Annotated in this window: 50 protein-coding genes and 1 pseudogene (2 of these 51 running past the window's edge); 32 read left to right on the forward strand and 19 right to left on the reverse strand. The window is 64.8% G+C overall.

Annotated elements, in window-relative coordinates; all coding sequences use genetic code 11:
• The 4 genes in view from ABIB95_RS33895 to cyoD are tightly spaced (each overlapping or abutting the next) and all read left to right on the forward strand, a layout consistent with a single transcriptional unit that may run on beyond the window.
• Positions 1-189: the final stretch of a cytochrome ubiquinol oxidase subunit II family protein gene (locus ABIB95_RS33895; RefSeq protein WP_166088820.1), read on the forward strand. The gene continues 645 nt to the left of window position 1, outside the view; only the last 189 of its 834 coding nucleotides appear in the window; the start codon falls outside the window, past its left edge; the stop codon is at positions 187-189.
• Entirely contained in the window at positions 179-2,179 is a 2,001-nt protein-coding gene (gene cyoB / locus ABIB95_RS33900; RefSeq protein ID WP_354245948.1) for a cytochrome o ubiquinol oxidase subunit I, read from the forward strand. The genes ABIB95_RS33895 and cyoB overlap by 11 nt, the downstream gene beginning before the upstream one ends.
• On the forward strand, positions 2,179-2,820 hold the full coding sequence (locus ABIB95_RS33905) for a cytochrome (ubi)quinol oxidase subunit III (protein ID WP_071916008.1): 642 nt from the start codon (positions 2,179-2,181) through the stop codon (positions 2,818-2,820). Before cyoB ends, ABIB95_RS33905 begins: the two co-directional genes overlap by 1 nt.
• Positions 2,817-3,206, forward strand: coding sequence for a cytochrome o ubiquinol oxidase subunit IV (cyoD, locus tag ABIB95_RS33910; protein ID WP_028150137.1), 390 nt, complete (start codon positions 2,817-2,819; stop codon positions 3,204-3,206). The genes ABIB95_RS33905 and cyoD overlap by 4 nt, the downstream gene beginning before the upstream one ends.
• Before the next feature lie 214 nt (positions 3,207-3,420).
• Here cyoD and ABIB95_RS33915 read toward each other — a convergent pair whose 3' ends face one another.
• Entirely contained in the window at positions 3,421-4,209 is a 789-nt protein-coding gene (locus tag ABIB95_RS33915) for a thermonuclease family protein (RefSeq protein ID WP_063984864.1), read from the reverse strand.
• Between the two features lie 201 nt (positions 4,210-4,410).
• Between ABIB95_RS33915 and ABIB95_RS33920 the strand changes: the two genes are divergently transcribed.
• From ABIB95_RS33920 to ABIB95_RS33935, 4 genes are all read left to right on the forward strand, one after another.
• Positions 4,411-6,009, forward strand: a complete 1,599-nt coding sequence (locus ABIB95_RS33920; RefSeq protein WP_354245952.1) for a GMC family oxidoreductase — start codon at positions 4,411-4,413, stop codon at positions 6,007-6,009.
• 7 nt (positions 6,010-6,016) lie between these two features.
• On the forward strand, positions 6,017-6,466 hold the full coding sequence (locus tag ABIB95_RS33925) for a hypothetical protein (protein WP_354245955.1): 450 nt from the start codon (positions 6,017-6,019) through the stop codon (positions 6,464-6,466).
• 106 nt (positions 6,467-6,572) lie between these two features.
• The gene (locus ABIB95_RS33930; RefSeq protein ID WP_354245958.1) at positions 6,573-7,592 is read left to right on the forward strand and encodes a S1C family serine protease; all 1,020 of its coding nucleotides are present in this window, start codon (positions 6,573-6,575) and stop codon (positions 7,590-7,592) included.
• Between the two features lie 59 nt (positions 7,593-7,651).
• Positions 7,652-9,382, forward strand: coding sequence for an FAD-dependent oxidoreductase (locus ABIB95_RS33935; RefSeq protein WP_354245961.1), 1,731 nt, complete (start codon positions 7,652-7,654; stop codon positions 9,380-9,382).
• Positions 9,383-9,523: 141 nt separating this feature from the next.
• On the opposite strand, the gene ABIB95_RS33940 is transcribed toward ABIB95_RS33935, so the two are convergent.
• Positions 9,524-13,000 carry an indolepyruvate ferredoxin oxidoreductase family protein gene (locus ABIB95_RS33940; protein WP_354245964.1) on the reverse strand — a complete coding sequence of 1,159 codons (3,477 nt, stop codon included), beginning with the start codon at positions 12,998-13,000 and terminating at the stop codon, positions 9,524-9,526.
• A gap of 164 nt (positions 13,001-13,164) precedes the next feature.
• Here ABIB95_RS33940 and ABIB95_RS33945 point away from each other — a divergent pair, with 164 nt between their 5' ends.
• From ABIB95_RS33945 to ABIB95_RS33955, 3 genes are all read left to right on the forward strand, one after another.
• Positions 13,165-14,118, forward strand: a complete 954-nt coding sequence (locus tag ABIB95_RS33945) for a hypothetical protein (RefSeq protein WP_354245966.1) — start codon at positions 13,165-13,167, stop codon at positions 14,116-14,118.
• A 327-nt stretch (positions 14,119-14,445) separates the two neighbouring features.
• Positions 14,446-15,150 carry a cysteine hydrolase family protein gene (locus tag ABIB95_RS33950; protein WP_354119841.1) on the forward strand — a complete coding sequence of 235 codons (705 nt, stop codon included), beginning with the start codon at positions 14,446-14,448 and terminating at the stop codon, positions 15,148-15,150.
• Positions 15,151-15,154: 4 nt separating this feature from the next.
• Positions 15,155-16,822: a regulator gene (locus ABIB95_RS33955; RefSeq protein WP_354245969.1), complete on the forward strand. Its 1,668-nt coding sequence runs from the start codon at positions 15,155-15,157 to the stop codon at positions 16,820-16,822.
• 58 nt (positions 16,823-16,880) lie between these two features.
• Here the strand turns inward: ABIB95_RS33955 and ABIB95_RS33960 are convergent, their stop codons facing one another.
• From ABIB95_RS33960 to ABIB95_RS34005, 10 genes are read right to left on the reverse strand one after another with little or no spacing between them, the layout of a single operon-like run.
• Positions 16,881-17,720: a carbohydrate ABC transporter permease gene (locus tag ABIB95_RS33960; protein ID WP_502917896.1), complete on the reverse strand. Its 840-nt coding sequence runs from the start codon at positions 17,718-17,720 to the stop codon at positions 16,881-16,883.
• Positions 17,717-18,655, reverse strand: a complete 939-nt coding sequence (locus tag ABIB95_RS33965; RefSeq protein ID WP_354245972.1) for a carbohydrate ABC transporter permease — start codon at positions 18,653-18,655, stop codon at positions 17,717-17,719. Before ABIB95_RS33965 ends, ABIB95_RS33960 begins: the two co-directional genes overlap by 4 nt.
• Complete coding sequence (locus tag ABIB95_RS33970) at positions 18,652-20,001, reverse strand: ABC transporter substrate-binding protein (protein ID WP_354245975.1); 1,350 nt, start codon at positions 19,999-20,001, stop codon at positions 18,652-18,654. Before ABIB95_RS33970 ends, ABIB95_RS33965 begins: the two co-directional genes overlap by 4 nt.
• Positions 20,002-20,059: 58 nt before the next feature.
• Positions 20,060-20,839, reverse strand: coding sequence for a sulfur oxidation c-type cytochrome SoxA (soxA, locus tag ABIB95_RS33975; protein ID WP_354245978.1), 780 nt, complete (start codon positions 20,837-20,839; stop codon positions 20,060-20,062).
• Entirely contained in the window at positions 20,836-21,153 is a 318-nt protein-coding gene (gene soxZ, locus ABIB95_RS33980; protein ID WP_014497100.1) for a thiosulfate oxidation carrier complex protein SoxZ, read from the reverse strand. The genes soxA and soxZ overlap by 4 nt, the downstream gene beginning before the upstream one ends.
• Complete coding sequence (locus ABIB95_RS33985) at positions 21,153-21,620, reverse strand: SoxY-related AACIE arm protein (protein WP_354245981.1); 468 nt, start codon at positions 21,618-21,620, stop codon at positions 21,153-21,155. The genes soxZ and ABIB95_RS33985 overlap by 1 nt, the downstream gene beginning before the upstream one ends.
• Before the next feature lie 4 nt (positions 21,621-21,624).
• Positions 21,625-22,077: a sulfur oxidation c-type cytochrome SoxX gene (gene soxX / locus ABIB95_RS33990; RefSeq protein WP_354245983.1), complete on the reverse strand. Its 453-nt coding sequence runs from the start codon at positions 22,075-22,077 to the stop codon at positions 21,625-21,627.
• Complete coding sequence (locus tag ABIB95_RS33995; protein WP_354245986.1) at positions 22,070-23,353, reverse strand: FCSD flavin-binding domain-containing protein; 1,284 nt, start codon at positions 23,351-23,353, stop codon at positions 22,070-22,072. The genes soxX and ABIB95_RS33995 overlap by 8 nt, the downstream gene beginning before the upstream one ends.
• Positions 23,354-23,399: 46 nt before the next feature.
• Positions 23,400-25,586, reverse strand: a complete 2,187-nt coding sequence (locus tag ABIB95_RS34000) for a xanthine dehydrogenase family protein molybdopterin-binding subunit (protein ID WP_354245989.1) — start codon at positions 25,584-25,586, stop codon at positions 23,400-23,402.
• A gap of 11 nt (positions 25,587-25,597) precedes the next feature.
• On the reverse strand, positions 25,598-26,047 hold the full coding sequence (locus tag ABIB95_RS34005; RefSeq protein WP_028156974.1) for a (2Fe-2S)-binding protein: 450 nt from the start codon (positions 26,045-26,047) through the stop codon (positions 25,598-25,600).
• 266 nt (positions 26,048-26,313) lie between these two features.
• Here ABIB95_RS34005 and ABIB95_RS34010 point away from each other — a divergent pair, with 266 nt between their 5' ends.
• The 7 genes from ABIB95_RS34010 (at position 26,314) to ABIB95_RS34040 (ending at position 34,918) form a co-directional block, all read left to right on the forward strand.
• Positions 26,314-26,568, forward strand: a complete 255-nt coding sequence (locus tag ABIB95_RS34010; protein WP_028150121.1) for a hypothetical protein — start codon at positions 26,314-26,316, stop codon at positions 26,566-26,568.
• A 70-nt stretch (positions 26,569-26,638) separates the two neighbouring features.
• Entirely contained in the window at positions 26,639-27,697 is a 1,059-nt protein-coding gene (locus ABIB95_RS34015; RefSeq protein WP_354246039.1) for a radical SAM/SPASM domain-containing protein, read from the forward strand.
• Positions 27,694-29,661: a RiPP maturation radical SAM C-methyltransferase gene (locus ABIB95_RS34020; RefSeq protein ID WP_354245992.1), complete on the forward strand. Its 1,968-nt coding sequence runs from the start codon at positions 27,694-27,696 to the stop codon at positions 29,659-29,661. Before ABIB95_RS34015 ends, ABIB95_RS34020 begins: the two co-directional genes overlap by 4 nt.
• Positions 29,658-30,818, forward strand: a complete 1,161-nt coding sequence (locus ABIB95_RS34025; protein WP_354245995.1) for a radical SAM protein — start codon at positions 29,658-29,660, stop codon at positions 30,816-30,818. The genes ABIB95_RS34020 and ABIB95_RS34025 overlap by 4 nt, the downstream gene beginning before the upstream one ends.
• Complete coding sequence (locus ABIB95_RS34030) at positions 30,815-32,248, forward strand: hypothetical protein (protein WP_354245998.1); 1,434 nt, start codon at positions 30,815-30,817, stop codon at positions 32,246-32,248. Before ABIB95_RS34025 ends, ABIB95_RS34030 begins: the two co-directional genes overlap by 4 nt.
• A 22-nt stretch (positions 32,249-32,270) precedes the next feature.
• The gene (locus ABIB95_RS34035; RefSeq protein ID WP_354246000.1) at positions 32,271-33,110 is read left to right on the forward strand and encodes an aKG-HExxH-type peptide beta-hydroxylase; all 840 of its coding nucleotides are present in this window, start codon (positions 32,271-32,273) and stop codon (positions 33,108-33,110) included.
• Positions 33,111-33,295: 185 nt separating this feature from the next.
• Positions 33,296-34,918: a B12-binding domain-containing radical SAM protein gene (locus ABIB95_RS34040; protein ID WP_354246003.1), complete on the forward strand. Its 1,623-nt coding sequence runs from the start codon at positions 33,296-33,298 to the stop codon at positions 34,916-34,918.
• Between the two features lie 4 nt (positions 34,919-34,922).
• Here ABIB95_RS34040 and ABIB95_RS34045 read toward each other — a convergent pair whose 3' ends face one another.
• Positions 34,923-36,311, reverse strand: a complete 1,389-nt coding sequence (locus ABIB95_RS34045; RefSeq protein WP_354246006.1) for an MFS transporter — start codon at positions 36,309-36,311, stop codon at positions 34,923-34,925.
• Positions 36,312-36,482: 171 nt separating this feature from the next.
• Between ABIB95_RS34045 and ABIB95_RS34050 the strand changes: the two genes are divergently transcribed.
• Together ABIB95_RS34050 and cax are read left to right on the forward strand one after the other, a co-directional pair.
• Positions 36,483-37,544 (forward strand): isocitrate/isopropylmalate dehydrogenase family protein, encoded by a 1,062-nt coding sequence (locus ABIB95_RS34050; protein ID WP_354246009.1) that lies wholly within the window; start codon positions 36,483-36,485, stop codon positions 37,542-37,544.
• Positions 37,545-37,878: 334 nt separating this feature from the next.
• Positions 37,879-38,979, forward strand: a complete 1,101-nt coding sequence (gene cax, locus ABIB95_RS34055) for a calcium/proton exchanger (protein WP_166350686.1) — start codon at positions 37,879-37,881, stop codon at positions 38,977-38,979.
• A gap of 94 nt (positions 38,980-39,073) precedes the next feature.
• Here the strand turns inward: cax and ABIB95_RS34060 are convergent, their stop codons facing one another.
• The 3 genes from ABIB95_RS34060 to ABIB95_RS34070 form a co-directional block, all read right to left on the reverse strand.
• Entirely contained in the window at positions 39,074-39,511 is a 438-nt protein-coding gene (locus tag ABIB95_RS34060; RefSeq protein ID WP_354246010.1) for a hypothetical protein, read from the reverse strand.
• Positions 39,512-39,688: 177 nt separating this feature from the next.
• Positions 39,689-40,327, reverse strand: a complete 639-nt coding sequence (locus tag ABIB95_RS34065) for a hypothetical protein (RefSeq protein ID WP_063984843.1) — start codon at positions 40,325-40,327, stop codon at positions 39,689-39,691.
• 9 nt (positions 40,328-40,336) lie between these two features.
• Positions 40,337-41,446: a zinc metalloprotease gene (locus ABIB95_RS34070; RefSeq protein WP_354246013.1), complete on the reverse strand. Its 1,110-nt coding sequence runs from the start codon at positions 41,444-41,446 to the stop codon at positions 40,337-40,339.
• Positions 41,447-41,762: 316 nt separating this feature from the next.
• Between ABIB95_RS34070 and ABIB95_RS34075 the strand changes: the two genes are divergently transcribed.
• The 3 genes from ABIB95_RS34075 to ABIB95_RS34085 all read left to right on the forward strand — a co-directional run bounded on the left by ABIB95_RS34075 (position 41,763) and on the right by ABIB95_RS34085 (position 45,055).
• On the forward strand, positions 41,763-41,975 hold the full coding sequence (locus tag ABIB95_RS34075; RefSeq protein WP_063984842.1) for a hypothetical protein: 213 nt from the start codon (positions 41,763-41,765) through the stop codon (positions 41,973-41,975).
• 69 nt (positions 41,976-42,044) lie between these two features.
• The gene (locus tag ABIB95_RS34080; protein ID WP_354246016.1) at positions 42,045-44,039 is read left to right on the forward strand and encodes a LodA/GoxA family CTQ-dependent oxidase; all 1,995 of its coding nucleotides are present in this window, start codon (positions 42,045-42,047) and stop codon (positions 44,037-44,039) included.
• A gap of 8 nt (positions 44,040-44,047) precedes the next feature.
• Positions 44,048-45,055, forward strand: coding sequence for an NAD(P)/FAD-dependent oxidoreductase (locus ABIB95_RS34085; protein ID WP_354246042.1), 1,008 nt, complete (start codon positions 44,048-44,050; stop codon positions 45,053-45,055).
• Positions 45,056-45,205: 150 nt separating this feature from the next.
• On the opposite strand, the gene ABIB95_RS34090 is transcribed toward ABIB95_RS34085, so the two are convergent.
• A complete protein-coding gene (locus tag ABIB95_RS34090; protein WP_354246018.1) occupies positions 45,206-46,300 on the reverse strand; it encodes an amidohydrolase family protein in 1,095 nt (364 codons plus the stop codon).
• A 322-nt stretch (positions 46,301-46,622) separates the two neighbouring features.
• Here ABIB95_RS34090 and ABIB95_RS34095 point away from each other — a divergent pair, with 322 nt between their 5' ends.
• From ABIB95_RS34095 to ABIB95_RS34105, 3 genes are all read left to right on the forward strand, one after another.
• Positions 46,623-46,976, forward strand: a complete 354-nt coding sequence (locus ABIB95_RS34095) for a UBP-type zinc finger domain-containing protein (protein ID WP_354246020.1) — start codon at positions 46,623-46,625, stop codon at positions 46,974-46,976.
• A gap of 468 nt (positions 46,977-47,444) precedes the next feature.
• Positions 47,445-49,220 (forward strand): AMP-binding protein, encoded by a 1,776-nt coding sequence (locus ABIB95_RS34100; protein ID WP_354246022.1) that lies wholly within the window; start codon positions 47,445-47,447, stop codon positions 49,218-49,220.
• Between the two features lie 92 nt (positions 49,221-49,312).
• Positions 49,313-49,654: a hypothetical protein gene (locus ABIB95_RS34105; protein WP_354246025.1), complete on the forward strand. Its 342-nt coding sequence runs from the start codon at positions 49,313-49,315 to the stop codon at positions 49,652-49,654.
• Here the strand turns inward: ABIB95_RS34105 and ABIB95_RS34110 are convergent.
• Together ABIB95_RS34110 and ABIB95_RS34115 are read right to left on the reverse strand one after the other, a co-directional pair.
• Positions 49,623-50,006, reverse strand: coding sequence for a YidH family protein (locus tag ABIB95_RS34110; RefSeq protein ID WP_028150113.1), 384 nt, complete (start codon positions 50,004-50,006; stop codon positions 49,623-49,625). The two genes, ABIB95_RS34105 and ABIB95_RS34110, sit on opposite strands and share 32 nt — an antisense overlap.
• Positions 50,007-50,067: 61 nt before the next feature.
• Complete coding sequence (locus ABIB95_RS34115) at positions 50,068-50,811, reverse strand: SDR family NAD(P)-dependent oxidoreductase (RefSeq protein ID WP_354246045.1); 744 nt, start codon at positions 50,809-50,811, stop codon at positions 50,068-50,070.
• Positions 50,812-50,956: 145 nt separating this feature from the next.
• Between ABIB95_RS34115 and ABIB95_RS34120 the strand changes: the two genes are divergently transcribed.
• The 6 genes and pseudogenes from ABIB95_RS34120 to ABIB95_RS34145 form a co-directional block, all read left to right on the forward strand.
• The gene (locus ABIB95_RS34120) at positions 50,957-51,727 is read left to right on the forward strand and encodes a methyltransferase domain-containing protein (protein ID WP_354119814.1); all 771 of its coding nucleotides are present in this window, start codon (positions 50,957-50,959) and stop codon (positions 51,725-51,727) included.
• 212 nt (positions 51,728-51,939) lie between these two features.
• A complete protein-coding gene (locus tag ABIB95_RS34125) occupies positions 51,940-52,941 on the forward strand; it encodes a DctP family TRAP transporter solute-binding subunit (protein WP_354246027.1) in 1,002 nt (333 codons plus the stop codon).
• A 260-nt stretch (positions 52,942-53,201) separates the two neighbouring features.
• A pseudogene (locus ABIB95_RS34130) lies at positions 53,202-53,549 on the forward strand (TRAP transporter small permease); the annotation flags it as partial.
• Between the two features lie 237 nt (positions 53,550-53,786).
• The gene (locus ABIB95_RS34135; protein WP_354246048.1) at positions 53,787-55,070 is read left to right on the forward strand and encodes a TRAP transporter large permease; all 1,284 of its coding nucleotides are present in this window, start codon (positions 53,787-53,789) and stop codon (positions 55,068-55,070) included.
• Positions 55,071-55,190: 120 nt separating this feature from the next.
• Positions 55,191-56,348, forward strand: coding sequence for a GGDEF domain-containing protein (locus tag ABIB95_RS34140; RefSeq protein ID WP_247307738.1), 1,158 nt, complete (start codon positions 55,191-55,193; stop codon positions 56,346-56,348).
• Positions 56,349-56,601: 253 nt separating this feature from the next.
• Positions 56,602-57,671, forward strand: partial view of an alkyl/aryl-sulfatase gene (locus ABIB95_RS34145; RefSeq protein WP_354246030.1) — the 5' portion only. It continues 853 nt past the right edge of the window; 1,070 of the gene's 1,923 nt are visible here — the first part of the coding sequence; it begins with the start codon at positions 56,602-56,604; its stop codon lies off the right edge, out of view.

Consider the following 57,671-nt stretch of genomic DNA (forward strand, 5'->3'; position numbering starts at 1 on the left):
GCCGTGCTGAACGAGGAGAGCTATACGAAGCTGATGCAGCAGGGCATCGAGAAGAACAGGCTGACCTTTCGCCTGGACGATCCCCGTCTGTTCGACCTGATCGCAACCCAGCACATTCCGCCAGGGCCCGGCCCGGAGCTGCTCTCCGATGCCGGCAGGCCGCATAGTGGAGGCCACGATGCTCGGTAAGCTCGATTGGTCGGCGATCCCGTTCGACCAGCCGATACCCCTCGTCGCGGGTGCCGTGGTGCTGGTCGCGATCCTCGGCGTGCTGATCTGGGTCGTCGTGAAAGGGCATTTGCCGTATCTCTGGCACGAATGGATCACCAGCGTCGATCACAAGCGCATCGGCGTGATGTACATCCTGCTCGCTTCGGTCATGCTGCTGCGCGGCGGCAGCGACGCCATCATGATGCGGCTCCAGCAGGCGGTCGCTTACCAGTCACAAGGCTATCTCCCGCCGGAGCACTACAACCAGATCTTCTCGGCGCACGGCACCATCATGATCTTCTTCACCGCGATGCCGTTCGTGATCGGGCTGATGAACCTGATCGTGCCGCTGCAACTCGGCGTGCGCGACGTTGCTTTCCCAACGCTGAATTCGGTCGGCTTCTGGCTGACAGCGACCGGCGCGCTGCTGGTCAATATCTCGCTCGTGGTCGGCGAGTTCGCGCGCACCGGCTGGCTCGCCTTTCCGCCGCTGTCCGAGCTGTCCTATTCGCCGGGCGTCGGCGTCGACTACTACGCCTGGTCTCTCCAGATCTCCGGCGTCGGCACCCTGGTCGCCGGCATCAACCTAGTGACCACCGTGCTGAAGCTGCGCACCAAGGGCATGAACTATCTGCGCATGCCGATGTTCTGCTGGACCACGCTGGCCTCCAACCTGCTCATCGTCGCGGCCTTTCCGATCCTCACCGCCACGCTCGCGATGCTGCTGCTCGACCGTTACCTCGGCTTCCACTTCTTCACCAATGAAGCCGGCGGCAACGTCATGATGTTCATGAACCTGATCTGGGCCTGGGGGCACCCGGAGGTCTATATCCTCGTATTGCCGGCCTTCGGCATCTTCTCCGAGGTGGTGTCGACCTTCTCGGGCAAGGCGCTGTTCGGCTACCGCTCGATGGTGCTCGCGACCATGGCGATCTGCGTCATCTCCTTCATGGTCTGGCTGCACCATTTCTTCACGATGGGCGCTGGCCCCGACGTCAACGCCATCTTCGGCATCGCCAGCATGATCATCGCGATACCGACGGGCGTGAAGATCTACAACTGGCTGTTCACGATGTATGGCGGCCGCATCCGATTTGCGACGCCGATGCTGTGGGCGGTCGGCTTCATGGTCACCTTCATCATCGGCGGATTGACGGGCGTGCTGGTCGCGGTGCCGCCGGCCGACTTCATGCTCCACAACAGCATGTTCCTGGTGGCGCACTTCCACAACGTCATCATCGGCGGCGTGCTGTTCGGCGCATTCGCCGGCTTCGAATACTGGTTCCCGAAGGCGTTCGGCTTTCGTCTCGACGAGCGCTGGGGCAAGGCCGCGTTCTGGTTCACGTTCCTCGGCTTCTACGTCACCTTCATTCCGCTCTATATCGCCGGCATGCTCGGCATGACCCGGCGCATGCAGCACTACGACGTCGCGGCCTGGCGGCCATGGATGTTCGTGGCGGCCGCCGGCATGGCGGTGCTGACGATCGGCGTGATCTGCCAGATCGTGCAGCTCGTGGTCAGCATCCGCAACCGCGAGGCCCTGCGCGACCGCACCGGCGATCCCTGGGACGGCCGCTCGCTGGAATGGGCGACCTCGTCGCCGCCGCCCGTGTTCAACTTCGCCTTCTATCCGGATGTGCGCGGCGAGGATGCTTATTGGGATCAGAAGGCCCATGCCAAGCAGCAGCAGCTCGAGCATGATCGGCCGGAGTATCAGGATATCGAGATGCCCAGGAATTCACCGACCGGCTTCGTCTGCGCGTTCTTCGCCACCATCATGGGCTTTGCGCTGATCTGGCACATCTGGTGGTTGGTGATTTTGGGCGGCATCGGCGCATTCGCGACCTTCGTCGTGTTCGCCTGGCGCGACCATGACGAATACGTCATTCCGGCTGACGAGGTCGCTCGCATCGACCGCATCAATCTCGAGGAACGGCGCAGCCTCGTCAGCATGGCGGGAGCGCTCTGATGTCGATGACGGCGACAGCCAGCCGCGCGCATGCCGACCCCCACCACATCGGGCTCGTCGTCGAGCATCCAGGCCCGGCATCGAAGCGCATCGTGACCGCCTACGGCTTCTGGGTCTTCCTGCTCTCCGATATCGTGATGTTCTCCTGCTTCTTCGCGGCCTATGCGGTGCTGTCCGGCCAGACCGCGGGCGGCCCCAGCGGCTCGGAGATATTCGAGCAGCGCAACGTCGCGATCGAGACGGTCTGCCTGCTGCTGTCGAGCTTCACCTGCGGCATGGCCAGCATTGCCGCCGACGTGCGCAACCGGTTCTGGTTCTATCTCGGCATGACCGTGACCTGCGTGCTCGGACTGATCTTTCTCACCATCGAGTTCCGCGAGTTCGCCGACCTCGTCGCACGCGGCTATGGCCCGTCGCGCAGTGCGTTCCTGACGTCGTTCTTCTCGCTGGTGGGCTGCCACGGCCTGCACGTCTCGGCCGGCATATTGTGGCTGCTCACCATGATGGCCCAGGTCTTTGCAAAAGGCTTTCGCGCCGACGTCCTGCGCCGGATGATGTGCTTTGCGCTGTTCTGGCATGCGCTCGACATCGTCTGGGTCGGGGTCTTCTCTGTCGTCTACCTGCTTGGGAGTGCCGTATGAGCGATCAGACGCATGTGCGGACCGGACACGATCTCGCACCGGGCGAGGAAGAACAACACAGCGTCGGCGAGCGGGTGCTCGGCTATGTCGTCGGTCTCGGCCTCGCGCTGCTGCTCACGGCAACCTCGTTCTTCATCGCCGGCACCGACCTGGTCTGGCAGCCGTCCATCCCTGTCGCTCTGATCGTGCTCGCGATCGCGCAGATGGGCGTGCACCTCGTGTTCTTCCTGCACATCACGACGGGGCCTGACAACACCAACAACGTGCTGGCGCTCGCCTTCGGCCTTCTGGTCGTCTTCCTGGTCGTCGGCGGCACCGTCTGGATCATGGGCCATCTGAATGCCAACATGCCGCCGATGGACCAGATTATGCCGATGCGGAAATAGGGCGCACAAAAAAGAAGAGCCGCTTGTTATGACAAGCGGCCCAAGTCTAGGGAGGAAACGCCCGAGCAAAGCAATCGGACCGAAGCCGGATTGCTGCCAAGGAACGCTCGCGCAAAGCGCTTGCGTACATATTAGATGTAGCAACCACCGAGAGAGTTCAATTCCGGATCAATACTGTCTCCGGCTACCGCTCACATGCTCGTGACGGGCTTCCTCATTTCGGCCGGCGGCAATTGTAGGCCTTGCGGAAGCCGGCGGCCTGCGCGTCGTCCTCCGAGCAGAACCAGCGGTCCGGCTTGGTGGTCGCTGGATAGCTCGGGCAGCCCCTTAGGTGATAGATGCCGATATTGCCGGTGACACGGGCGCGCACGGCGAGCTTGCCCTTGATGCTGCAACTCGGCGGCATGGTCAGCTCCTCCGGAAACAGCGCCGCGCGGATTTCCTTGTCGCGGTCGGCGCGGCAGGCGGCGCCGAGCAGCGTGCCGTCCTTCTTGCCCATGCGGAATTCTTGCGGTGCAACAAAGCAGCCCTTCCAGATGCCGGCTGACGCGGTTTTGGCATCGGCCGCGGCAGCCTTGACGTTCGCCTTGATCGGCTCGCGGGCGATGGCATAGCCAAGCTTGACCAGCTGCTCGTTCAACGAGACCTTGTCGCCCTCGGCGGTGCAGATCGCCCGGTGCCGTTTGCCGAAGCTCTTTTCCGGCCCGACATCGTCACAACGCACGCTGCGTTTGTTGATCAGCTTCGCCAACTGGTCGCGGGCCTCGATGCCGCAGGTCCAGGGATCGGCGTGATCGTCGATGCAGACCTGGTCGAGCTCGGGCGCGTCGACGCCGTCGAGGCGGTAGGTGACGTCGCCGAGCTGGATCGAATTGGCGTCCCGGACGGTCGCAGCCGCCGTCAGCGCGGAGGCTGGCCCGGAAGAGGCCAGAAACCCGGACAGAGCGAGAAACGAAACAAGCGCGAAGGCGCGGGCGGCGGCAAATGAATTCCTAAAGGACATAACGTCTCGCTATCGATTGCTCTGGCGCTTCGTTCCTAGCATCCGGAGGTCGCGATACCAATGGTCTGCGCCCTGCGAAGTGCGACATTCGCGCGCCAGCCTTTACTGACCGGCCGGTCTGCCCCTATCGTTCGGCACGATCAAAAACCTGCGTAGACCGAATCGCCCTTGAAGCGGCGAGGGCGGGAGGAAGAAAGTTCGATGAAAGACCCCGTGGACGTCCTGATCATCGGCGCCGGCGCTTCAGGTGCCGCGATGGCGTGGTCGCTGGCCGAGACCAAGATGCACATCCTCTGCCTGGAGCAGGGCGGCTGGATGAACCCGGCGGAATATCCGAGCACGGGCCGCGACTGGGAGGCCAAGTTCTACGGGGAGTGGTCGTCGAGCCCGAATGTCCGCGGCCGGCCCGAGGACTATCCGATCAACGACGACAATTCGCCGATCAAGGTCGTCAACTACAACGCGGTCGGCGGCTCGACGGTGATGTACACCGCGCACTGGCCGCGGCTGCATCCCTCCGATTTCAAGGTGAAGACGCTCGACGGCGTCGCCGACGACTGGCCGATCGACTACGACGCGCTGACGCCGTTCTTCGAAGAGAACGACCGCATCATGGGCACGTCAGGCCTGTCGGGCGATCCGCTGTCGCCGCTGACGCATCCGCCGATGCCGCAGCAGCCGATGGGATTGTCCGGCGCCATCATCGGCAAGGCCATGAACAAGCTTGGCTGGCACTGGTGGCCGTCGGACACGACGGTTGCGACCACCGACTATGAGGGCCGCGCGCGTTGCATCAATCTCGGCCATTGCACGCCGGCCTGCGCGCAAGGCGCAAAATCCTCGACCGACATTACCTATTGGCCGCACGCGATCCGTGCCGGCGTCGAGCTGCGCACGCATTGCCGGGTGCGCGAGATCACCACCGACGAGAACGGCATGGCCTCGGGCGTGGTCTATTACGACAAGGACGGCGTCGAGCAGTTCCAGCCGGCGCATGTCGTCATCATCGCCTGCAACGGCGTCGGCACGCCCCGGCTGCTGCTCAACTCGGCCTCCAACCGCTTCCCGCACGGTCTTGCCAATTCGTCGGGCCTCGTCGGCAAGAACCTGATGTTCCATCCCTATGCGCAGATCTACGGCTATGTGAAGGAGCCGACCGACAGCAACCGCGCGCCGCCGACCTGCCTGTGGAGCAAGGAGTGGTACGACACCGACCTGTCGCGCGGCTTCGTGCGCGGCTACGGCGTTCAGTTCGTGCGCGGGGCAGGGCCGGTGTTCGAGGCTGTCGTGAGCGAGCAGAGGGGAATTTTGCCGTGGGGCGCGGATCATCACCGCGTCTTCCGCAAGCTCAACGGCCATCGGCTGGGATTCTCCGCGATCTGCGAGGACCTGCCGGAAGAGCACAATCGCGTCACGCTCGATCCTGTCCTGAAGGACAGCCACGGCATTCCAGCGCCGAAGATCGACTACACGATCAGCGAGAACAGCCGGAAGATGATGGAGCATGCGCTCGCCCGCGGCCGCGAGGTTCTGGAGATGGCGGGGGCGACCGACATTTGCGTCAACTCGCCGATCCCGTGGGGCGGCTGGCATCTGCTCGGCACCGCGCGGATGGGCACCGACCCCGAACGCTCCGTCGTCAACGAATGGGGCCGCACGCACGACGTGAAAAATCTTTTCATCGTCGACGGCAGCATCTTCGTCACCTCGGGCGGCGTCAACCCGACGTCCACCATCCAGGCCCTCGCGCTCTACATCGCCGACCAGATGAAGCAGCGCCTCGCAAACTTGTTCGACTGAGGCCGTCATGTCCGCAGACAATCAACTCACCCGCGCCCAACGCGATGACCTCCGTACCATCGCTGCGATGATCGTTCCCGCCAGCGATGAGTACAAGGTGCCCGGCGCCGACGATCCCGCGGTCCAGACCGACATCCTGACGACGCTGGGCCGCGACACCAAATTGGTGGCGGCGGCGCTGGACCATCTGGCGCGGCTCGCGGGGCAACCGCTCGCCGGGCTCGATGCCGCCAGGCGCGATGCGGTGGCGCAGGAGTTCCGCAGCTCCGGCGGCGCGGCTGCCGCAACGCTCGTCCGCGTCGTCCTGCAATGCTACTACCGCGACGACCGGGTGCTGCGCTCGCTCGGGCTCGAGCTGCGCGCGCCGTTCCCCAAGGGTTACGTGCTCCCGGACGGCGACTGGTCGCTGCTCGACCCGGTCAAGGCGAGGGCGGGCACGCTGCGGCGGGCGCCCTAGCCACCTTGGTAGGTCAAGTCCTGACAGCCCAGCCTTGCGCCCCAGGCGGGTCCCTTGCGCTGGCAGGAACAGGCCACCATTTGTGTGAGCCTCAAGGACTCTTACCATGCTGGATTTTACCTCAGACATCGTCGATGACGCCGCGTCATCGCGAGCGACAGCGTCTGCCCCGGTCGATGACCGGGCCCTGCTGGACGCCTATTCCAATGCCGTGATCGGCGTGACCGACCGTGTCGGCCCCGCCGTCGTGCGCGTCGAGACCAGGCCAAAAGTGCCGAACGGTCGCGAGCGCGGCGGGCTCGGCTCCGGCATCGTGATCTCGCCGGACGGGCTCGTGCTCACCAACAGCCACGTGGTCGGTTCCTCCAAGGAGATCCGGCTGCGGGACGTCGAGGGTAACGTCGGTGAGGCCCGCGTGCTCGGCGTCGATCCCGACACCGATCTGGCGCTGCTCCGCGCCAACGGCGTCCGCGACTTGCCCTATGCCGCGCTCGGCAACTCCAAGACCCTGCGGCGCGGCCAGCTCGTGATCGCGATCGGCAATCCGCTCGGCTTCGAATCGACCGTGACCGCCGGCGTGGTCTCGGCGCTGGGGCGCTCGATCCGCTCGGTGAGCGGCCGCACCATCGAGGACGTGATCCAGACCGATGCTGCGCTCAACCCCGGCAATTCCGGCGGGCCGCTGGTGTCGTCGAATGCCGAGGTGATCGGCATCAACACGGCCATCATCAACGGCGCGCAAGGCATCTGCTTCGCGGTCGCCAGCAACACCGCGCAGTTCGTGCTGTCGGAGATCATCCGCCACGGCTATGTCCGCCGCGCCTTTATCGGCGTCGCCGGGCAGACTGCACCGGTCCCGCGGCGGCACGCGGTACTGGCCGGCGTCGACAACAAGATGGGCGCGCTCTTGATGCAGATCGAGCCGGACGGACCGGCGGCGAAGGCGGGCCTGTTGCCCGGCGACGTCGTCATCAAGCTCGACGGCGTGGAGATCAACGGCGTCGACGATCTGATCCGCGTGCTCGACCGCGACCGGATCGGCCGGCGGCTCGCCATGGACGTGCTGCGGCTCGGCCGTTTGCGGGCGATCGATATCGACCCGATCGAGCGCAAGCCGGCGCGCTAGCGTTGGTGCCTCCGGGCGAGGTATGACGATGTCATGCCTCGTTCCCGGACCCTTGCCGCATGATGCCGGCGCATGAGACCTACGATGTCATCGTCGTCGGCGCCGGTGCCGGTGGCATGACGGCCGCGGCCGTTGCCGCCGCTGAAGGCTTGCGCGTGCTGGTGATCGAGAAGACGGCGTTCGTCGGCGGCACCACCGCCTGGTGCGACGGCATGGTCTGGATCCCCGCCAATCCCAAGATGAAGGACGTCGGGCTGTCCGACAGCATCACGGACGCGGTCCGGTATCTGTCGAGCACGGTGCCGGAACCTGCCAATGCCGGCTTGCGCGCCGCCTTCCTCGCGCGCGGGCCGGAGGCGGTCGCCTATCTCGAAGCGAACACCGAGGTTCGCCTCCAGCCGGTGAAAGCCTGTCCGGACTGTTATCCGGAGCGGCTGGGCGCAACGCCTGGCGGGCGCGTGCTGGAGCCGGTCGCGTTCGACGGCACCCGGCTCGGCGCGCCTTTCGCGCGGCTGCGCGCGCCGCTGCCGGAGTTCACGCTGTTCGGCGGGATGATGGTCAACCGCCTCGACATCCCGCATCTGCGCCGGGCCGGAAAATCGTTGCGTTCGACCCTGCGCGCGGCGCGGCTGGTTTCCGAATACGCGTTGCAGCGGCTGCGCAATCGGCGCGGCACGACGCTGCATCTCGGCAATGCGCTCGCGGCGCGGCTCTATGCCTCGCTGCTGGCGCGGCAGGTCGAGATTCTCTTCTGCGCCGATGTCGAGGACCTGTCGATGCAGGGCGATCGCGTCGGCGGCGTTGTCATCCGCCACGGCTCTCGCGACCGCCTGATCGCCGCGCGTCGCGGCGTGGTGGTTGCGACCGGCGGCTTTTCGCACGCCGCTGTGTTGCGCAAACGCTTCTTCCCGGCCGCGGCTGGTTTCGTCTCGGCGGCCAGCACCGCTGGCACTGGCGACGGGCTCCGGCTTGCGACCACGGCCGGTGCCGCGCTCAACACGGAGGCGACGAGTCCGGCCTATTGGGTGCCGGCCTCGCTGTTCCGTCGCGCCGATGGCAGCCGTGGCGTCTTCCCGCATACGGTGACCGACCGCGCCAAGCCCGGCGTGATCGCCATCAACGCGGCCGGCCGTCGCTTCGTCAACGAGGCGCTGTGCCACCATGAGTTCGTGCTGGCGATGTTGCGCGACTGCAATGGCGAGCCGGATCGGCCGTTTTATCTCGTCTGCGACCGTCAGTTCCTGTGGAGCTATGGCCTCGGTCGCATCAAGCCGTTTACGCTCAACCTCCGGCGCTATGTGGCGAGCGGCGAGTTGCTCAAGGCTCCTGACATCGCGCAGCTCGCGGCGAAGATCGGCGTCAATCCGTCCGTGCTCACGGCGACGATCGCAAGTTACAACGCTGATGCGAAGGAGGGCCGCGATCCCGAATTCGGCCGTGGCAGCACCATCTATCAGCGCCACCTCGGCGATGCCACCCACAAGCCCAGTCCCTGCGTCGCGCCGATCCTCCGCGCGCCGTTCTTCGCGATGCGCATCCATCCGGCCGATCTCGGCACGGCCATCGGCATGAATGTGGATGCCCAGGCGCGCGTGCTGCGCGAGGACGGCACGCCGGTTGCGGGTCTGTACGCCTGCGGCAACGACATGGGGTCGATCATGAATGGGAATTATCCGGGACCGGGGATCACGCTCGGGCCGGCGCTGACGTTCGGGTATATCGCGGGGCGGCATCTGGCGGAGGGTGGTGCGGCGCGTGAGACGGCTACCGGCGTGTCAGCCTCGGTCTAGCCACCTCCACCACTGTCATGCCGCGCGAAGGCGGGGCATCCAGTACGCCGCGGCCCATCCGTTCAACCACAACCGCCTCGGAGTACTGGATCGCCCGCCTTCGCGGGCGATGACACCGAGAATGAGGCGACAGCTCCCCCGCTACTCCGCCGCCGCAGCAAAGCGGCTGTTCTCCAGCTCGGCTTCCAGCCGCGCTGTCTCGGCCGCCGCGAGCTTGATGTTGGCTTCCTTGACATGGCCGAAGCCGCGGATCGTCTCGGGCACGCGGGCGAGCCGCGCCAGCAGCGGGATCTGCTCCGCCTTCAGCCCGGACATTCGCTGATCGATCATGCCGAGATAATCCGCAACCAGCTTCCGCTCGGTCCGGCGCTCCTCGGTGCGGCCGAACGGGTCGAATGCGCCGCCGCGCAGGAACTTCAATTTGGCGAGCAGGCGGAACGCGTGGATCATCCAGCCGCCGAACTCCTTCTTTTGAAGGTGTCCGGTCGTCTTGTCGCGCTGCGCGAAGATCGGCGGGGCGAGGTGGTATTTCAGCGTGAAGTCGCCGTCGAACTTCTCCGACACCTTCTTGGCAAAGCTGCCGTCGGTGTAAAGGCGCGCAACCTCGTACTCGTCCTTGTAGGACATCAGCTTGAACAGGTTTTTGGCGACCGCCTCGGTCAGCTCCGTGGACGCGGGCGAAGCGGCCATTTCTGCCTTGCGCACCTTGGCGACGGCCGCGAGGTAACGGTCGGCGTAGGCCTTGTCCTGATAGCCGGTCAGAAACTCCGCGCGGGTCGCGATCACGTCGTCGAGCGACTTCGTCGGCGCGGAAGCGCGGCTCTTGAACTGCAGTACGCTGCGCACGCGCGACATGTCGTGGGCGGCGAGGCGTCCCCAGGTGAAGGCCAGCTTGTTCATCTCGATCGCCGCGCCGTTGATCTCGATGGCGCGGAGCAGGGCCTCCAGCGACAGCGGGATCGCGCCCTTCTGGAAGGCGAAGCCGAGCATGAAGGGATTTGTCGCGATCGAGTCGCCCATCAGGGCCGAGGCAATGCCTGTCGCGTCGATGATGTCGAGGTTCGTGTCGCCGACGGCGTCACGCAGCACGGTCTGCATCGTGCCCATCTCGAAGTCGAGATCCGGGTTTTGCACGAAGCTCGCGGTCGGCTGCAGGTCGGCGTTGATGTAGGCCTTGGTCACGCCGCGCTCGGCGCGGCTGAGTGCGGAGGGACCTGCCGAGACGATCATGTCGCAGCCGAGGATGACGTCGGCGCCGCCGGTGGTGATGCGGACGGCAGAGATATCCTCCGGCCTCCGTGCGATGCGGACATGGCTCATCACCGCGCCGTTCTTCTGCGACAGGCCGGTGAAGTCGAGCGCCGAGCAGCCGCGGCCGTCGACATGGGCGGCCATGCCGAGCAGCGCGCCGATGGTGATGACGCCGGTGCCGCCGATGCCGGTGACGAGGATGTTGTACGGCGCCTCGAGTTCGCAGGCAGGAGGCAGCGGCAGGTCGGCGAACAACTGTCCGGAATCGACCGCCGACGTCTTCATCCGCTTCAGGCTGCCGCCATGCACGGTGACAAAGCTCGGGCAGAAACCTTCGACGCAGGAAAAGTCCTTGTTGCAGTTGGACTGGTCGATCTGGCGCTTACGGCCGAACTCGGTCTCCAGCGGCTGCACCGAGACGCAGTTGGAGGCCTGCGAGCAATCGCCGCAGCCTTCGCAGACGAGCTCGTTGATGAAGGCACGCTTGGCGGGATCGGGATAGAGCCCGCGCTTGCGGCGGCGGCGCTTTTCGGCGGCGCAGGTCTGGTCGTAGATCACGACCGTGAGACCCTTGATGTCGCGCAGCTCGCGCTGCACGGCATCGAGCTCGCGGCGGTGATGGATGGTCGCCCCTTGCGGGAAGTAGTTGCCTTCCGGATACTTCGTCGGATCGTCCGATACGATCGCAAGTCGCTTGACGCCCTCGGCCCAGACCTGGTGCGCGATCTGCGCGACGTTGAAGGCGCCTTCGGCCGGCTGGCCGCCGGTCATCGCGACCGCGTCGTTGTAGAGGATCTTGTAGGTGATGTTGATGCCGGCGGCGGAAGCCGCGCGCAGCGCAAGCAGGCCGGAATGGGTGTAGGTGCCGTCACCGAGGTTTTGGAAGATGTGCTTCTCGGTGGTGAAGGGTGACTGGCCGATCCAGTTCACGCCCTCGGCACCCATATGCGAGATCAGATCGGTGCGGCGGGTCGGCATGCTCAAGGCCATGCCGTGGCAGCCGATGCCGGCCATCGCGCGGCTGCCCTCGGGCACGCGCGTCGAGGAGTTGTGCGGGCAGCCCGAGCAGAAGAACGGCGTGCGCGCGAGCTTGATCTGCGTGCTTGATGTGACGGGATTGTCGAACGCTTCGAGCCGGGCGAGGCGTTGCTCCAGCACCGGGCTGTGATGCCCGAGCTTGCGCAAGCGCGCCACCAGTGCGCCCGCGACAATTGTCGGCGTCAGCTCGCCTTCGCTCGGCAGCAGCGGCGCGCCGCGCTCGTCACGCTTGCCGGTGACGGTCGGGCGCCTCGATGCATCGATATTGTAGAGGATGCGCATCAGCTGGTCTTCGATGAAGCCGCGCTTCTCCTCGACCACGAGCACATCCTGAAGGCCTTCCGCGAAACGCTTGGCGCCGCTTTCCTCCAGCGGCCAGGTCAGTGCGACCTTGTAGATGCGCAGGCCCAGGTCCTGCGCGTCCTTGTCGGTGATGCCCAAATCGGCCAGCGCCTGGCGCAGATCGAGATAGGCCTTGCCGGTCGCGAGAATGCCGAGCCGTGCCGGCTTGGAATCGAGCACGATGCGGTCGAGCTGGTTGGCGCGGGCGAAGGCCTGTACCGCGGCCATCTTCGGGCCGAACAGGCGCCTCTCGGCGTCCAGTGGCGGATCGGGCCAGCGGATGTTGAGGCCACCGGGCGGCATCTCGAAATCATCGGGAAGCTTGATCTGGATGCGCGCGGGATCGCTATAGATCGAAGCCGAGCTCTCCACGGTCTCGCTGATTGCCTTGAAGCCGACCCAGCAGCCGGAGAAACGCGAAAGCGCAAAACCGTAGAGGCCGAGGTCGAGATAATCCTGGAGCGTCGCCGGATTGATCACGGGGATCAGCGCCGCCGCGAACACCTGCTCGCTCTGATGCGCCAGCGTCGAGGACTGGCAGCCATGGTCATCGCCGGCGAGCGCGAGCACGCCGCCATTGAGCGAGGTGCCGGCCGCATTCGCATGTTTGAGCGCGTCGACCGAGCGGTCGACGCCGGGGCCCTTGCCGTACCAGATGCCGAACACGCCATCGACCTTGGCGCCGGGGAACAGGCCGACCTGCTGGCTGCCCCAGACGGCGGTCGCCGCCAGGTCCTCGTTCAAGCCGGGGACGAAGGCGATGTCGTGCTGCTGGAGGTGCGACTTCGCGCGCCACAGCGCGTGGTCGTACATGCCGAGCGGGGAACCGCGATAGCCCGAGATGAAGCCGCCGGTGTTGAGGCCCTGAAGCCGGTCGCGTTCGCGCTGCAACATGGGCAACCGAACCAGTGCCTGCGTGCCGGACAGGAAGATCCGCTTCGATTCGAGCCGGTATTTGTCGTCCAGCTCGACCTGCATCAGCGTCATTTCAGGAGTCCTCGTCTCTCGTTCGGCGTGGGGGTTTGCGCTGCGGGAGGGATAGCGGCGGCGCGACGCGAATTGTGACAGTCAAGAGCATGGGCCGGCGAAGTCAATACGGCTAGCCGCATCCGTGGCGCTCCTGCTAGTCATGGCTGCCTGTGGAGGACACCATGGCTGCAAACGCATTCGACACCGAGATTACAGAGACGGCCGAGGCGCTGATTGGCCCGTGGCGCCAGCCGCGCCAGATGCTGCACGCGCAAGTCTACGACGCGCACGCCTCGATCCACGACGATGCCACGGCGCAGAAGCTCGGCTTCAAGGGCGGCACCATCGAAGGCCCGACGCATTTCAGCCAGTTCGCCCCGCTCGGCGCGCGGCTGTGGGGGCAGGCCTGGTTCGAGAACGGTTGCCTGTCCGCGCATTACCGCAACGCCTGCTTCGAAGGCGAGGAGGTGCAGGCGATGCTATCGAAGCCGCTGCCCGGCACGAGCCAGTGCCAGATCCAGATGGTCAAGCGCGACGGCACCGAGGTGCTGCGGGGCACGGCCTCGGTCGGCGAACCGCACGCGGCAACCGCGCTCGAGGCGCGCCTCACCGAGCTCAAGCCGCTCGCCGATCCCGTGATCCTGCGCGATGTGAAGGTGGCGCAGACGAGCAAACGGCAGGCGGTGCGGATGGCGTTCGACCAGAACATGGGCGACCTCTATCCGTTCTCTCTCCGGCAGAAGCTCGCCGTCATCACCGAGAACTCGCCATATTATTCAGGCGCCGACAATCCGTGGGGGAAGGCCATCATCCCGATGGAGATGTTGAGCGTACTCTTCCAGTACCGCTCCAAGGACGATCCGCTGCCGGCGAAGGGACCGGCCGTCGGCCTGTTCGCCGACCAGGAGATCAGGCTGATCAAGGGACCGCTCTTCGTCGATGAGGAGTACGAAATCGAGCGTGAGGTTGTCGCGCTCTCCGGCAGCCGCCGCACCGAGAGTGCCTGGATTAAAACGCGCGTGTTCGGCAAGACGGGCGCGGTGGTGGCCACCATGCTGCTCAACATGGCGACGCTGAAGGATTCGTATGCGCCGTATGAGATGGAGTATCGGCAGCTGTACGGCGCGGGGCGGTAGAGGCAAGGCGTTGCCACACACTCCCTCGTCATTCCGGGGCGCGCGTCGCGCGAGCCCGGAATCCATTTCACCTCTCGTGCTGCAGCCCGATGGATTCCGGGCTCGACGCTTCGCGTCGCCCCGGAATGACGACGGAGAGCGCTCATCCTTTAAGCAAATGCACGTCGCAAAGTCGTCGCACAGCGAATAAGCAGGCGCGTGCTTTTCCGATAACATTCTGACAGCGCAGCAAATTTCCTCGCGCGGTCCTCTCGATCTCAATTGTACACAATGGCACGGCGCTTGCAGAACTCCCGGCGAAGAGAGTTCTCGCGGGGGCCTTGAGTCATGTTGAACTCAACCAAGCCGAAACTGGGCGTCATCAGCGCCGAGCCCGAGCCGATCAGGCTCGACTGGCCTGCCACCGCGCTTCTCATCATCGACATGCAGCGCGATTTCATGGAGCCCGGCGGCTTCGGCGAGACGCTTGGCAACGATGTCAGCCAGCTCGCGCGCGCGGTGAAGCCGATCGGCGCGGTGCTGAAGGCGGCGCGTGACACCGGCATGCTGGTGATCCACACGCGCGAGGGGCATCTGCCCGATCTGTCCGACGCGCCGCCCGCAAAAGTCGAGCGCGGCGCGCCGTCCTTGCGCATCGGCGATCCCGGCCCGATGGGGCGCATTCTCATTCGCGGCGAGGCCGGCCACGACATCATTCCCGAGCTTTATCCGCTCGACAGCGAGGTCGTGATCGACAAGCCGGGCAAGGGCGCGTTCTACGCCACCGAGCTCACGGATGTGCTGGAGAAATACGGCATCGAGAACTTGCTCGTCTGCGGCGTCACGACGGAAGTGTGCGTCAACACCACCGTGCGCGAGGCCAATGACCGCGGCTATCGCTGCGTCGTCATCTCGGACGGCTGCGCATCCTACTTCCCGGAATTTCACGAGATGGGCCTGAAGATGATCAAGGCCCAGGGCGGCATCTTCGGCTGGGTCGCGGACTCAGCCGCAGTCTTGGAGGCAATGAAGACTTCGACCACACAGGGGTAGCATCATGAGCACATTGACAGGGACGGCCGGCAAATCTGATCTGAGCAAGTCCGAGTTCAAGCCGGCACTATGGACATCGGGCGACTGGAACGCGTTCTTCGGCTTCGGCACCAACATCCTCGTCAACATGCTGGTGCTCACGGGCCTGCTGCGCTTCGTCCTGAAGATGCCTGATAGTCTCGTGTTCGGCCGCATCCTGCCCGCGCTCGGGCTGATGATGTGCCTCTCCACCTTCTACTACGCATACCTCGCCTATCGGCTGGCGCAGAAGACGGGCCGCAACGACGTCTGCGCACTGCCCTCGGGCGTCAGCGTACCGCACATGTTCATCGTCACCTTCGTGATCATGCTGCCGATCACGATCAAGACCGGTGACCCGCTCAAGGGCTGGTCGGCCGGCCTCGTCTGGGTGTTCTTCCAGAGCTTTATCCTGATGATCGGCGGCTTCATCGCACCGTTCATCCGCAAGATCACGCCGCGCGCGGCGCTGCTCGGCACGCTCGCCGGCGTCTCCGTCACCTTCATCTCGATGCGTCCGGCGTTAGAGATGTATATGACGCCGCAGATCGGCCTGGTCTGCTTCGCCATCATCCTGGTGAGCTGGTTCGGCGGCGTGAAATATTGGCGCGGCATTCCCGCGGGCCTCGTCGCCATCGCGGTCGGCATGGTCATCGCCTGGGGCTCGAACCTGTTCGGCCTCGGTCTCGGTGGGCTGAGCGTCAAGGGGGTCGGCGACGCTTTCGCGAACTTCGGCTTCTCGGTGCCGATCCCGGCGGTGGGCTACGTCTTCTCCGGCTTCGAGTTCCTCGGCATCATTCTGGTTACCGCTATTCCGTTCGGCATCTACGACCTCGTCGAGGCCATGGACAATGTCGAGAGCGCGGAGGCGGCCGGCGACGAATATCCGACCACGCGGGTGCTGACCGCCGACGGCGTTGTCAGCCTGATCGGCTGCCTGATGGGCAACCCCTTCATCAACGCCGTCTATATCGGTCACCCCGGCTGGAAGGCGATGGGTGGCCGCATCGGCTATTCGGCTGCGACCGGCATCATGGTGGTGGTGCTGGCGTGGTTCGGCATCATCTCGGTGCTGCTGGCGCTCGTGCCTGTCGTCGCGATCTCGCCGATCCTGCTCTATATCGGCATGCTGATCGGCGCGCAGGCGTTCCAGACCACGCCGGCCAAGCACGCGCCCGCGATCGTGCTGGCGCTGACGCCGCATCTTGCCGCCTGGGCCAAGCTCCAGATCGACACGATGCTCGGCTCGACCATGATGGCGGCGACCTCTGTCGGCGGTCTCGCCGCCGACAAGGCCGACGCGGTCAAGGCCGCGGCGATCGCAGCACTGCCGCAGCAGGGCGTATTCTATCACGGCCTGGAGGTGATGGGCGGCGGCTCCATCCTCGGCGGCCTCATCCTCGGTGCAATCGGCGTCTTCATCATCGAGCGCGACTTCGAGAAGGCCTCGGCCTTCGCGCTGGTCGGTGCGGTGCTCACTTACTTCGGCTTCATGCATGGCGAAGCCGTCGGTATCGGCGGCGGCTTCGGCGTCACGCCCGCGGTGGCGTTCGCCTACGCGGTGATGGCGGCGGGACTGTTCGCGGCCAGCAGGCTCGGCGCCACCGAGCATTATGCCACCCATCCGGAGATGCACGCCGCGCCGGCGGAGTAGGTCCCGGAAAACATGAAACGCAGCCGGGCGATGTCGTGGCGCCCGGCAGCTTCATTTGCTACCCGCCCTTGACCGCGCCCGCGGTCAGCCCGGCCACGATCTGCCGCTGGGCGAACACTGTGAGCAGCAGCACGGGGAGAGTGACGATCAGCGCGGCCGCGGCCAGCGGCCCCCAGCTCAATTGGTCGAACGAGATCATGTTGTAGACAGCGACGGGCAGGGTGCGCGTCTCGCGTCCGGCCAGCACGATGCCGAACACAAAATTGTTCCAGGAGAAGATCACGGCGAGGATGAAGGCGACCGCGATCCCCGGCTTGGCGATCGGCAGGGCGACGTGTCGAAAGACCTGCCACCGCGTGGCGCCGTCGATCAGGGCGGCTTCCTCCAGTTCCATCGGTGTCGTCTCAAAGTAACCGATCATGATCCAGATCACGATCGGGACCGTCACGACGAGATGGATGATGATCTGCGGCACCAGCGTGCCGAGCAATCCCAGCCACTGGAACAGCAGGAACAGCGGGATCAAATAGGACAGGCCGGGCGTGATGCGCGCGATCAGGATCACGATCGCGGATTTGTGCGCGGCCATGCGCGCGATGCCGTAGCCGGCGGGAACGCCGACGAGTAGCGCCAGCGCAGTCGCGCTGCCGGTGACGACGAGGCTGTTGATGAAATAGGTCAGGAAGCGGTTGGAAGCGAGCACGTCGGCATAGTTCTTCCAGGCGATGCGATCGGGGATGAACACCGGCGGGTAGGCGGCATTGTCGACCTCGAACTTGAGCGACAGCGACGCCATCCAGAGGAAGAACAGGATCGCCGGCGAGACGATGACGAATACCGAGAGCCACAGACCGATCCTGCCAATGACCTGACGTAGGTTGATTTGACTTGGGTTCATGCGCCGCTCGCAATTTCGGTCCACAGCATGCGCTGGCGGGCATAGAGCATCACGGCCGCCAGGGCGACGATGAGGAGGAAGAACACCACCGCAATCGCCGAGCCGTAGCCGAGGTCGTAATAGGTGAAGGCGACACTGTAGAGATAGATGTTGATCGTCTCCGATGCCGAGCCCGGTCCGCCCTGCGTGATCGCGAAGATGATGTCGAAACTCTTCACGGCGTCGATCATGCGGATCATGCCGGCGATGAACAGGAACGGCATGATCAGCGGCAGCGTGATGAAGCGGAACACCTGCCAGAAGCTGGCGCCGTCGATCTGCGCGCTTTCATAGGGCTCGGTCGGGATGGCGGCGAGGCCGCCGAGCACGATCAGCATGACCAGCGGCGTCCATTGCCAGGTTTCGACCAGCACGAGCGAGGGAATGACGGTTGCGGGGTGGAAGACCCAGAGCTGCGCAGGTATCCCGACCAGCGACAAGAGGTAGTTCAGCACGCCGAGCTGCGGGTGGAACATCATGGTCCAGACCAGCGCGATCGCGACGGGGGTCGCCATCATCGGCATGATGAAAATACCGCGCAGAAAGCCGCGGCCGGCGAATTTCTGGTGAAACACGACGGCCGCGAACGTACCGAGGATCAGCGGCAGCAGCACCGATAGCAAAGTGTAGACCATGGTGTGGCCCACCGCCTCGATGAAGCGGGGATCGCTCGTCAGCCGCAGATAGTTGGAAAACCCGACGAAGGTGGTCGGTGAGCCGACCTTCCACTCGTTCAGGCTCATCCAGATCGTGAAGACCCACGGGAAGATGATGATCGCGAGCACGACGACCAGCGCCGGCACCACGAACGGCCAGTAGGACGGCGGCCGCAACGCCTTCTCCAGCGCGGCATCAGACTGTGCCGCGGCCGGAGTCGATTGTGTCAACGCACTCACGCCTTTTCGCTACGCTCCAGGATCGGCCGGTACTGATCGTGAGCCTTCTTCAGCTCGGTTGCGGGATCGGCGCCCGATAGTGTCGAGGTGAGAGCCGCGCCGACGAGATCGCGGAATTCGGCGACCGGGATCACGACGGGAAGGCCGAGCTTGCTGATCTTGGCGGAATCGATCACCGACTGCAGCCACTCCTTGGGCATCTTCACGCCGTTCTGGACCTCGGGATCGCCGAGGATCGAGTTGCGGAACGGCACGCCGCCGCCGGCCTGCAACAGCCGTGCGCCCTGCTGCTTCGAGACCGCCCACTGGCAGAGCAGATAGGCGGCTTCCTTGTTTTTGCTCGCCGCGGCAATGCCGATGCCGTCGCCATAGGTGGCCGAATATTGCCCCTTCGGTCCGGCCGGCACGACGGTGTAGCCGACCTTGCCGACGACGCGCGAGGCGGCGGGGTCCTCCAGCGGCGGCGCCCAGCCGACGCCGTCGATCCACATCGCGGACCGGCCTTGCGTGAACGAGGCCATCGACTCCATCCAGTTGAAGCCGGCGACGCCTGGCGGGGCGACCTTCGTCAGCAGCGTCTGATAGAGCTTTGTCGCCGCGACCGCCTCAGGGCCGTCCGTGAGGATGTTGCCCTTGGCGTCGAGGAATTCGCCGCCATAGTTGAGGAAGAAATTGGTCCACAACGTCATGTTGGCGTTGCGCAGGCCCCGTCCGACGAAGCCGTAGGTCCCTTCCTTGGTGTCGGTCAGTTTTTCGGCGGCCGCGACCATCTCGTCGAGGGTCTTGGGGACGGCGACGCCCTTCTTCTGGAACAGCTCCTTGTTGTAGTAGAGGATGAAGTAATCGACCGACCAGGGCAGCGACAGCATCTGGCCCCTGTCGTTCTTGGCGTATTGCAGACCGGCGGCCGAGAAATCGCTCTCGACGAGATCGGGCGCCGTCAGCGTCGGATCCTTCATGAAGGGCGTCATGTCGGCGAGCCAGCCGCCCTTCTCGAACTGCCGCTTCTGCACGTGATAGCTGAGATGGACGACGTCGAAGCTCGGCCGGCCCGAGGTCAGCTCGATCACCACCTTCTGGCGCTGCTGCTGCTCGGGGATCTGTTCGGATTCCACCTGAATGCCGGTGAGCTCGGTGAACTCCTTGATGTTTTTTTGCAGGTTGTCGCCGCGCGGACCCTTGGCGAGGATCACCTCCAGCTTGGTCCCGGCGTATTTCTTCCAGTTGACCTCGGCGCGTGCCGGTAGTCCGGTCAGGCTGAGCGCGCCAGCCGCGGCGGTCCCCGTCAACAGCGTGCGGCGCGAGATGTTATGGTTGGCCACGTCAAATCCCTCCCTCTGATTCATTTTCTTTGGGAGGGATACTAACGGCCGTGCCACGCCTGCCTAGTCCTAATCTGGGGACTCAGGGACGCACGGCAGGCGTCTCCATCGGCAGGCCGCGCGCCCGCGACATCAGGTAGAGTTCAAGCGCGACCAGCTCGGGCGCGCCGTAATCATAGGCCTGGGCGCGTACGCCGGTCATGCAACTGCGCAACCTTCGCTCGATCGACCCCAGCGTCTGCCACTCCAGGCGGTAGAGCGGATAGCCGGTCGGCTGCGCTTGCGTGATCGGCGCGCCCGCAAGACGCTTGTCGAAATTGTCGTCGTGGCAATTGGTGCAGGCGAGGTTGAGCTGGCCCTCGCGCTGCATGAAGAGGTCGCGGCCCTGCGCCACGAAAGGCTTCAGCTCCGGATCATCGCCGGCCGTGATCGCGACGCCGCGGGACTGGTGGGCGACGAAGGCGGACAGCGCCAGGAGGTCGCGGCTCTCGTAGGGCAGCGCCGGCGCTTGCTGATGATTGGCGCGGCAGAGGTTGATGCGCTGGTCGAGGGTGACGGGGCGCGCCAGCGCCTTGTCGAAGGCCGGATAGCGCGCCGCGACGCCCTTCATGCTGGTCGTTGCATCGCCGTGGCAGTCCGCACAGGCCTTGTCGGCGCTGCCGGCCTTCTTCGCCCAGAGCGCCCCGCCGTCGAGCACGAAAAGCATGCCCGGATTGGACGTGTCGTCATCCTGCATCGCGCGCGTGTCCGGCCCCATGAACGAATAGCCGGAGCGGCGCGCGTCCGGCGGAATTTCGCCGGCGAGCAGGGCAGGGGCCGCGGCCAACAATGTTGCCGCCGCTATCGCGCGCCAAAAGATCATTCGACCGTGATCGAGGCCGATGCGGTCGACGAATAGCCGTTGTCGCCGATCCATTCGAATTCGAACTTGCCGCTCTCCTTCGCGACCGTGAAGAAGGAGAGGTATGGGTTGGCCGCGATCGCCGGAAACAGGTCGGCACGGAAAACTTCGGTGCCATTGTAGCGGCACGTAAAACTCGTGATGATGTCGCGCGGCACCAGCGCGCCGTCCGCGGTGTGGCGGAAGCCGGTCTCCATGATGTGCGAGGTCAGCGTGCGGATCTCGATGACATCGCCGCGTTTGGCTTTTGCCGGAACGTTGATGAGCGCGGCCATCAGTTCATCTCCTCGGTACAGGCGGCCAGCGTCACGACGACGTCGGCGGCGACCTGCCAGAACGTGTCATCGGACATGCGTGCGATTGCCACCACCTTCTGGGTGTCGGCGAGCCGGATCCGGGTCGAGATCTGGGCGCGGCCGGAGGAGGGGTTGAGATAGAAATTGCCGATGTTCGGCTGCGGGTTCTTCTCGTTGAAGACGTGGATGCTCTTGACGTAGTCGTTTGCGGTCATCGGGCTTGCGACACTCACCGTCATCGGCACCGTGTTGCCGTTCTCGACCAGCGGTGGAATGTCGAGCTTGACCTTGCCGGTGCGAATCTGGGCTTCGCCGACGACGTTGCGGATGGCGGTGCTGAGCATCGCGGGCGTCGCTTCCAGCGGTCGCAGCGTGACGATCGGGATCGTCCCGGCGACCGTCGCGCCGCCTGCAATACTCAGGAATTGTCGTCGCGTGGTTGGCATGAAGCTAGTTCCGAAGCGTTACAAGAAAGGCCACGATGTCTTCGATCTCCGCGGCGGATAATATCGGCTTGCCGGCAAAATTGCGCCCGACCCGGACCAGCCCGTCGTTGCGATAATAGGACGGCATGATGGTCTGCGGGTTGTAGCGCGATGCATCGACCAGCCGCAGCCGCAACTGGCCCGCCGACCACCAGTTTCCGGTGCCGGTGAGATCGGGCGCGAGGTCACCCTGGAACCGCGCCTCCGGGAACGGACCGGAATGGCAAAGGATGCAGGTCGTGGTGCGCGCCACCACCAGCGCGCGTCCACGCGCGGCATCGGCTGGTGAGCCCGTGAGCGGCTCCGGGATGGTGTCACCGATGATTTTGTAGCGCACGAGCTCGTCGGCTCCTGCGCCGGAAGCCAGGGCAACGCCAGCGGCGATCAGCGCTGCGATATGAAGGAATGCTCTAGCCAAAGGTGTCCGCCGTGATGGTTTGAAACCAGCGCTCAGCTTCGGCCGCCTCGCGGGCGCGGAGCTCGCGCGGCGCATCGACCGGGCTGGTCGCGCCGCCCTCGACCTCGGCAAAGATGTCGCCCCTGGGCTGGTAGTTGCCGGCGAGCGAGAAGCCGTAGCCGGGCGCGGCGGTTGTATAGCAGACGCCGGTCAGCCGCGGCGCCTCCGGCGCGCGACCCGCGAGCAGGTTGACGATGGCGGCGGCGCAGGCCTTGCCCTGTGCGCTCGCGGCCGACGCCGATTTGGGAATGCCGCCGCCGAGGCAGGCGTCGCCGATGACATGGATGTTCGGGACGAGCTTCGACTCGAAGGTCACGGGATCGATCGGGCACCAGCCGGTCGCATCCGCCGCGCCCGCGATCTCGGCGATGCGGCCGGCGCGTTGCGGCGGGATGACGTTGGCGACATCAGGCGTGTAGTTGCCGAACTCGGTGATGATGGTCCTTGTCGAAGGATCGACCGAGGTGACGCGACCGCCCTGCGACAGCGCGATGCGCTCGATCATGTCGCCATAGAGCTCCTTCCACGCCTTCTCGAACAGCCGCTGCTGCGAAAAATTGTCCTTGGCATCGAGGACCAGCACCTTCGAGCGCGGCTTCTTCGTCTTCAGGTAATGCGCGATCAGGCTGGCGCGCTCGTAGGGCGCCGGCGGGCAGCGCGAGGGATTGGCCGGGATCGCGATGGCGACCGTGCCGCCGTCCGCCATTGCCTCCAGCTGCCTGCGCAGCAGCAGCGTCTGCGCGCCGGCCTTCCAGGCGTGCGGCATTTTCTCGGATGCCGCTTCGTCATAGCCGGGCAGGGCCTCGAAATGGAAGTCGATGCCAGGGGAGAGCACGAGGCGGTCATAGGGCAGCGCGACGCCGTCGGTCGTCACGACGCTGCGCCGCTGCGGCTCGATTGTGGTCACGGCCTCGCCGATCACGGTGATACCCTCGGCGGCGAGCTTGTCATAGTCAAACTGCTGCGCGTCGATCTCACGCAGGCCCGCAATCACCTCGTTGCTGAAGGGGCAGGAGGTGAAGACCGCGTTCGGCTCGATCAGGATGATTTGCAGGTTTTCCTGCGCGCGTTTCAGCGCGCGGGCGCAGGCCGCGCCGCCGAACCCGCCGCCGACCACGACGATACGTGCTGCCGATTGCGCACGCGGGACCGATGGCCGCGCCAGCGTTGCGGCGGCCGCGGTGATGCCGAGCACGGCATTCCGCCGTGTCACCGGGCGCGTGGTCATCAGGATCATCCAGGCAAAAATGCCGCGGCGGCCGTTGCAGCCGCCGCGGCGTTTCTCAGGCGAAGGTGATGTTCTGGTCGCGCAGCGGCACCGAGCGGATGCGCTTGCCCGTCGCCGCGAAATAGGCGTTGAGCACCGCCGGCGCCGCGACGCCGATGGTGGGCTCGCCGACGCCGCCCCAGAACCCGCCGCTCGGCACCATCACCGATTCCACCTTCGGCATCTCGTTGATGCGCATCGAGTTGTAGGTGTCGAAGTTGGTTTGCTCGATCTTGCCGTCCTTGACGGTGCAGCCGCCGTAGAACAGCGCGGAGAGGCCATAGACGAAGGAGCCGGCGATCTGCCGCTCCACCTGCGCCGGATTGACGACGTAGCCGGGATCGGTGGAGGCGACGATGCGATGCACCTTGATCTTGTTGCCGTCGGTCACCGAGATTTCGGCGGCGCCGGCAACGTAGCTGCCATAGCCCATGACCTGCGCGATACCGCGATAGACGCCCTGCGGCGCCGGCTTGTCCCAGCCGATCTTCTCGGCCACGGCATTGAGCACCGCCAGATGCTTCGGATGGTTGCCCATCAGCTTGCGGCGGAATTCGAGCGGGTCCTGACCTGCGGCCTGGGCCAGCTCGTCCATGAAGCATTCCATGTAGATCGCGTTGTGATTGACGTTCACGCCGCGCCAGAAGCCGGGCGGTACGTGCGGGTTGCGCATCGCATGCTCGATCAGGAGGTTCGGCACCGAATAGCCGAACGCGGCTTCGCCGGACTGGGCGACGCCCTGGAATGCGGCCGGATCCATACCGTTCTGCAGCGCTTCGGGGCGCAGCGAGAACAGGATCGACTGCCCGGACAGGCGGTAGTGCAGCGCCACCAGATTGTTGTTGGCGTCGAACGCGCCGGTCATCTTGCACTGGGTGATCGGGTGATACCTGCCGTGCGCCATGTCCTCTTCGCGCGACCACAACAGCTTGATCGGCGTGCCCGGCATCTGCTTGGCGATCACGACCGCCTGGCGGACATAGTCGGTCTGGCCGCGCCGGCCGAAGCCGCCGCCGGGCATCACCTTGTACATGTCGCACTTCTCCGCCGGCAGGCCGGAGGCCTCCAGCACTGCCGCGAAGACGGCTTCGCCGTTCTGCGTGCCGCACCAGACCTCGCATTTGTCGGCCGTGTAGAGCGCGGTGGCGTTCATCGGCTCCATGGTGGCGTGGTTCTGGTAGGGGTAGTTGTAGACGGCTTCGACTTTCTTCGCTGCGCCGGCTATCGCGGCTTTGACGTCGCCGTTCTTGTTGCCGACATAGGCCGGCTGCGAATCGTCGAGGCCCTCAGCCAGCCACTTCGCGATCGACGCGCTGGAGACCTTGGCATTCTCGCCCTCGTCCCAGACGATCGGCAGCGCTTCCAGCGCGGTCTTGGCGTGCCACCAGGTGTCGGCAACGACCGCAACCGCGGTGTCGCCGACCTTGACGACCTTCTTGACGCCTTTCATGCCGGTGATCTTGGCTTCGTCATAGCTCTTCAGCTTGCCGCCAAACACCGGGCAGTCCTTGATCGCGGCGTTCAGCATGCCCGGCAGCTTGACGTCGATGCCGTAGGTCATCGTGCCGGTGGTCTTGTCGGCGGTGTCGAGCCGCAGCAGGCCCTTGCCTGCGATGGTCCAGTCCTTGGGATCCTTGAGCTTGACGTCGGCCGGCGGTGTCAGCTTGGCGGCGGCTTCGGCGACCTTGCCGTAAGTTGTCGTCTTGCCCGACGCCTTGTGGGTGATGACCCCCTTGGCGACGGTGCATTCGGAGGCCGGCAACTTCCACTCATTCGCGGCGGCCTCGATCAGCATCACGCGCGCGGTGGCGCCGCCCTTGCGGACATAGTCTTGCGAGCTGCGGATGCCGCGGCTGCCGCCGGTCGAGAAATCACCCCAGACGCGCTTGCGGGCGACGCTCTGGCCGGGAGTCGGGTATTCGGTCGTGACCTTCGACCAGTCGCATTCGAGTTCCTCGGCGACCAGCTGGGCGAGGCCGGTAAGCGAGCCCTGGCCCATCTCGGAGCGGGCGATGCGGATCACGACGGTGTCATCGGGCCTGACTACGACCCAGGCGTTGACTTCCGGCGCGCCGTCGGCCGCGCGGACCACGGCGGGGCCACCGAAGGGGAGATCGAGCCCGATGGCGAGGCCGGCGCCGACAGCGGCGGTGCCGACGACGAAGGCGCGACGGTTCATCTTGGGAGAAACATGCTTGTTCATGGGGCGGCTCCTCAGGCGCTGGCGATCGTGTGGATCGCTTCGCGCACCTGCTGGAAGGTGCCGCAGCGGCAGATATTGGTGATGGCCTCGTCGATATCGGCGTCGGTCGGCTTCGGCTTTTCGGCGAGGAGTGCGGCCACCGCCATGATCATGCCGCTCTGGCAATAGCCACATTGCGGAACGTCCTTGGCGATCCAGGCTGCCTGCACCTTGTGCAGCGTGTCGCCGGATGCGAGCCCCTCGATCGTGGTGATCTTCTTGCCTTCGGCCTCGCTGACCGAAATCCCGCAGGAACGGATGGCGACGCCGTCCATGTGAACGGTGCAGGCGCCGCATTGCGCAATGCCGCAGCCATATTTGGTACCGGTCAGGCCGGCATTCTCACGGATCGCCCAGAGCAGCGGCGTATCCGGCTCGACGTCGAGCGTGAAGGTTTTTCCGTTGATTGTTAGGTTTGCCATCGCAAGTCCCCTGATTGGCCCAATCCACCGATCGGACTCAGGGAACAATGTGTCTGGCAAATTGGAACTGTTCAAATCAATAGTCCGAGGGGTGGCCAACAGCGAGGCTGGCATGCGCGGGGAAGAATGTCGGGAGCGCGGTGTTGCGTTGTGAACGGCGGTGCAAATCCGCAGCCTTTGGTCGCATCGAATTCGTTTGACTATCTTAGGGTATTGTACAACCTTCGGTTTGATGGATCATTAGTCCATCCTAAGGGAGAATCTCCATGGGCCGCATCGTCACGATCGATCTCGAAAAAGTTCTCGCGTCAGGTAACGATCTCAAAGCCAAGTCACCGTCCGGACTCACCACCCACGCCGATCTGCTCAGCCTTGCCAGCGACGTCAGCAAGGACCCGGTCTCCTATCTGAGCAGCGTTGGCGTACAGCTCGACGATCAGACGGCGTCGATGCTGCGGAACAAGCTGGCCACGCGTAGCGGCGGCGTACAGGCCGGTACGATCCATATCGACATCCTCTGATCCCGCATCCGCAGATCACGATGGCCGGCTGACCGGTTCGCCGGGCAGCCGGGATATGAGGTCGTCGGCCATGGCGTTCGGCGCACAATTTTTATCCGATTTTCGCGCGGCCAGGGTGACGCCTACCAATCTCGTTCTGAACGTCACTCTGAAATGCCCGCTCAAATGTTCGCATTGCTGCTTTTCATCTGACATGTTTCACGGCGGGCACCTGTCCGCCGCGGACGTTCATCGTTGCATTCAGCAGGCCGCACAGATCCCGTCGATGGAGATCATCCATTTCGTCGGGGGTGATCCGATGCTGCATGCGGACATCGTTGCCGACGCCGTGGCCCTGGCCGCGTCGCTGGGCTTTCGCGCGGGCATCACCACGAGCGCGTTCTGGGCCAAGTCGCCCGCGCGCGCGACAACGGCTGTCCGCCGATTGCGCGATGCCGGCCTCACCGAAATGACCTTGTCTTACGACGATCCCCACGCCGAGTTCGTGCCGCTGAACTTCATTGCGAACGCGGTAGCGGCGGCGCGGGAGTGCGGGCTGCTGCTTCGGATTGCGGTGGTGGTTGAAGCAGGCTCCAAGATCACTGCCGCCAGCCTGCGCGCCGATCTCGGCCTTCAGGACGAGCCCGGCATCAACATCTATGAGACCGTCGCCAACTCGACCGGTCGCGGCGAGGGCACGGACGAGGACACGCAGGCGGGGCGCGTTCGCCACGCCTCGGCCTATCGCGGTCCCTGCGAGTCCGTTCTCCACACGGTCACGGTCGACCACGAGGGTGGCATCCGGCCCTGCTGTGGCGTGCTTCCCCATTACGACTCGCTGAAGGTCGGCCACATCGCGAAGGAAGGGATCGAAGCCGCGATGCAGGCGGCCGCCGACGATCCGCTCTACAGATGGATCAGGCTGGAGGGACCCGTCGCCATCCTCGCTACCGTGACGGCCGCCGATCCCGTGCCGATGCGCGTTGAGGATTTCGACGGCATCTGCACCGCCTGCGACCGCATCTTCCGTTCGCCAGAGCTGCTGGCGCGCGTGCGCGAAGCTGCCGAGGCGCGCCGCGGCCAGATCGAAACCTGCGAGATCCTGCTGGACGGGCAAGCCGCATCGGCCAACCTCGTGGCCGCACAATGAGCGTCGATGTCCTCTTCTGCTCGGCGCCGGTGATGTCCGTGGTGCGGCCGTCGGCGGCGCTCGGCCTGTTGCAGGCCCTACTGCGGCAGAAGGGCATTCGGGCCAAGACGCTCTATCTGAACCTGCTCTTCGCCGACCGCATCGGGCTCGATCTGAACGAGCAGCTTGCGGAGAAGCTGCCGAGCCACCTTCTCGCCGGCGATTGGCTGTTCGGCGATTGCCTGGGCGTGCGGCCGGACCGGCCGCAGGCGCAACGTCATCTGAGCGAGCTCAGCGCCGCCATCGAGCGCAAGGGGCTGGACCAGCTCTACGAGATCCGCCGCAACCTGATTCCGTCCTTCGTGGCGGAAGCGGCCGACCGGCTGCTCGAACGCACCCCCAGGATCATCGGTTTCACCTCGATGTTCGAGCAGACGGCCGCTTCGCTCGCGATCGCGGCCGCGGTCAAGGCGCATGATCCGTCCGTCGTCGTCTGCTTCGGCGGCGCCAATTGCCATGGGCCGATGGGCGCGGTGCTGCTGAAGAACTTTGCGCAGATCGATTACGTCTTCAACGGCGAGGCCGACACCGTGTTCGGGCCGGCCGTCGAGGCGATCCTGCGCGGCGAAGAGCCTCGCGGCCTACCGGGATGCCTGTCTCGCGACCAGCCGGCTGCTGGCGCAGCAGCCGGTCCGACCGCGATGGATGCGCTGCCGATCCCCGACTACGCCGACTATTTCGCCCAACTGCCCCGGATGTCCGAAGCCGCGCGCGTGCGTCCCTCGATTCCGTTCGAGTCCTCGCGCGGCTGCTGGTGGGGGCAGAAGCACCATTGCACGTTCTGCGGCCTCAACGGCGAGGGCATGGCGTTCCGGGCCAAGTCGGCGCCGCGCGTCCTCAGCGAGATCGAGACGCTGCATGCGGAGTTCGGCATCAGGCGCTTTGCCGCGACCGACAACATCCTGGGCATGTCCCATATCGACGGCGTGCTGGGCAGGCTCGCCGAACGCCCGGCACACGGCTTTCGCTTCTTCTACGAGATCAAGGCCAATATGGACGAGGTGCAGCTCGAGAAGCTGGCGCTCGCGGGGACGGTCTGGTTGCAGCCCGGCATCGAGAGCCTGTCGGATCCGGTGCTGCATCTCATGCGCAAGGGCGTGAGCGCCTTGCTCAACCTGCGTCTGCTGCGCAATTGCCGTGAGCTCGGCGTCGGGCTGGTCTGGTCGATCCTGTACGGATTTCCAGGCGAGCCCCGCGACGCCTACGACGCCGTCGCCAAGATGGTCCCACTGCTCGAACATCTTCAGCCGCCGGTCGGCTGCGGCCGTATCCGGCTCGACCGGTTCAGCCCCAATTTCGAGCGCGCCGCCGAGATCGGATTCCGCAACGTCACGCCGATGCCGGCCTATGGCGCGATCTACGATGTCTCTGACGAGGATCTTTTCGATCTCGCTTATTTCTTCGAGGGCGACGCACCCGATGCCGCGCGCGAGCAGGATCTGGTGTCGCTCAAGGCGGCGAGCGCGGCCTGGCGCGCGCGCTGGTTCGACCAGCCCTTTGCGCCGCAATTGACGATGACGGCGGTCGGCACGGCGCATCTCGTCAGCGACACCCGGGCCTGCGCGCTCCAGCCGTTCTATTGCCCGACACCGGCCGAGATCGCCGTGCTCAATCTGCTGCGCAATCCCTGCACGCGACTGAGCGTCATTGAACAGCTTGCCGATCGTTTGGATGCGGCATCAGTCGAGGCCGCGCTGGATGCGATTCTGGCGCGGCGGTTTGCGATCGAGATCGACGGCAGAGTGTTATCGCTCGTCACCGAGGCCGGCCGGGAGATTTTTGACGCCGACGCCCGTGCCGAGTTTCCGCTCGGATTCATTCTGCCACGCGGACGTGTGGCGACCCAGGATGAAGACGGCGGGTTTCTCGCGGCCCTGACGAACGCCCGCGATGAACCGGCGGACCTCGAACGGGTGCAGCCATGACCGTCGAAGTCCGCCCCCTCGGCGACAAGTGCAACATCAAGTGCCGCTACTGCTATCAGGAGGGCATCCGCACCGCCGGCAACGTGCCGACGCGTTACGATCTCGATGCGATCATGGCGACGCTGGACAGGCTGGCGGAGCCGTTCAGCCTGTTCGGCGGCGAGATCATGCTGACGCGCCGGCCCGATCTCGAACGCCTGATGCAGCTTGGCTTCGACCGCCATGGCGGCGTCGGCATGCAGACCAACGGCACGCTGATCGAGGAGCGCGACATCGAGCTCTTCAGGAAATACCGGGTGCGCATCGGCATCTCGATCGACGGGCCGGGACCGCTCAACGATGCCCGCTGGGCCGGCAGCCTGGCGGCGACGCGGCGCGCGACGGCGCGCATCGAGGCGGCGATCGAGACGCTGTGCCGGGAGGGCATGCCGCCAAACGTGATCGTGACGCTCAACCGGATGAATGCCGCGCCGGCTCGGCTCGGCGTGCTGTGCGAGTGGATCGGGTTTCTCGGTAGCCTCGGCGTGCGCAAGCTGCGCCTTCACCTGCTGGAGCAGGACGAAACAGAAGGGGGCGAGGGTCTCGCGCTCACCGCGCAGGAGAACCTTGCGGCCTTGAGGCGACTGCGCCGGCTCGAACAGGAGCTGCCGTCGGTTCAGTTCGACATCTTCGCCGAGATGGCCGCGATGCTCAGGGGCGATGACGCGCAGACCTCATGCGTCTTCCACGCCTGTGATCCCTATGCAACGCGCGCCGTGGTGGGTGTCGAGAGCGATGGCCGGCTCGGCAATTGCGGCCGCACCAACAAGGATGGCGTGACCCATCTGCGTGCCGGCCGCGAGGCCTTCGAGCGCCAGCTCTCGCTTTACCGGACGCCGCAGGCCGATGGCGGATGCGAGGGGTGCCGGTTCTTCCTGGCGTGCAAGGGCAATTGTCCGGGCACCGCGATCGACGGCGACTGGCGGATGCGCTCGATCGATTGCCCGGTGTGGTTCGGCCTGTTCGAGGACATCGAGACCGAGCTTCAGGCGAACGATGAGGTCGCGATCAGCCGGTCGGAGCGCCGGTCCGATCTCGAAGCGAAGATGATCGCCGCATGGTCGATCGGTGACAATCCGACCCTGCAATCGTTGCTCCAGCAGGCGGACGCACCATGACGTCCGCCTGGCCGACCTGCTGGCTGACCTGGCCCCGGCCTCCGCTTGCGGCCGCGCCGCGGGAGCCGGCCGTCGCCAAGGCAGCGACGCAGCGTATCAGCTTCACTGGCCCGCAGGCGCGCGCGCTCTGGCAGCCGCGTCTGGATCGCCTCAGGCATGCGGCGCTAGCGATCGAATTCGAGATGGTGCGCCGGAAGCGCATTCCGGCCTCGCTGGTGTGGACTGGCTATGATGGCATCGACGCCCTGACCGAGCGGGCGCGCGCGATTGGCCTGGAGGCCAAGCCGGTCAAGGCGTCGCTCGGCTATGCCGCCGACTGGCCGCTTGAGGCATCGATCGCCGAACCGAAGCGGCTGCTCGACTATGCGTTCCTGATCGGCGCTGCGCCGCTCGACACATCGATCGCCGAGCGGGCGACGGACGGCCTGGAGCAGGCGGCGATACGGTTCGGCTATCCCGCATGCTGCGCAAGATCCTGGGCAGACCATCTTCGGCGCGGCGGAAGCGATCCGTTGGCCGGCATTCTCGCGCGCGCGGACAAGGCGGCCGTACCTGTCCATATCGCGCTCGCGGTTCTTGGACTGGGGCCGGTGAGACACGCGCCTTGTTCTGCGGACTGTTCCGCTACGCGCGATCTTTCACGTGGGTTCATCGATTTCGGCCGCCAGCTGGGATTGGCCGAGGAAATGAGTTGGCTGGAAGAGATGGCGGATTGGACGGTGGGTGCGTCGCTGGTCAATGGCGTTGCCGAGATTGCGACGGCCACCTTCCGCTGCACATGGCTGTCGGACGAGGGCAAACCGTCGCATCGGCGGCCTCGTCAGCGCGCGGCGGCGGCGCACTTGGACAAGCGAAAGGCCGCGGCGGTCGAGCCCGCGGACAGCGCCGATATCCTCACCGAACTCGGCGGCGGATTTGAAGCGGCCGGTTTCGAAAATCCCTTCGCCATGCGCTCGCGCTTCAGCACGGTGGTCTGGGAGCAGACCGCTGCGCTGCGCCGCGCGGGATCGGCCGCGCACATTGGATGCGGCGATGGCTTGCTGCTGGAATTGATCGCGCAGACGAGGCCAAAGCTGAGATTATACGGTGCCGAGGAAGATGCCGCGCTAGCTGAAGCCGCGCGTCGGCGCCTGGGTGCGTCATTGCCGGTACTCGGCGGGACCAGCATCGCGGCGATTGCGGCGCTGTCGCGTCTTGCACCCGATGGCGTTGACCTCGCTTTCGTCGATCCAGAACGGCTTGGCGGCCGCGAAGCGCTTGCCGCTGTCCGCGCGATCGCGAAGTCGGTGATCGTGATCGGCACCGACCGCTCGCTGCACCGGCTTGAAGATATGGACACGCTTGCGGCATCGATGGGATTGGCCTTGCTGCCTGGACGCGCAGGACGGGTCTCCGCGGCCCTCTCGGCGACGAGTGGTCGTCCGCACTGACCGGTTCGAAGGAGAGATCGCCATGGACGCAACGTCGATTGACTGGGAACGCACGGCACGACCGCAGGCCGACGGCTACGATACCGCGGTCGCCCTCGGCCTGATCGACACCGAGCCGACGCCGTGGCGGCCGCTGCCGCCGCAGCGTCCCCCGGTGAACGGCGCGCCGGCCATTGCGGAGGGCAGGGTTGCCCTGCGCACGGAGGAACCGCTGCTGCCGGCGCCGCGGTTTGTCCCCGACGCGCAAGTCATGCCGGCGCTGGAGCAGGCGCTGCACTACGTCCGCCGCTGGCCGCTCGCTGCGAAACAATGGCCTGATATCGTGCACACCATCCAGTGCTATCACGACACCGAGCAGCCGACCGAGGGGACCGGCCGGCTCGGCTCGGCCAGCCACTCGGTCGACGCGCGGTTCGGCGTCATCGGCCTCACGGTCAATTGCCCGCTCGCGACCGCGCAGGCGATCGTCCATGAAATGGCCCATCACAAGCTCCGGGCATTCGGCGTCGCCAACGAGAATGCGATCCGGATCATCAGCAATCCGCAGGACGAGCTCTATCCCAGCCCGATCGTGGTCGACCGGCCGCGTCCAATGACCGCAGTGCTGCACGCGCAATATTCGTTCATCCACGTCACCCAGCTCGACGTGCACATGCTGGAGCAGGAAGACGACCCGCAAGTTCGCAGCGACATCCGCGCACTGCTCGCGCGCAATGCGTCGCGGATGGAGCAGGGGTTCGAGACCCTGCGGCAGCATGCCCGCACCGATGCGGCCGGCCGGGCGTTTCTCGGCGCGTTCTTCGCCTGGTGCAGCGACGTCCTGGCGAGCAGCCGGACGATGCTTGCCAGCGAGCGCGGCTGATTGCCGGCTCTGCCCAGGACCGGGTTCCAGCCCTAAACGCCAGATGCGCGGTTTGAGGCGACTTTCGGCTGTGAATGCCGGTTCCACGGCCGATCGGCGCTGCATTGCGGCGACAGTTTGTCCTTTTTACCGGGGTGCAAGACGAACGCGCTCTGGTACACTGGGACGAAGCAAAAAGGGATTCCATGAACGTAACGCAGCGCTGCAACGTATTGATGCTCTATCCGCTGTTCTTGGCGGAGTCGTTCTGGAGCTTTGGCGAATCCTGCGAGCTGATGGGTGTGAAGCGACCCGCGGCCCCCCTCGGCCTGATCACGGTGGCCGCGATGCTGCCGAAGGACTGGACGGTCCGGCTGATCGACTGCAACACCCAGCCCCTTGGTGACGAGGATCTCACCTGGGCCGACGTCGTGTTCACCGGCGGCATGCTGCCGCAGCAGGCCGATACGCTGCGCCTGATCGAACTCTGCCGCGCCGCCGGCAAGCCGGTGGTCGTCGGCGGACCCGATCCGACGTCGAGCCCCCATGTCTACGAACGGGCCGACTTCCGGGTGCTCGGCGAGGCCGAAAGCGTCATCGACGAGTTCATCGCGGCCTGGGAAAGCGGGGCCCGCTCCGGCGTCTTCACTGCGCCGAAATTCCAGGCCGACGTAACAAAGACGCCGGTGCCACGCTTCGATCTCCTGAAGTTCGAGGACTATCTCTACCTCGGTGTGCAATATTCGCGTGGCTGTCCGTTCACCTGCGAGTTCTGCGACATCATCGAGCTCTACGGCCGTGTGCCGCGCACCAAGACGGTCGAGCAGATGTTTGTCGAGCTCGAGACGCTCTACCGGATGGGCTACCGCGGCCATCTCGACTTCGTCGACGACAATTTCATCGGCAACAAGAAGTCGCTGCGGCAGTTCCTGCCCCAGCTCGCCGAATGGCAGCGCGCGCACGGCTATCCCTTCGAATTGTCCACCGAGGCCTCGGTCAACCTGGCCGACGATCCCGAGCTATTGGAGCTGATGGGCGCGGCCAATTTCTTCGGCATCTTCGTTGGCATCGAAAGTCCGGACCCTGCAACGCTGGTCGCGATGCGGAAGAAGCAGAACACGCGGCGCAACATCGCCGAGAGCATCCACAAGATCTATGCCGCCGGCATGCTCGTCACCGCGGGCTTCATCGTCGGCTTCGACACCGAGAAGGTCTCGATGGCGGAAGCGATGATCGATTTCATCGAGGAGGCCGCGATTCCCGTCGCCATGGTCGGCCTGCTCTATGCGTTGCCGAACACGCAGCTCACGCGCCGACTCGAGCGTGAAGGCCGGCTGCATCCGGGCCACGATCTGGCGCCGACCATCGGCGCCGATCAGTGCACGGACGGCATCAACTTCGATCCGGTCCGCCCGTTGCGCGACATCCTGACGGACTACAAGCGGGTGCTGGAGCACATCTACAGCCCCGCCGCCTACGCAGGGCGCGTCGACCGCCTGATGATGCTGCTCGACCGATCCAGGCAGCGCCCCGAGCTCGCCGAGGGCGACATCCGCTCGCGGGTCGGGGCGATGGAGACGGTGCACCGCGTTGTCACCGCCCTTCCCGAAGCGCGCGGGCCGCTGTGGCAGACCTTCATGAACTGCGCCAAGCGCGACACGTCATCGGCACGGATCGCGGTGCAGATGATTGCCGCCTATGCGCATCTCGGGCCGTTCTCGCGCAAGGTCATCGAAGCCATCGACGGGCGCCTCGCTGCGCTCGATGACGAGACGGTCATCCCGACCGCTGCGACGCTCGACACCACCGCAGCCCGGCACCTGGCCTGAAGGCTTACTTCACCGCCAGCCGCAAGAAGCTCATGACGCTGCCGAGCGCGGCAAAGCCGGCGCCGAGCCCCAGCGCGACGGTCGCACCATCGTGACCGGCCAGCGCAAAGCACAGCGCCGCGAGCGCCGCGCCCGTGGTCTGCCCCGTCAGGCGTGCGGTCGCGACGATGCCGGAGGCGCTGCCGCTGCGGTGCGGCGGTGCGCTCGACATCACGGCCTTCATGTTCGGCGCCTGGAAGAAGCCGAACCCCATGCCGCAGATCACCATCCGCCAGATGATGTCGGGGATGGCAGGATTGGACGGAAGCATCGCGAGCAATGCCATGCCGAGGCCGAGCAGCACGAGCCCGATGCCGCCGAGCAGGCCGACCGCGTGCCGGTCGGAGAGGCGCCCCGCGATCGGCGCCATGATGCCGACCACCAGCGGCCAGGGCGTCATGAAGAAGCCGGTCTCGACTTGCGAACGCCCGAGCACGTCCTCGAAATAGAACGGCAGCGAGACGAAGGCGAGGCCCTGCACGGCGAAGGAGCACACCGCGGTCGCGGCCGACAGCGCGAACATCGGCCGGCTGAACAGGTCGATCGGCAGCATCGGCGCGGGATGGTCGGCATGCCGGCGCGTCAGGATGAAGCCGAGTGCGAGGGCCGTGATCAGCTCGATGCCCACGACGACAGGCGACAGATTGTGCGCGGCGCTGCCGATGCCCGTGATGAACAGGCCGAGGCAGGCAGACGCCAGGACCGCGCCGAGGAAGTCGAAACCGTGATCGGCGCGCGGCGTCTTCGGCAGCATTGCAAAGCCGATCCCGATCGCGACGAGGCCGAAGGGAATGTTGACAGCGAACAGCCACGGCCACGGGCCGACTGCGAGGATGGCAGAGGCGATCGATGGACCGATGGTGAAGGCGGTTGCGACCACGAGCGCATTGTGGCCAAAACCGCGGCCGAGCATCCGGCCGGGATAGACGAAGCGCACCAGTGCCGTGTTGACGCTCATGATGCCGCTGGCCCCCAGGCCCTGCAGCGTGCGCGCGACCAGCAGGCTGTCCAGCGACCACGCCACCGCGCAGAACAGCGAGGCGATGGTGAACAGGATCAGGCCGCCGAGATAGATGCGCTGGTGCCCGACGATCTCGCCGAGCGCACCGAGCGGCAGCAAAGTGGCCACCAGCGCGATCTGGTAGACATTGACCACCCAGACCGATTGCTCCGGCGTGACGTGCAAATCGGCGGCAATGGCTGGCAGTGCGATATTGGCGATCGCGGTGTCGAGGGAGGCCATCGCCAGCGCGGTGAAGATGGCGGCGATCGCCCAGCGCCGCTGCGTGGCCGGAAGGCCGTCGGCAATGGGATGATCGGGCTCGCGCGCGGCGGCAGGTAACGTGATTGTCATTGCCTGGCGCGTTGCTCCGGCGGCGTGGTGAAAGGGGACTTTTGGCATGTACTACGCCGAAGGCCGCTTCCACAGGCATATGCTTGCATGCTGTGTATGCGCGAAGGTCAGGCGATGCGGCCGGCGGCTGGCGTATGATCGCGCCAGCTGCTGCAATCTTGGGGGATCACCATGCAAATCGTCGTTCTGCCCGGTGACGGCATCGGACCGGAGATCACGACCGCGACATCGGGCGTGCTGCGCGCGGCCTCCGAGCGCTTCCAGCTTGACTTGCGCCTCGAGGAGCACGCGGTCGGGCATGCGAGCCTGAAGCTATCAGGCACGACGGTGCGCCCCGAGTTGCTCGACATCGTCCGCGCCGCCGACGGTCTGATCCTGGGACCGACCGCGACCTTCGACTTCAAGGACGAGGCGCATGGCGAGATCAATCCGTCCAGGCACTTTCGCAAGAGCCTCGACCTCTACGCCAATGTCCGGCCCGCGCGCACCTATGCGGGGCGGCCCGGCCGGCTCGGCGAGTTCGACCTCGTCGTCGTGCGCGAGAACACCGAAGGCTTCTACGCCGACCGCAACATGGAGCAGGGCAATGGCGAGATGCTGGTCACGCCTGACGTCGTGATCTCGCTGCGCCGCATCACGCGCCTCTGCTGCGAGCGCATCGCGCACGCCGCCTGCCGCCTGGCAATGAAGCGGCGAAGACATCTGACCATCGTGCACAAGGCCAATGTGCTCAAGATCGGCGACGGCATGTTCCTCGACATCTGCCGCGCGGCGGCGAAGGGCTATCCCGGCCTCGAAGTCGACGATATCCTGGTCGACGCCATGATGGCGCATGTCGTGCGCAACCCCGATCGCTTCGACGTCATCGTCGCCACCAACATGTTCGGCGACATCCTGTCCGATCTCACGGCCGAGCTCTCCGGCAGCCTCGGCCTCGGCGGCTCGCTCAATGTCGGCGACCGCTATGCGATGGCGCAGGCCGCGCACGGCTCGGCACCTGACATCGCGGGGCAGGACGTCGCCAACCCGATTTCACTGATCCTGTCGACGGCCTTGCTGCTGGCCTGGCATGGCGAGAAGAGCGGCGCCGTCCGCTACGAGGAAGCGGCGCGTGCGATCGAAGCCGCGGTGGCGAAGGCGATCGGCGAGGGCAGGGCGACGCGCGACGTCGGCGGCAAGCTCGGCACGATCGCGGCGGGGGCTGCGATTGCGGAGATCTTGCAGGCGGAGTGAGCCATCGTCGCGGATGCCTGCGATTTTTTTGGGGCCAACACAAAACTCGAAAAACAACCCCATGCACAGTAGAAGGCTCCTTGATCGATAAGGGATTTTCGGAGCGCGTCGCGACGACCTTCGTGACAGTGATCACGTTGACCCGTCGGGCAAAACACTGGCATGATGCTATCGTGCCAGCGGTCGGGGACAAGGGCGCATTCTCATCATGCGCGACGTCCGCTTCCTGACGTCCAGTGGCCCGTCTCCTCTGGCCCGCTTGAGCCAGATCAAGACTCACCCCGCGGCGCCGCCGGACCTTTCCATCAACGCATCCATGGAAAGGGCGGCCCATATGACAACCCTGCTCAGGGAAATCCGGGATACACCTCTGCTCTGGATGCTGGTCTTCGTGCCCATCGTGCTGGTGGCGGAGGCGGTCGCCCCGCATTCCCACACGCTGCTGTTCGTGCTCGCCGTGCTTGCGATCGTGCCGCTGGCGGCGCTGCTCAGCCACGCCACCGAAGCGGTCGCCGCCAGAACCGGCGATGCCGTGGGTGGGCTGCTCAACGCAACGCTCGGCAATCTGACGGAGCTGATCATCGCCATCACGGCGCTGCGGGCAGGCGAGTACATGCTGGTGAAGGCCTCGATTGCCGGCGCGATCGTCACCAACGCGACATTCATGCTCGGCGCCTGCCTGCTGCTCGGCGGCCTGCGCTACCACGTGCAGGAGTACAACCGCGCCGGCGCGCGCCTGTCGTCCGGCCTGTTGCTGATGGCGACAGTCGCCCTGCTGGCCCCCTCGGCAGTCGCCGACCTCGAGCATTTGCCGCAGGACGGAGGCGTCATTCACAAGCTTAGCGTCGGCATTTCAGTCCTGCTGATCGCGGCTTACGCGCTTGGCCTGTGGTTCTCGCTCGGGACGCACAAGGAATTGTTCGCAAGCGCCGATCACGGCGAGCAGGAGGAAGCGCACTGGCCGATCGGGCTAGCCGTTGGGACGCTGCTGGCCGTCACCGTGCTGGTGGCGCTGGTGAGCGAGATCTTCGTGGAATCGGTGCAGAAGGCGGCGGAGACCTTCGGCATGAGTCCGGCTTTCGTCGGGTTCATCATCGTTTCGCTGGTTGGCGCCGCTGCCGAATTTGCAGTTGCCCTTGCCGCTGCGCGCAAGGACCGCCTCGACATGGTCGTCAGCATTGCGCTCGGCAGCGCCTCCCAGATCGCGCTGTTCGTTGCACCCGCGCTCGTGCTGCTCAGCTATTTCGTGGGACCGACGCCAATGAACCTTCAGTTCTGGCCTGGCGCCGTCACCATGGTGATGATCGCAACAGTCACGGCGACCTTCATCACCACCAGTGGACGCTCGGCATGGTTCGTCGGCGCGCTGATGATTTTCATTTATGCGGTGTTTGCGCTGACGCTGTATGTCGTCCCGCCGGCGGGCGAGGGATGAGGTGCACTCGCCCGCCGGCACAGGGGTGAATTGGCTCATCGGAGAATGGCGGCCCGTGGCGAGCCATCCTCCGAAGCGGCGAATACGTTTCCCGCTAGTAGGCCCAGTAGCTGCCGGTGGGCGGGCAATTGTCGCCGCCATAGCCATAGCCGTAGTTGCCGCCGCCATAGCCGTAATACGAGGCGGGATAACCGCCAGAGTAGCCACCGTAGTACCCGCCATAGCCGCTGTAATAGGCGCTCCGCGCGATTGCGCCGCCGACGACCGCGCCGGCGACCACACCGTAACCGAGGCCGCGATAGCCGTAGCCGCGATAACCCCAGCCGCCGCGGTAGCCCCAGCCGACGCCGCGATAGCCGTAGCCGCCGCCGCGCCAGCCGCCGACCCAGCGCACTTCGGTGGTGGTCTGATCGACCATCGATTTCATCGTCGAAAGATGCGTCGGGATCGGCCCGGCCTGAGCGATTGTGCCTGATAGCAGCGCGCCGGCTCCGGCGAGAACGAAGGTACGCAGGGAATTCGAGGATGTCATGATCGATCATCTCCTTGGCTTACGGGCGGCGCTTTCTGCGCGGCCGTACCCATTCCGGGATGGCAATGCCGCGGCGGGTTTGATCCAGATCAAGCGTCGACGGCGTATCCGGCCTGGACCTCGACCGGATCAATGCGCGATGCCGTCGGTAAGCACGCGCAGGCTCCTTGCGGGCGGCTACTTCAAGTCGACCGTATCTTCCGCGATGATTTCTTCGTCGAATCCGGTCGTTCGCAACACGCGTACCGCGGCACGTTTGGCGCCGGCGAACTGATTGCGATCGACGTCCACCTCGGGGGTGGGGCGACTCACAGCGATCGTGTCCCACGTCGACTTGTTGTCCGGCTTGACCTGGACCGAGTAGGTCACGCCGGCGACGGGCTGCAAACCGCCGAGCTGGTCGATCCTCAATGGTCGCCGGCTGGCTGCCGCAGCCCCGGCGAGCTCAAGTCCGAAGGTGGCGCCTGCGGTCGGCCCGGGAGGTGCCGCCCCGGCCTCGTACCGGCTGATCTCCTTCCCCTTGAGCTGGAGGCTTACCGACTTCATGCCGCTCACCCGCGGAAGGTCCGCCTGAATCAGACCGACTTCGTTCGGCCGGTCGGGTTCAGCAGATGACCGGCGGATCACGACTGGCTCACGGTAGACTTCCTTGCCGGTGCCGTCGTAAGCCACGAGTTCCACATCCTTGTCGGTGGCGGCGTCCGACGCGATGGTGGAGACCGACGGGTTCACATACATGATCTTGCCGTCACCAGCGGTCTTGTTGATGGTGGCGACGACGTGAACGAATGATCCGGTCTTGATTTCGGTCTTCATCGGATCCTCCTAGGCGACCGGCGGACCGAGGGCGTCCTCTTCCAAAAGCCGGGTCATTATCGCCTGGTAAGTGTACGCCGATAGCCACTGGTTGTCTGCATAGGTCATCACGTCGTGATATGTGAGCCCCGGCAACGCAGCGGCCAGCAAACCGAGTTCGTGATCCCCGGTGTCGACACCGACATATTTGTTGTCCGGCTTGCTGATACAGCCGTTCTCATAAGGGAATGTCGGATCGCTCGCGTCCTGCGCGGCGGGGGGAAATCCCGGATGAAACCGGCCGAACGTATGTCCGAGTTCGTGAGCACCGTACCAGTCGGCGTATGACGCGTCGCGATCGCCGGCAAAGCCGTTCGGCACGCCCGCGGGTCCGGAAGCGACGGTGTCCGGCTGGGGCGTGCCCGGAATGGCGAACGCCTTTCCTCGCATGAAGTTGTTGGACGCGTTATCGTCGACGAGACCGTAATAGTGCGTGCGCGGGTCGACGCCGCTGCTCACCTCGCGGCTTCGCAGCGCGGCGATCTGGGCATTGGCGAGATCGACCGTCGAGTCGTCGAACGGTGCGGCAAAATCCGCGTCCACCACCATGTGGGACCATTCGAGCGCGGCGACAGGATAGGCGCGGTTGAGAAACGACCTGAGATACGAAAAATGGACCGCAGCGGGGGTGACGGTCGTCGTGCCCGCTTTGTATCGAAGACCGATCACCCGGATGCGCAGCGGCGGCGCCGCCGTGAATGTGACAGGCGCGATGTTGAACGCCGCCGCAGGAAGGTCGCCGCCTCCGGGCTGAAAGATGCGGCTGATGCGCAAGCTGAGTGTGCCCGCGCCGATGGCCGCGGCCGGCAGGCGGAAGTTCAGGCTCTTGTCGATGTCTTCCCGCTGTTCGCGGAGACTGAAGGGCGAGCCCGGGTTCACCCGAAGCGAGTTGAGGGCCGGGAGGAACGTGTCGCCTCCGCCGCTCCGGCTCCACGCAATTTCCGCGGTGATCTGACCGGGCTGCGACACTGAAGTCGGCTCAAGATAGAGGCGAACGAGCGTCGCCTTATCGGCGACCAGCGGCACCGAATTCGTCACGTCCTGAACGCACTGGACGATCTCGACGTCGCGCACCTGCACGCCGGTCTGCGGCTGAGCAAGGCCGAGCGGGCGGCGCTTGCGAGGTTTGAGTCTGGGAACGCCCGAGCCGCGATGCACGCACATCATGCACATGGTGTTGTTCCGGCTTTGATGACCCGTAACGCGAGCTTCGCTTTGTCGCGTGGACTTTAGGTCTACATTGATACTATACTACTCGCTATAATTGAACAAAGCCAACCCTGCGGATCGGTCATTTGGACGCAGCGCGGTTGACATAGCCTGTTGTCGGAGCCGGTCGCGAAAGGCCCCCCGCACAGCAAGTTCTGCGGCGAATTATTTGCGCGGAGGACGTTCGATGCTGCATCGCTTTCAGTCGCGTGGGCTCGGCGCGGCAGCTGCTCCGCAGAGCACCGCGCCGCCACGTTCGGAGTTCGAGCCGATCGAGGACATCCGCGCCTCGTTCATCGACAAATTCCAGAGGCGGCGGATCGAGGCCGGCGAGAAGCCCGCCGCCGTGAGGCGCAGTCTGAACGGACAGCCGATCGACGAGCCGGACCATCCGCGCTGATGGCCTCGCGGCAAGTCTCGTGCGACGCCTCCGTTTTTGGACAATCCCTTTTGATATCGAGGTCAGACGATGATCGATCCAAACGCAATTGCAGCGCTGAAAGTCTATCCGCCGATCGGCGTCGCCCGTGTCGGCAATGCCCAAGGCGCCGGCGACTACGTCATCGGCCCCGAGATGATCGGCGGTGCGCCGAGCTTGCCCGGCACGGCGCCGGAGCAGCCGGCTCGCTTTGTCGAGGACTTTCGCACCGCGAACGGCGAGATCAAGCGGCAAGCCGCACGCTTCCGCATCTACGCCCACATGAAGGACGGCAGCGTGCAGGAGGTGACCGCTGCATCCGCGAAGATCGAGTGGCGCGTCTGCATCGCAAACCTCAAGGCCGGCTGGTACGAGTTCAACCAGGCAATGGACCTCGGCCCGCTGAGCCAGAGCGCGTTGCAGCGAAATCGCGAGCTGGTTTTGCCAGACGCCAGGTGGAAGCTCGACATCGCGCCAACCCCGCGAAGCATCGCGGGGCAGGGGGCTGGCCCGATCAGGCTGGACGATGGCGCGTTCTGGGGTTCGCCGGTCTATCTCGGCGAGCTTCGTACCGACGAGGAGGGGCGGCTGATCTTCCTTGGCGGCAATGGAGTTTCGCGGCCGTTCCGCAAAGGGACCCGGCCCCTGACTTTCGCCAACAATCCAGGTTGGCACGATGACGTCAGCGACGGGCCGGTGCGGGCGCAAGTGACATTTGCCGGGCATGCACCGATCGATGCGGAGCCCGGCTACGTCTGCGTTACGCCGCCGAATTACGCGCCGGGGCTGTTCGGTCTCGTAACGATGGACGACGTGGTGCGGGAGGTGTTCTACGACAAGGGCTGGATTCCACGACCGGTCAAGACCTCGTTCGTCAACGACGTGCAACCAATCTTTCAGCGCCTGACCGGACTGCAATGGGTCAACCACGGGCTCTTCGTCGTTCATGGTTTTGGCTCGCCGCTCGACGCGCAGAATGCGCAAGTCCTCGCCAAGCTCAACGACGCGTCTGCTGCGAATGCGGCGTGGCGCGCGGCCGTGCTGGCGTTGTTTCGCGATCCAGGCGCGAGCGGCGCACTGATCGAAGATCAGATAGCGCAGGTGTTCGGCGATGCGGTCGACCAATTCTTCGAAGGTCCGCCGAAGCCTTCGAATTCGCTGCTTGCCGTGACGAAGACCCAGTACGCGCACCTCAAGCGCTGGGCTGCTGGAACATTCGACGCCGACGGGCCGTCGCACCAGCCGGCGCAGGCGCAGGACTTCGATGCCCTGCCTCCCGAGGTCCAGGTTATGCATCTCGAGCGCGCATCCTTGCACGATTGTCTCGGCGGCCCATTCCATCCCGCGATGGAGATGACATGGGTGATGCGGATTCCGCTGATGTGGGCATCGGCGTATCGGCTGAAGGTCCTGGCCGGTGAGCAACCAGCGCGGCAGGACTTCGGGGGTACTCTCACGCCGGCGGTCTGCACCGGCGCGAATGGTCCGCACGATGGTGTCGCAGCCGGCTGCCTCACCCGCTTCCTTGGCGTGCCGTGGCAGACTGATCATACCTCGTGCAATTCGGCGGCCGACTACTTCCCGTCGACGTTCCTGTCGATGCCGACGTTCTGGGGACCGCGTGCCCCGGATCAGGTTCTGGCAGACGGAAACTATCTGCGTGCGGCCGCCATCGCGCCTCTCGGCCAGGCGACGCAACAGCAGACCTTCAAGCACCTGATGAACCGGGTCGACTGGTTGCGCGACATCCGCGGCAACGATTACTATGACCGCCTGTCGAACATGATTGCGGAATGGTCCGAGCTCGGCATGGTGTTGCCGGTGAAGAACGCGCCTGCATCTCTGCCGGTGCAGGATCTGCGGGTCGAGCAGGGACGCCGCGACAGCAGCGGGCCGATCGATGTCACGGCCGATCCGAAGTACCACGCGGTCGAAGACATGGAGAGCCTTTTCTTGCCGCAGACGACGGCAGGCCTGGCGCAGCGGCGCGGTGCACGCAAGACGGCTCCCCCGCCGAAGCGGACCTATCGCCCGGGCGAGATCTGACCTTGGACGTGCTGCGCACCGACTGTCTCGTGGTCGGCGCGGGGCCTGCCGGCTTGACCGCCGCACGCCTGCTGGCCCTTAGGGGCCGCACGGTCATTGTCGCAGATTCCGGCGTCACGCCGACGACGCGGCTTGAGCTGCTTGCTCCGGCCTCGCTCGTCACTGTCGCGGCGGTGGGACTTGAACATCTGCTCGACGATCCGGCGATCGCCCGAGCCTGTCTCGGGATTCGGCGAACACACCGTTCGGGCGCGTCGGACTATGAGGACTTTCTGCGTCATCCCTGCCGCATCGGGTATGTGGTCGATCGCGTCCGTTTCGACCAGCGCCTTCGCGACGAGGCTGTCGCTGTCGGGGTTACATTTTGCGGGCTGCGCGCAATCGGCGTCACGCCGGACCGCGGCGTTGTCTGTCGTGCGAGCGATAGCGCTCGGGCGAAGCTCGTCCTTGCGGAGATCGTTGTCGATGCAACGGGTCGCGCCGCCGCGATTGCGCGGCGCCGGGGCGCGCGCGTGGCCGCCCGGGATCGCATGGTCGCAGAACTGGTCGAGGATGCGGCTGATGGCGCGCCGGCCGGTTCCGCATCGTGGCTCGAATACAGCAGCGATGGACCGACCTGGTCTTACCGCATCCGTGGACCGCGAGGGCGTGTGCAGACTTGGCGCATTCGCAGATCCGGCACACCGGCGGGAGATGCGCTGCTCAGCGTGGACGCGTCTGCTTGCCTCCTCTCGGAGGCCGCGGGCGAAGGTTGGATTGCAGTAGGCGATGCGGCGATGGCGTTCGATCCGATTGCCTCTCAGGGGCTGTTCAACGCATTGTCGTCCGCTTTGGTCGCGACGGGTGCGCTGTTGTCGGCCGATCGGCTGAGCCCGACCTCGGCGCGATTGTATTCCGACGCGGTCGCCACAACATTCCTTCACTGCGAAGCAGGCCGTATCAGCGTCTATGGCACCATGCCGCGTCCTCCGGCGCCGGAGTCATGGGCCGATCCGGCAAAAACGATCGCGCAATGAAGCATGATTTCGCAGGTTGATCGGGCTCCGCTTCCCGTCCCCTAAAACTGATACCTCCGCAACCCTCGATCCACGGGCACGATGTCATCGTGGCAACAATCGGGAGCAGGGCCCGGGCGAAACCCGCGCCACGCTTTTCCGGATCATGCTCTAAGTCTGCAGCCGGGGAACGAGACGTGTCGCGTTCTGATGGCCGATCGCATCGAGATCCTCTGTCGAGAGGCCAAGCTTCTGCAACTGCGCGAACTGGCCAAGGCCGAAATACGGATAGTCGCTGCCGTAGGTGATCTGGGAGGCGGGTACGAGCTTGAGCAGCGCGGCCATGGAGGGCGCGAAAGTCGCATTCGCGGTGTCGTAGTGCAGCCGGCGTAGCTCGCCTTCGATTCCTTCCGGCGCAAACTCCTTCAGGTCGGGCCGCGCCCCATAGAACGAATTGATCCGCCCGGCCATCATCGGTATCGTGCCGCCGGCGTGCGAGAACAGCCATTTGATGTCGCGGTGGCGGGCAAATGCGCCGCTGAGCAGAAGGCTCGTCACGGTCCGTGTGGTGTCGTGCGGGACTTCGATCACGGCTGGAAACGTTCCGACGCTGAGCGCGCTACAGCAACTCGCGACCAGCGGATGCACATAAACGACCGCCTTGCGACGGTTCAGCTCCTCGAACACCGGCCTGTAGGCGGCATTGCCGAGCCATTTGTCGCCGTAGCTGCTTTGCAGCCCGATCCCATCCGCCTTCAGCGTGTCGAACGCATATTCGATCTCCCTGAGCGTGGCATCGACGTCCTGCATCGACAAGGTGGCGAACAGGCCGAAACGGCCCGGATGGTCGCGCATCATGTCCGCCGCGTACTCGTTGCAGGCGCGCGCAAGCCGGCCGGCTTCCGCCGGCCCAAGGTCGAACCACACGCCGGGCGTGGAGGCGACCGATAGGATGCCTGTGCGTATGCCATTGCGGTCCATGTCCTCGACGAGCTTCTCGCGGGTCCAGGCCACCTGGCCGGGAAAGTGCGGCTGCTTGCGTGCGTCTTCGTAGCCAAGCCAGAGCTTTTGATATTCAGGCGGATAGAAATGAAGGTGAGTATCGATCAGCGCCGGCCTGGTCTGTCCGTGCACCGCAACGGCGGGGACGGCCGCGGCCAGGCCAAGTGCACCGACGCCAGCGAGGAAGCCGCGGCGCGACGAGGATGGGCCGTAGCAGGTGGGGCAGGCGTGATGCCCTCGAGATTTTTGATCCCATTTGTTCATGTTGCACGTCTCCCGTGACGAACTGGCAAAGCCAAGGCCTGTGGTGCTTCTATCGGCAGAACGTTTCGTCCCTCCGCTGTCTGTGGTGCGGCCGCAGCGGGGCAATGATTGTTGGGGATTGGAATACGCCGATTTTTCGTCGCCGAACGATGCCTCGCGTCACGCCTGTGCATCGCCGCCGCAACTTTGTGTGAACGCCTCCCCAATTCTCCCGCGAGATGCTCCCTGATGTCGCGAGGTTGACCCGTCGGGCGAAACACTGGCAAAATGCGATGGCGGCGAAGATTTGCGATGACCGCAATCACTTTCAGTGAGTGGATCGATGAAGTCTGACAGGGATGGCATCAACCTCGCGGCCAAGCCAAGCGGAACGGGTTGCGTGGAATGCTCGGCTGCTGGCGGATGGTGGTTTCATCTTCGCAGATGTGTCGAATGCGGTCACATCGGCTGCTGTGATACGTCACCCAATCAGCATGCAACGAAGCATAACGCGGCGACGGGTCACCCGATCATCACGAGCTTCGAGCCGGGCGAACGGTGGTTTTACGACTATCGCACGGGACAGCCCTTCGCGGGCCCGAAGCTGCAAGGCCCGCACGCGCATCCGTTGGACCAGCCGGTGCCCGGGCCGGACGGCGCGGTCCCTCGGGACTGGCAATCGCTGCTGCATGAATAGGTCGCAGCCTCTGGCAACTGGTCCATAGCCGACGAGCGCGTTTAGCAGCGGGGCTGCTTCCGGGCATCGCGCGTGAACTCACGGGCGGACGTCTTGCGCGAACTTTCGGCACCCGTGAATCCCCCATTGGAACCCTCACTGGTGTCCGTGGCGCCGGATCAGCGACATTGCAAATGCAACGCGATCCTCGCGAAGATGAAATTCTCACGCAACGTAGCATCGAGATATTGCCCTCCCGACGTTCTGCAGGAGCCTCATTGCGCGTGAGGACTACAGATCGTTTGCGTCGATCGCCGCCGCCTCAGCCGGGCCTTCGCGGATATCGAAAGGAGAACGCCTGTGCAGCCTGCTCTCGACCATCCAGCTTCCACGCCATATTGTTCTATGCCTTCACCACCGACCGACATCGAGGTTACGAGAAGGGATGACGGCACCCTGATATTGCGATCGCGGATTATACTCGCTGGAGTGAGCGGGACGATTTGCGCATACCTTCCCCACTGGGCTCAGGAAACGTCGGACCGCGTCTTTCTCGCGCAACGAACCCGCGACAATGCATGGCAGTCGATCAGCTATGGCGAATTCTGGTCTCGAGTGCGCTCGGTCGGGCAGGCGCTGATTGATCGGGGTGGCGCAGCGGGCGATACGCTGGCCATCCTGTCCGGCAATTCGATCGAGAATGCGGTGATCCAGTTCGCCGCGATGTCGATCGGTCTGCAGGTTGCGCCGATCTCGCCAAGCTACAGTCTTCTGCCAGGTGGCCTCAGCCGCATCGAAGACATCGCGAAGGTCCTCACGCCGAAGTTTGTGTTTGCCCAGAAGGCGGATCCCTTCGTGCAAGCCCGTGCCATCCCCGGCTTTGCGCAGGCCGAATGGATAACGGCGGAAGAGGCGGCGGATACCACGCCGCTGTCGGAGCTATCCGCCGCGACACCGGGTCACGCGTTTGAGGCGGCGTTCGCAGCACTCGGACCGGAGACCGTCGGCAGAATCCTGTTCACGTCGGGATCGACCGGCTCTCCCAAGGGAGTGATCAATACCCATCGCATGATGTCGAGCGTGCTGCAGATGGCCGCTCAGGTCACGCCGGTCTCGCAGCCCCTGGTTCAGATCGAATGGCTGCCCTGGCATCATACCATGGGCTGCAACGTCATACTGAATGGGATTCTGAAGAACGGCGGCTCTCTCTATATCGACGATGGCCGACCGACGCCCGAAGCGTTTCATCGAACAATCGCCAATCTGCACGACGTTTCTCCGACGGCCTCATTCAATGTCCCAACCGGTTACGCGTTGTTATGCGCCGCGCTCGGCGAGGATCCAGACCTGAGGCGGAAGTTCTTCCATCGCATCGACAGAATGATTTTCGGGGGCGCGGCGATCCCGGCGTCCGTAATGGCAACGCTTCAGGAATATGCAATCGAAGTCCGCGGCGAGCGAGTTCCGATTTTGGCCGGATACGGTGCCACGGAAGCCGGGCCGACCATCTGCGTGTCTTATCGACCGTGCGAAGCGCCGGGAGAGATCGGCTTGCCGGCACCCGGCATCGAACTCAAGCTGGTTCCGGCGATGGACGGTTACGAGGCGCGGGTCCGTGGCCCGAACGTCATGCCCGGTTATCTCGGATTACCCGAATTGTCCGCGGCGGCATTCGACGAAGAGGGCTTCTATCGGGTAGGCGACGCGGTCTCGTTCATCGATCCCGCCGATCTCTGCCGCGGCCTGAGGTTTTCCGGGCGTCTCTCGGAGAATTTCAAAATGATGACAGGCACGTGGGTGCTCGTCGGCGAGCTGCGTGCCGCCATCCTGAACCGGATGGGCGGCGTGCTGCAGGATTTGGTCATCGGAGGCGAGGGCCGCGATTCTCTCGTCGCGCTGGTATGGCTCAATCCGGACCGTGCAAGGCGACATGCTATCGGCGCAGCAGGCGCGGATTCCGGTGACACCCTTTCATTGGATTCCGGCGTTCGCGCATACGTCCATCGGGTCTTGACCGAGCATAACCTGGCGGCAGCGACCAACGCGCGGATATCGGCCGTTGCCATCCAGATCCAGCCGCTGTCGCTCGCGGCAGGCGAGACAACGGACAAGGGCTACATCAATCAGCGCGGGGTCCTGAAGAACCGTTCCGCCATTCTCGACAGTCTCTATAGCGGAGCAGCCTCGCCGCACATCATCCGGTTTGCCTCTCATCCACGCGCGTTGTCGACGGCAGGAAATGCAGTCACGTCGACTGATGCATGACCAGAGAGCCCGGCCGCCGACCTTCCGAGCGTGTTTCTTAAAGGGACCGCCTCTGCGTCATTGACGGCGGCGACGCCAGTAGATGTGGACGAGTGTGCGGCGAAGCCGCAACCCCAACGCGCCGCCGCGGCGATGCCGCAGCCGGCCCTGCCTTTCATTCAACCCGCGAAGCCCAAATTCTCACCATTGGCCTCGGCCTGCTCATTTCGGCGGCTTGGAATATGTATAGTCATGCGGTCCATCTTCGCGGCCGCAACATCACGTCAGTCAACACCGAGGTCGGCCCCGATGTGATCCTGATGGACGAGCCGTTCGGCGCTCTCGATGCCCAGACCCGTATGGTGATGCAAAGCGATCTCCAGACGTTGTCGATGGAAGCCGGCGCCACCGCTAGGTCCAAAGTCAGAGCGCAAAATAAACGGTCATCGCTGTAACGATCAGGCCCAGCACAACGGCGAGCACCAGTTCTGTCTTGATGCCGCCGGCGGAATGAGATTGTGCATCGTCAATCATTCGGCCAGTCCTGATGAAGCGAAAGAGCGAAATCACGATGATTGCGATCCCGATCGCGATCAGCGCGAGGCCGTCATAGTGACTGAACGCTCCCGTGAAGCGATCGAATTGCAGTCGAGACCCGATCTCCGTCCTGTTGGCTTCGGCGATTGTTCGGACGAAGAGGTTGAATTTCTCGACGACAAAGCCAAACGCGATGATCGCGATGCCCGTCCTGACCCAGGCGAGAAAAGTCCGCTCGTTTGCCGCGTGGTCTGAGTATCTCTCGATCATCGAGACCTCTCTGGATGTTGTCGATGGGTTTCGTTGCGCTCTACCCATCCTACGGCTGGCCCTAAAACTGATACCTCCGCAACCCTCCATCCACCGGGATCACCGTGCCCGTGATGTACCTTGCCACCGGTGAGGCCAGAAACACCGCGAGCGCCGCGAGGTCCTCCGGCTCGCCCCAATAGCCGACCGGGATTTCTTCCTCGGCAAAGCGCTCGCGATAATCCGGCGGGTAGTTGCGGCGGATCTGCTCGCTCATGATGCGGCCGGGCGGGATGCAGTTGATGGTGATGCCGTGCTCGCCGATCTCGCGCGACAGGCCTTTGGCCCAGGCGTGCACGGCGGCCTTTGCGGCGAACGCAGCGTTGAGGCCCTCCGGCTCGGACTTGCCGGTGATGTTGACGATGCGGCCCCATTTGCGTTCGATCATCTGCGGCAGTAGCGCATGCGCGATGCGGCGGTAGCTGGTGAAGTTCAGCGCGATCGCCTCGTCCCATTTGCTGTCGGGCGCATCGACGGGAAGGGGGCGGCTGCCGCCGGCATTGTTGATGAGGATGTCGACGTGGCCGAGCTGCTTTTGCGCAAAGGCCGCGATGTTCTCCGCGGCGTCCTTCGCCATCACGTCCTGCTCGAACGGCGTGATCAGGCCGGAGCCGACTTCTTTCACCAGCTCGGCAAGGAGATCAGTGCGCCGCGCCACGCCGACGACGCGGACGCCTTCGGCAGCCAGGCCCTTGGCGATGGCGCGGCCGATGCCGATGCTCGCCCCTGTCACGACTGCGGTTTTCGATTTGAGCCCGAGGTCCATGGTCACACGCTCTCTTGTTTGCTTTTTGCTTCTTGTCGTTCGTTTCCTGCCCGTCCCGCCGGCTTCGCGAATTGCCTGAGCGGGACGAGCAGTGGTAACCAAGAGCCTCGACGAAGGAAACACGAAAAAGAAAAGGCGTTGAGCAATGGTCTGGGATCCGCAGCAATATCTGAAATTCTCCGGCCATCGGCTTCGGCCCGCCGTCGACCTGTTGATGCGGATTCCGGATTTCGCCCCGCGCGCGATCGCCGATCTCGGGGCAGGGGCCGGCAACGTGACAAAACTGATCAAGGAACGCTGGCCGGACGCGACCGTGACCGGTGTCGAGGGCTCGGCCGAGATGGTGGCCGCCGGCCGCAAGGCGGCGCCGGATGTGGAATGGTCGCACGAGGATCTCGGCCATTGGCGCCCCGCCAGGCAATACGATTTGATCTATTCCAATGCCGCACTGCACTGGCTGCCCAATCATGCGGCGCTGTTTCCGTCGGTCATGGAGAAGGTGACGCCCGGCGGCATGCTTGCGGTGCAGATGCCGCGCAACTTCCTCGCGCCATCGCATGTGCTGATCGGCGAGACGGCGCTGAACGGTCCGTGGCGGTCAAAGGTCGAGCATCTCGTCACCCCGCCGCCGGTCGAAGGGCCGGCCTTCTATCATGATTTGCTCGCGCCGCTTTCCCAGAACGTCGACATCTGGGAGACCGAATATCTGCAGGTGCTCGAAGGCGACAATCCCGTGAAGGAATGGACCAAGGGGACCTGGCTGACGCGCTATCTCGACATCCTGCAGGGCGACGAGAAGGCCGCGTTCGAGGCCGCCTATGGCGAGCGGGTGGCGAAGGCCTATCCGAAGAATGCGGCGGGGCAGACGCTGTTTCCGTTCCGGCGTCTGTTCATGGTCGCCCAGCGCAAGAGCTGATCGCACTGCCGCAATGCGACATAAACCGTTCGCAACCCGGGACTGGAAGCGGGTCCCGGGTTGCGCGGACAACAGCCATCAAGCTAGCTTGCCTGTGGCAAATTGGGCTTAGGTCTAGTTGTTCGGGTGGTGGATTGCTGCCACTACTGGGCTGCAAACCGGGCTGCAAAACAAAAAGAACCCGGTTTTAGAGGTTGTTGGGAGGTTACTTCATGCGCAAGCTGCTTCTTGCGGTCGCCGCCGCAGCTATTCTCGTGGCCCCAGCCGTGGCACAGGCCCAGAGCCCTGTTGTCATCAAGTTCAGCCACGTGGTCGCCAACGACACCCCGAAGGGCAAGGGCGCGCTGAAGTTCAAGGAACTCGCCGAGAAGTACACCGACGGCAAGGTCAAGATCGAAGTCTATCCGAACTCCTCGCTCTACAAGGACAAGGAGGAGATCGAGGCGCTCCAGCTCGGCTCGGTGCAGATGCTGGCGCCCTCGACCGCGAAATTCGCGCCGCTCGGCATCAAGGAATTCGAGGCGCTCGACCTGCCCTGGCTGTTCAAGGACGACGAGACCTATTCCAACGCGATGAAGGGCACGATCGGCAAGTGGCTGTTCCAGAAGCTCGAGGCCAAGGGCATCACGGGGCTCGCCTATTGGGACAACGGCTTCCACATGGTGTCGTCGAACCGCACGTTGATGAAGCCTGAGGATTTCAAGGGCCTGAAATTCCGCATCTCCGGATCGAAGATCGCCGACCAGTATTTCCGCCTGATGGGCTCGATCCCGCAGATCATGGCGTTCTCCGAAGTCTACCAGGCGCTCCAGACCGGCGTGGTCGACGGCTGCGAGAACACCGCGTCGAACTACCTGACGCAGAAGTTCTACGAGGTGCAGAAGGACATCACCGTGTCCTATCACGCGCATCTGCAATATGCGGTCATCGTCAACTCGAAATTCTGGTCCGGCCTGCCGCCCGACATCCGCGCCCAGGTCGAGAAGGCGATGGTGGATGCAACCGAGTACACCAACCAGATCGCGCACCAGGAGAACGAGGACGCGCTGGCCGAGATCAAGAAGGCGGGCAAGACCAAGCTGCATTATCTGACTGACGCCGACCGCAAGGCGTGGCAGGAAGCGATGCGGCCGACTTATACATGGGCAAAGGGCCGGGTCGGGCAGGAGGTGCTCGATCTCGTCGCCAAGGAACTCGACGTCAAGATGAACTGACGCGTTTTCCGCAAGGACAATACGAACGGTCGGGAGTGTGCGCACTTCCGGCCGTTTCGCATCGATAGGGGGACTTTGATTTGCTTCGCGTGCTCAACCAGGCGCTCAACCATCTCGAAGAATGGCTGATCGCGACGCTCATCGCGGCTGCAACCGGCTTGATCTTCATCGCCGTGGTGCACCGTTACGGCGCAGGCGAATCGATCGTCCTCTCCAGATGGGCGGCTGCGCACGGGATGAGCTGGCTCGCGACGCTGTCGATGGCGGTGTTCACCTTCCTGTCCGAGCTCGACCTGTCCTGGGCGCAGGAACTCTGCATCTACATGTTCATCTGGATGGCGAAGTTCGGCGCGGCCTATGGCGTGCGCACCGGCATCCATGTCGGCGTCGACCTGCTCGTCAACCGCCTGCCCGAGCATTCGCGCAAGCACGTGATCCTGTTCTCGCTGCTCTGCGGCGCGCTCTTCACCGGCATGATCGCCGCCTTCGGCGCCTCCTTCGTCTCCGAGATGTTCAAGACCGGCCAGCAGTCCAATGACCTGGAAGCGCCGATGTGGTTCGTCTATCTGGCGATCCCGCTCGGCTCGGGCCTGATGTGCTTCCGCTTCCTCCAGGTCTCGTGGTCCTACTACTGGACCGGCCATCTGCCGCATCACGACGAGAGCCATGTCGAGGGCGTGGAGGCCGACGTCTCGCCGGCGCTGCATCCGCAGCCCGCCGGCGCGGCGACCAGGGCCGCCGCGCGAAAAGTGTCGCCGCTCGGCGTCATCCTGATCATGGCGCCGATCCTGATCTTCGCGATGTGTCTCGCCGAGAAGTTTGGCGTGGTGGTGCTGCCGCACTGGATGCGAGCCGCGACCGTGTTCGCGCTGCTGATCGCGCTGATGCTGACCGGCATCCCGGTCTCGATCGCGCTTGGCCTCACCGTGATGACGTTCCTGTTCACGCTGACCACGGTGCCGATCGAAGCGGTCTCGATGAAGCTCTTCACCGGCATCGAGGGGTTCGAGATCATGGCGATCCCGTTCTTCATCCTCGCCGGCAATTTCCTCACCCATGGCGGCGTCGCGCGCCGCATGATCAAGTTCGCGACCTCGCTGATCGGCCACTGGCACGGCGGTCTCGGCCTTGCCGGCATCGTCGCCTGCGCGATGTTCGCGCTGGTGTGCGGCTCGAGCGTCGCGACCGTTGCCGCGATCGGCGCGATCGTGCTGCCGGAGATGGTCCGCCACGGCTATCCCATGCATTTCGGCGCCGGCATCATCACCGTTGCCGGCTCGCTCGGCATCCTGATGCTGCCGTCGATACCGAAGATCGTCTATGCGGTCTCCACCAATACCTCGATCGGCGCGCTGTTCGTCGCGGGCCTGCTGCCGGGCATCATGCTGACGACGATGCTCTGCATCGTCACCTGGTGGCTCGCACGCAAGCGCGACTATCCACGCCTGCCGAAGGCGAGCTGGGGCGAGACCGTCCGCACCTTCCGCGAGAGCATCTGGGGATTGATGCTGGTCGTCATCATCATCGGCGGCATCTACAGCGGCCTGTTCACCGCCACCGAGGCGGCTGCGATGGCTGCGGTCTACTCCTTCGTCATCGCGGTGTTCGTCTACAAGGCGATCAAGATCGTGGACGTGCCGCGGGTGCTGCTGCGCGCCGCCAACACCAGCGCGATGCTGCTCTACATCGTCACCAACGCGGTGCTGTTCTCCTTCGTGCTCTCCAACGAGAACCTGCCGGCGACCTTGGCCGACTGGATCGCGGCGCAGAATCTCGGCTGGGTCGGCTTCCTCTTGGTCGTCAACATTCTCTTGCTGCTCGCCGGCAACTTCATGGAGCCGAACTCGATCATCCTGATCATGGCGCCGATCCTGGCGCCGGCGGCCAAGAAGCTCGGCATCGACCTCGTGCATTTCGGCATCGTGATGGACGTCAACATGGAGGTCGGCCTCTGCCATCCGCCTGTCGGGTTAAATCTCTATGTCGCCTCGATGATAGCGCGCATGCGAATAACCGAGCTCGCGGTCGCCGTGTTGCCGTGGCTCATCACCATGCTCGGCTTCCTCGTCATCGTGACCTACTGGCCCGATCTGACGCTGTGGCTGCCGCGGGTGCTGGGGATGCATTAGCCTATGCACGACCGGGACATGGCTAACGCGCGGTAAACCCGCGCGCTCAAATGCCATCGCTGCGCTGGGAACCCATTTTTACGGGTCTGCGGTAGAACCATGCCAGTGGATGGGGCTGGCATGTTCTTCAACAGAATGGAATCCGGACGAGCGTCGATTTCCGACGCCGTCTATCTGGAAGTCATCACGGGCCTGCACGGCACGACGATGCCCAACATTCTTGCGGCCGCCTGCCTCGCGATGGTCGGCGCCATCACGACCTACGAGACCGGCGATATGGTGACGGCGGCGCTGACGGTCGCCGGTGTCGTCGTCGCCATCGTCCGCCTGTTCGAAATTGTCGCATTCCGTCGCCGCCTCGCGCAGCCGACGCAGCTTGCTCGGGCCGAGGCCGTGATCTGGGAGCGGCGTTACATTGCCGGCACCGTGGTGACGGCATTGGTGCTCGGCGTTTTTGCCGCGCGCAGCATCGTGCTGGGTGATGCGCTCTGTTCCGTGATGGCGATTGGCATCGGCTTCGGCTTTGGCGCCGGCGTGGTGGCGCGGCTGGCGCTGCGTCCCGTCGCGGCGCTGCTCGATCTCGTCGCAATCGCAGCGCCTGCTGCGATCGTGACCTTCATGCAGCCGGATCTCCGCCATGTCGGGCTCGGGCTCCTCATCCTGATGTATGTGGCCGCCAGTTTCGAGATGGTGCGGCTGAGCTTCAATGCCTCGATCAACCAGATCACGCTCAAGCGGCAGTTCGAGCAGCTCTCGCGCCTGGACCCGATGACCGGCGCGTCCAATCGTTCGGTGCTGGCCACGGACCTGCCGCAGATGCTGGCGGCCGGGATGATTGCCGTCCATACGCTCGATCTCGACCGCTTCAAGGAGGCGAACGACCGGTTCGGGCATCCCGTCGGTGACGCACTGCTGAAGCAGGTCGCCGGGCGGCTCAAGGCGCTCGCCGCGCAGGATGACCTCGTGGTCCGGATGGGCGGCGACGAGTTCGTCCTGGTGCAGCGTGTGGCGGCTGATGCGGAAGCGATGGCGCAGCGCATCGTGCAGTCGATCAGCATGCCCTACGATATCGACGGACAAATGATCGAGCTCGGCGTCAGCGTCGGCGTTGCCGTCGCGCCGGACGACGGGCGCACCGCGGAAGCGCTGCTGTCGCGCTCCGACAAGGCGCTCTATCGGGCCAAGCAGGAACGCGGCGGCTATGTGCTGGCGCGGGATTTGCGGATGGCGGATGCGACCGCATCGGGCCAGATCTTGGCGGAAGAGCTCGCTGCGTAAGCCACGTGGACGGTGCACCCTCTCCCCTTGTGGGAGAGGGTGGCTCGCCGCGCAGCGGCGAGGCGGGTGAGGGGTTTCTCTCCGCACAAACAGTCTTGCGGGCGGAGATATACCCCTCATCCGGCGCTTTGCGCCACCTTCTCCCACAAGGGGAGAAGGGAAGAGGCATCTCGCTCGATTTCGGCAGTCTCCTCCGATAGCAATCACCCGCGAGATGCGGTTAGATGCTCGCACAGGCCGGGAGGAAACAAGAATGACCAGCAGCGAGCCGAAGGACGCAACACCCTCCGTCACCGCGCAGCATGATGCGATGCTGAATGCGCTGCCGTTTTCCGACACGCGGGATTTCGACGATGCCGCGCGCGGCTTCCTCGGCACGATCGAGAACGCGGAGATCACCAACCCGCAGGGGCGGACGGTCTGGAGCCTGAAGCCCTACGGCTTCCTGTCGTCCGAGCAGGCGCCGCCGACCGTCAATCCGAGCTTGTGGCGACAGGCGCGGCTCAACATGCATCACGGCCTGTTCGAGGTGGTGCCCGGGGTCTACCAGGTGCGCGGGCTCGACATCGCCAACATGACGCTGATCGAGGGCGACAGCGGTGTCATCGTCGTGGACACGCTGACGTCGATCGAGGGCGCACGTGCCGCGCTCGATCTCTATTACAGGCATCGTGGCCAGAAGCCGGTCGCCGCCGTCATTTTCACCCACACCCATACCGACCATTGGGGCGGCGCGCGCGGCGTGCTGGAGGAGGATGCGCTGACGACCGGGCGCGTGCCGATCATCGCGCCGAACCTGTTCATGGAGCATGCCGTCTCCGAGAACATCATCGCGGGACCGGCGATGCTGCGGCGGGCACAATACCAGTTCGGGCCGTTCCTCGCCAAAGGTGTGCGGGGGCAGGTCGACAACGGGCTCGGCAAGTCGATGGCGGCGGGCGCCGTGGCACTGCTGCGTCCGACCGACCTGATCATGGCAACCGGCGACAGGCGGGTGATCGACGGCGTCGAATTCGAATTCCAGATGGCGCCGAACAGCGAAGCGCCGGCGGAGATGCACTTCTTCATCCCGCGCTACAGACTGCTGAACCTCGCCGAGAACTGTACGCACAATTTCCACAATCTGCTGCCGTTCCGCGGCGCCGACGTGCGCGATGCGCTGGCGTGGTCGAAGTACCTCAACGAGGCCTTGCGGCTCTGGGACGGCAAGGCGGAGGCGATGTGCGGCCAGCATCACTGGCCGGTGTGGGGCCGCGAGCGGATCGGCACGATGATCCGGCAGCAGCGCGATCTCTACAAGTTCGCGCATGACCAGACCATCCG

Origin of the sequence: Bradyrhizobium sp. LA2.1 (assembly GCF_040547725.1) — a bacterium.
GTDB lineage: Bacteria > Pseudomonadota > Alphaproteobacteria > Rhizobiales > Xanthobacteraceae > Bradyrhizobium > Bradyrhizobium barranii.

Coding starts and splice junctions, on each gene's coding strand:
- cyoB (WP_354245948.1), top strand. CDS start 179: ATGCTCGGTAAGCTCGATTGGTCGGCGATCCCGTTCGACCAGCCGATA.
- ABIB95_RS33905 (WP_071916008.1), top strand. CDS start 2,179: ATGTCGATGACGGCGACAGCCAGCCGCGCGCATGCCGACCCCCACCAC.
- cyoD (WP_028150137.1), top strand. CDS start 2,817: ATGAGCGATCAGACGCATGTGCGGACCGGACACGATCTCGCACCGGGC.
- ABIB95_RS33915 (WP_063984864.1), bottom strand. CDS start 4,209: ATGTCCTTTAGGAATTCATTTGCCGCCGCCCGCGCCTTCGCGCTTGTT.
- ABIB95_RS33920 (WP_354245952.1), top strand. CDS start 4,411: ATGAAAGACCCCGTGGACGTCCTGATCATCGGCGCCGGCGCTTCAGGT.
- ABIB95_RS33925 (WP_354245955.1), top strand. CDS start 6,017: ATGTCCGCAGACAATCAACTCACCCGCGCCCAACGCGATGACCTCCGT.
- ABIB95_RS33930 (WP_354245958.1), top strand. CDS start 6,573: ATGCTGGATTTTACCTCAGACATCGTCGATGACGCCGCGTCATCGCGA.
- ABIB95_RS33935 (WP_354245961.1), top strand. CDS start 7,652: ATGATGCCGGCGCATGAGACCTACGATGTCATCGTCGTCGGCGCCGGT.
- ABIB95_RS33940 (WP_354245964.1), bottom strand. CDS start 13,000: ATGACGCTGATGCAGGTCGAGCTGGACGACAAATACCGGCTCGAATCG.
- ABIB95_RS33945 (WP_354245966.1), top strand. CDS start 13,165: ATGGCTGCAAACGCATTCGACACCGAGATTACAGAGACGGCCGAGGCG.
- ABIB95_RS33950 (WP_354119841.1), top strand. CDS start 14,446: ATGTTGAACTCAACCAAGCCGAAACTGGGCGTCATCAGCGCCGAGCCC.
- ABIB95_RS33955 (WP_354245969.1), top strand. CDS start 15,155: ATGAGCACATTGACAGGGACGGCCGGCAAATCTGATCTGAGCAAGTCC.
- ABIB95_RS33960 (WP_502917896.1), bottom strand. CDS start 17,720: ATGAACCCAAGTCAAATCAACCTACGTCAGGTCATTGGCAGGATCGGT.
- ABIB95_RS33970 (WP_354245975.1), bottom strand. CDS start 20,001: ATGAATCAGAGGGAGGGATTTGACGTGGCCAACCATAACATCTCGCGC.
- soxA (WP_354245978.1), bottom strand. CDS start 20,839: ATGATCTTTTGGCGCGCGATAGCGGCGGCAACATTGTTGGCCGCGGCC.
- soxZ (WP_014497100.1), bottom strand. CDS start 21,153: ATGGCCGCGCTCATCAACGTTCCGGCAAAAGCCAAACGCGGCGATGTC.
- ABIB95_RS33985 (WP_354245981.1), bottom strand. CDS start 21,620: ATGCCAACCACGCGACGACAATTCCTGAGTATTGCAGGCGGCGCGACG.
- ABIB95_RS33995 (WP_354245986.1), bottom strand. CDS start 23,353: ATGATCCTGATGACCACGCGCCCGGTGACACGGCGGAATGCCGTGCTC.
- ABIB95_RS34000 (WP_354245989.1), bottom strand. CDS start 25,586: ATGAACAAGCATGTTTCTCCCAAGATGAACCGTCGCGCCTTCGTCGTC.
- ABIB95_RS34005 (WP_028156974.1), bottom strand. CDS start 26,047: ATGGCAAACCTAACAATCAACGGAAAAACCTTCACGCTCGACGTCGAG.
- ABIB95_RS34010 (WP_028150121.1), top strand. CDS start 26,314: ATGGGCCGCATCGTCACGATCGATCTCGAAAAAGTTCTCGCGTCAGGT.
- ABIB95_RS34015 (WP_354246039.1), top strand. CDS start 26,639: ATGGCGTTCGGCGCACAATTTTTATCCGATTTTCGCGCGGCCAGGGTG.
- ABIB95_RS34020 (WP_354245992.1), top strand. CDS start 27,694: ATGAGCGTCGATGTCCTCTTCTGCTCGGCGCCGGTGATGTCCGTGGTG.
- ABIB95_RS34025 (WP_354245995.1), top strand. CDS start 29,658: ATGACCGTCGAAGTCCGCCCCCTCGGCGACAAGTGCAACATCAAGTGC.
- ABIB95_RS34030 (WP_354245998.1), top strand. CDS start 30,815: ATGACGTCCGCCTGGCCGACCTGCTGGCTGACCTGGCCCCGGCCTCCG.
- ABIB95_RS34035 (WP_354246000.1), top strand. CDS start 32,271: ATGGACGCAACGTCGATTGACTGGGAACGCACGGCACGACCGCAGGCC.
- ABIB95_RS34040 (WP_354246003.1), top strand. CDS start 33,296: ATGAACGTAACGCAGCGCTGCAACGTATTGATGCTCTATCCGCTGTTC.
- ABIB95_RS34045 (WP_354246006.1), bottom strand. CDS start 36,311: ATGACAATCACGTTACCTGCCGCCGCGCGCGAGCCCGATCATCCCATT.
- ABIB95_RS34050 (WP_354246009.1), top strand. CDS start 36,483: ATGCAAATCGTCGTTCTGCCCGGTGACGGCATCGGACCGGAGATCACG.
- cax (WP_166350686.1), top strand. CDS start 37,879: ATGACAACCCTGCTCAGGGAAATCCGGGATACACCTCTGCTCTGGATG.
- ABIB95_RS34060 (WP_354246010.1), bottom strand. CDS start 39,511: ATGACATCCTCGAATTCCCTGCGTACCTTCGTTCTCGCCGGAGCCGGC.
- ABIB95_RS34065 (WP_063984843.1), bottom strand. CDS start 40,327: ATGAAGACCGAAATCAAGACCGGATCATTCGTTCACGTCGTCGCCACC.
- ABIB95_RS34075 (WP_063984842.1), top strand. CDS start 41,763: ATGCTGCATCGCTTTCAGTCGCGTGGGCTCGGCGCGGCAGCTGCTCCG.
- ABIB95_RS34080 (WP_354246016.1), top strand. CDS start 42,045: ATGATCGATCCAAACGCAATTGCAGCGCTGAAAGTCTATCCGCCGATC.
- ABIB95_RS34090 (WP_354246018.1), bottom strand. CDS start 46,300: ATGAACAAATGGGATCAAAAATCTCGAGGGCATCACGCCTGCCCCACC.
- ABIB95_RS34095 (WP_354246020.1), top strand. CDS start 46,623: ATGAAGTCTGACAGGGATGGCATCAACCTCGCGGCCAAGCCAAGCGGA.
- ABIB95_RS34110 (WP_028150113.1), bottom strand. CDS start 50,006: ATGATCGAGAGATACTCAGACCACGCGGCAAACGAGCGGACTTTTCTC.
- ABIB95_RS34115 (WP_354246045.1), bottom strand. CDS start 50,811: ATGGACCTCGGGCTCAAATCGAAAACCGCAGTCGTGACAGGGGCGAGC.
- ABIB95_RS34120 (WP_354119814.1), top strand. CDS start 50,957: ATGGTCTGGGATCCGCAGCAATATCTGAAATTCTCCGGCCATCGGCTT.
- ABIB95_RS34125 (WP_354246027.1), top strand. CDS start 51,940: ATGCGCAAGCTGCTTCTTGCGGTCGCCGCCGCAGCTATTCTCGTGGCC.
- ABIB95_RS34135 (WP_354246048.1), top strand. CDS start 53,787: ATGCGAGCCGCGACCGTGTTCGCGCTGCTGATCGCGCTGATGCTGACC.
- ABIB95_RS34140 (WP_247307738.1), top strand. CDS start 55,191: ATGTTCTTCAACAGAATGGAATCCGGACGAGCGTCGATTTCCGACGCC.